Genomic DNA, 57,671 nt, shown 5'->3' with positions numbered 1-57,671 from the left:
CGTGCCTGTGACGCAGCTGAGCACCCGCCCCTGCCCGTGGGGTGCGATCGTGGTGCTCGTGGCGAAGCCGTGCGTGGCGAGCAGGCGCTCGGTGGCGGAGACGTTCACGGCGGTCGGCCGCTCGCCGAACACGTAGAGCCGGCCCTGCGGGGCGAGCAGGCGCCGCAGGCGATCCATCTGCGGCGTCGCGGCGCCCAGCCAGAAGAGGCTGACGTTGACCGCGAAGATCTTGGTGAAGTGGCCGGGCGGGAAGTCGACCGACTCCAACTCCGCGCGTCGGATCTCGGCGCGGCCGGAGCTGATGTGGATCTCGTTGCGCTGCGCCGCGAGCCGGGCCATCGTCGCCGAGCGGTCGATGGCGACGATTTGTCCGCTCGTGAGCAGTTCCGCGACCAGAAAGACCGCGGTTCCCCGGCCGCAGCCGATCTCCAGCACCTGGTCGTCGGGGGCGATGGCCATGGTCTCCACCACCCATCGTTGCCGGTGGGAGACCGTCGTGGGTCGAGTCGACCGCTGCGGACGCGGAGTGGGTTCACCGCTGCCGACGTCCGGGTGCCCGGCCGGCACTCGGCAGCTCACGGTGTCACTTCCCCGCCCGGCGGACGGACGCCGACACCGCGGCGACGGCCGATCGCCAGGGGCTCACGGGCGCGATGCTACCCGCCCGGCTGTCATCATGCTTCCGGGCACGTCTGTGCCTAGCCGCCCCCGATCGGAGCTGCCCGGCGATGAGAGCTCGTTACGCCAACCTCGCTCGCATCCGCGCGCTCGACCCGGAGCACGACTACCTGGTCATCTACCAGACGATGTTGCGAAGCGAGTTCCCTTGGGACATGAAGCTGGGGCTCAACCTGGCGTTCAACCGGTCCTTCTCCCTACCGTCGATCGCCGCCGTGCACACCGTCACCGGCGAGCTGACCGAGCACACGCAGAAGCGGATCGACGACACCGGCATCTTGATGTACGAGATGGTGCTCAACGGGTTCGAGCAGCAGCGAGGCCGGGAAGCGCTGCGCCGCGTCAACCAGATCCACCGCCCGTACGACATCAGCAACGACGACTACCGGTACGTCCTGGGCTGTCTGGTGGTGATCCCGACCCGGTGGCTGGAGAGCTACGGCTGGCGCCGCCCGTGCTGCCACGAACGACAGGCCGCCTACCGCTTCTACCTCGAGCTCGGCCGCCGGATGGGCATCACCGACATCCCCGACTCGTACGAGGCGTTCGAGACCTGGTTCGACGCTCATGACGCGGCCCATCTGACGCCCAACCACGACGCGGCGGCCATCGAGCGGGCCACCCGCATGTTGATGCTCACCCGTATCCCTCGGCCGCTCGCACCGCTGGGAAACGCCCTGGTCAGCGCCGTGTACGACAAGCGCCTGCGCGGCGCCACGCACGTCGCTGCGCCCGCCTGGCCCGTCGGCGTCGGCCTGCACGTCGCGTTGAGATCACGTTCCCGGCTACAGCGCTGGTTCGGCAAGCCGCCGAGGACGGCGTTGTTCGCCGACGGAATCAGAACCAAGACCTACCCCGACGGGTACCAGATCAGCCAGCTCGGCCCGCAACAGAGACAGCCGGCCGACGGCAGCGGGGAGTGCGCCGCCGCCGTGCACCTATCTGAACAAGATCCACAGCGGTGAGCCGAGCGATCCGAACGCGCCGGAATGACCCGACGCGGGGAGGACGGGGACCCACCGGTCCCCGTCCTCCGCGCGGTCACCGCAGGCCGAAGGCCCTGGTGATGCTCTGGTCGACGCTGTTACCTCGCGCGTCCCGGGCGGTGGCCCGCAGCGTGACGAACCGCGCGTCGTGCGGCGCGTCGAGCCGGGTGCGCCAGCCGTCGCCGCTCCGCTGCAGCTTGGCGTGGTGCCAGGTGGCCCCGTCGTCGTACGACAGGTCGACCGTCACCGTGCCGATGGCGGACGCCTCGGTCGCCGTCGGCAGGTGCAGTGCGGTGACGGTGAGGTCGGCGTTGCGTTTCGCCTTCCCGTCCATGTCGGTGTCGACGGCGTAGTCGAGCTGGATCAGGGACGGGTTCCACACCGAGCTGACCGCGCCGGAGGTGAAGCCCCACTCCGTCCGGGTGGCGGTGGAGTACGGCCCGGCCCAGGCGTCCCGCCGGTTCTCGGCCACGAGCCGGTACGGCAGCGGCTCCCGGCTGAGCTTGGCGCTGCTCAACATCGGCCGGTAGCGGTCGGTCTCGCCGACGAGCTTGTCGCCCTGGTAGAGCCGCAGGACGTTGTCGACGGCGAAGTTGCCGGAGGTGTAACCCTCGTGTGCGGTACCCGAGTCGCCCCAGCCGGGGATGACCGCGGTGATTCCGTCGCCGTCCTCCCGGAAGACGGTGTAGGTCGTGAGCAGGCGGGGCCGCTGCACGGGACCGAACCAGCGCTCTTCCTGCACCGAGCCGGCCCGGTAGGCGGTCGGGGCCGCCTGCTGGTTCTGCTCGTCGGGGATCGTGACGTTCGTGGTCCACTGCGTGCCGGCGGTGACCCAGTCGGTGCGCTCGCCACGCGCGGGGATCTCGTGGAAGTCGATGCCGGTGGACGATCCCGACGGGGCGATGCTGGCCCGCGTCTCCAGCGCCCGCCCGGGACGCCAGTTCCGCAGGGACATGTCGACCCGGGCCAGGTCACGCGCGCCGACCCGGTAGACGAGGTCGGCCGGGACGACGTCGGCGTAGTCGTGGGCCAGGTCGTAGACGTACTCGGTCTCCGGGCGGGAGGTGACGTCGAGCCGGACCCGCCGGTCGTGACCGATCCGGGCGATCAACTGTTCGCCCTCGTCCCGGGTGAGGGTGGCCACGGTGACCGGCGGCGGGTCCTGCGGTATCCACACCGAGCCCGGCCCCGCAGCGAGGCGTCCGGTGCCGTCGTTCACCACGAGCAGCAGACGGGCACCGGCGGACGCCGCGGCGGCGGCCTGCTCCGCCATGGGTACGGAGTCGTTGCGGCGCACCACGACGGCCTTACCCCGCGCGTTCAGCTCGGCGTATCCGTCGCTGCCGCCGTCACCGGCGAACACGGTTTCGAGGTGGTGCCCGCCCCGGGGCAGCGGCGTCGCGGCACGCTGCACCCGCAGGTCGTCGTAGGCGTGGCCGCCGGCCGTCACCGTCAGCGCCGGCTGAGCCATCCGCCACCGGCTGCTGAGGAAGAACTGGCCCTTCGTGACCTTCCGGTCGGTGGGCAGCACCCAGAAGCTGTCGTACTCGAGCCCCGGGTACCACGCGGAGATCCACGGGTCGCCGCCGAAGTTGCGGAACACCTCGAAGCGGGCACCGTCCACGGTCGAGGACTGCGGGGTGTCCACCGTGGCTCGGCGTGCCTTGGTGGCGTCGAAGACGACGGTGCGGTCCTGGTCGAGCGTGATCTCGGGCACCGGCAGCAGGCCGAACCCGCGCGAGTGGGACCCGTTGACGCCCTCGAGGTCGGTCTTGAGCCACGCCGCGTAGGTACCCGGCCGAAGCCGCAGCTCCAGGCTGCCGGTCTGGTCGATCTGCCGCTCCAGGACGGTGTTGTCCTGCCCGAGCAGGACGAGGTCACCGCCGGTCGGCTTGCCGCTGCGGTCCTTGGCCTGGAGGGTGAGGCGATGGCGTACGCCCTCCCGGCCGATGGCCAGCGAGGTGCGGGCGCGGACCGCGCCGGTGCTGTCGGTCGCGGTGAGGAAGCCGGAGAACGGCTGGTCGGCCGGCACCCGGTCGAACTGCGTGGTCACGGTCACCGAGGCGACACCGTGTGCCGGGACGGTGATCTGCCGGGCCGACAGGGCGAACAGGTCGGTGGCACCGGCGACGGTCGTGGCGAGGTCGAGGGTGACGTCGCTGCCGGCGAGGTTGGTGTACCGGACCTCCCGCTCGACCGGGCCTTCGGGGGCGGTGGGCCAGTCCGGGTACCCGAAGTCGGCGCTGGCGGTGGCGAGGACGGTGGCGGCCGTTGCCGCGGCGACGTCCAGCCGGCCGCTGCCACCCTGGAACGGGGTGACGTCCGCGAGCGGCTTGGTGGTGCTCATCAAAGCTTCCTTGAGCTGCTGTCCGGTGAAGTCCGGGTGTTCGGCGGCCAGCAGCGCGGCGGCGCCCGTGACGTGCGGGGTGGCCATGGACGTTCCGTCCGAGAGCCGGTAGAGGCCCTCCCCCTCGGAGTACTGGGAGCGGGCGGCCAGGATGCCCACGCCGGGGGCGGTGAGGTCGGGCTTCAGGGCCTTGTCGCCGGCACGTGGCCCCTGGCTGGAGAAGTAGGCGAGAGTGTCGGTGCCGTCGACCGCGCCCACGGTCAGCGCGGCGTCGGCGGCGCCGGGGGTGCCGACCGTGGAGGCGCGGGGCCCGCTGTTGCCGGCGGCGACGACGAACAGCGCGCCGGTCTCCGCGCTGAGCTGGTTGAGGGCCACGCTCATCGGGTCGGTGCCGTCGGTGGGGTCGGCGCCGAGGCTCATGTTGACGACCTTGGCCTTCTGGTCGCGGACGGCCCACTCCATGCCGCTGATGATCCACGACTCCTGGCCGGAGTTGTCGTCGCCCAGAACCTTCCCGACGTGCAGCCGCACGCCAGGGGCGACGCCCTTCTCCTTGCCGTCGGAGGCCGCACCGGTGCCGGCGATGGTGGAGGCGACGTGCGTGCCGTGGCCGAACACGTCCTTCACCGTCTCACCGGGCACGAAGGACTCGGTGGCGGCCACCTGCCCGGCGAGGTCGGGGTGGGTGGCGTCGATGCCGGTGTCCAGGACGGCGACGTCGACGCCTTCGCCGGTGTTCCCGGACTTCCAGACCTCGGGTGCGCCGATCTGTGCGGTGCTGTCGGCGAGCGCGGCTTCGACCTTGCCGTCCAGCCAGACCTTGGCGATGCCGCCGCCGAACGCGAGCCGGCCGCCCGCGGACCGGGCGGCCATGTTCGCACCGCCGGTGATCGAGGACCAGAATTCACCCGAGCGGTCCACGTTCAACGCCGCGCCCTGGATGCTGCCCAACGTACGGACCCGGTTGACGCCCTCGGGCGCGGCGGCGGCACGCGAACGGGCCGCGGCACCGGTGTAGGTGACGATCAGCGGGAGCTGGTCGCGGTGGGCGTCGTCGTAACCGTCCGCCAGCAACTCCGTGATGTTGAACAGCTGCTTGTCGAGCAGCCCGGCGGCCACGTATGGCAATGCCCCGTGCGGGTAGACGTAGGTGTCCTCCCCTTCCCGGGAGGAGGTGAAGTCGGTCAACCGCCCCTCCTCGTCCCGCACCTGCGGGCTGAGGCCTCCGTCGGTGGTCCTGGTCGCGGTGACCTTCTCACCGGTGATCAGGGTGACGGTGGAGGTGGCCGCGGACGGCGGCGGCGCCGCGGGGGTGGACGGTGCGGCATCGGCGGGTCCGGCCGAGGCCAGGGCGGGTGACGGGGCGAGCAGCACGAGAGCCGCGCACAGCGCGATCGGTCCGCGTCCCCGTAGACGTGAAGGCAACAAAGGGCTTCCTCAAGTTGATCAATGGCCGAAGGGGAATGGTAGTCCTCGATCGTTTCGCCGACCGACCCCCTCCGCAGGCGGATCAGTCGATCCCGCCGCCCGGCACCGTCACACCGCTGTGACCAGGGGTCGCCCCGGTCGCGGAGCACGCCGGCAGCGGGCGGCTCGCCGCCGTCGTCCGACCAGGACGATCCGGTGTCACCGGCGACGCGGCGTGATCAGGCCCGACTCGTACGCCCAGACGACCAGCTGAGCACGGTCGCGGCAGTGCAGTTTCGTCATGGCCCGGTTGACGTGTGTCTTCGCGGTCAACGGGCTGATCACCATGCGCTCGGCGATCTCGTCGTTGCTGAGCCCCCGGGCGACCAGCTCGACGATCTCCTGTTCGCGGGCGGTCAGCACGTCGCGTCCGGCCGTCGGGTCGGCCGGTGGCGGGCCGGCGACGAACTCGCTGACGAGGGTACGGGTCACCGCCGGGGCGAGCAGCGCGTCGCCGCGGGCCACCACGGCGACCGCCTGGAGCAGGTCGGCGGGATCGGCGTCCTTGAGCAGGAACCCGCTGGCGCCCGCGCGGAGCGCGGCGAAGACGTAGGAGTCGAGCCCGTAGTTGGTGAGGATGAGCACCCGGACCACGGCGAGCTGAGGATCGGCGGCGATACGCCGGGTGGCTTCGATGCCGTCGAGCCCCGGCATCTGCACGTCCATCAGCACGACGTCCGGCCGCAGGCGTCGCGACAGTTCGACTGCCGAAGCGCCGTCGGTGGCCTCACCGACCACCTCCAGGTCGTCCTCGGCGTCGAGCAACGCTCGGAACCCGGCCCGCATCAGCGCCTGGTCGTCGGCGAGCAGGACCCGGATCATGCGGGCTCTCCTGCCGGAGCGGAGCCGACAGGATCCGTGGCGGTCCGAGCCGACCGGACCGCACGCGAACGCCCGGTCATGCCGGAGCGTCCAGCGGAATGGTGGCCCGTACCGCGAATCCGCCGTCGTCGCGGGCGGCGGTGTGCAGCGTGCCGCCCAGTCCGGTGACCCGTTCCCGCATGCCTCGCAGGCCCACCCCGGGTGACACCGGCCGGGCCGGCGTTGCCTGGCCGTCGTCGGTGACCGCGACGGTCAGCTGCGCCGGGGCGTACTCGATGTGGATCTGGGCGGTGGCGGCGCCGGCGTGGCGGGCCACGTTGGTGAGGGCCTCCTGGACGATGCGATAGCCGGCCTGGTCGACCTCGGCGGGCAGGTTCCGGGGCCGGCCGGTAACGGTCAGCTGCACCGGTACCCCGGCGGCCCGGGTCCGCTCGGCGAGCTCGCCCAGCCGGCCCAACCCGACGCCGTCGCCGTCGGAGGGTGCGCGCAGGACGTCCAACGTCCCGCGTAGTTCCCGCATGGCGGCGCCACTGGCCTCCTGGATCGCCAGCAGCGCGGCCGGCGGTTCCTCGCCGTGCTTGCGGGCCAGATGCACGGCGATCCCGGCCTGCACCTTGATCACGGAGATGTTGTGGGTCAGCGAGTCGTGCAGGTCCCGGGCGATGCGCAGCCGCTCCTCCCCCGCACGGCGCAACGCCATCTCCTCACGGGTCCGTTCGGCCTCGATCGCCCGCTGCTCGACCTGTTCCAGGTACGCCCGGCGCTGGCGCGCGACGAGCCCGGCGACGTTGGCCGCCACGAACCAGCCCAGCAGCAGGGAGGTCCGCTCGGCGATCAGCTGGGCGGGCCGGTCGGCGGGCGCGACCCTGATGTCGTGGGCCAGGAAGCCGACGAGGAAGACGACGCTGGCCAGGACGGAGGTCAGTCGGTGTCCCTGCCAGGCGGCGACGTAGACCGCGCCGAGGACGGGAAACGCGGCGGAGACCCCGGGGTGCACCCGGACGTGGAGGGCCAGCATGGCGGCGGTCACCACGAGCAACGCCACCACCGGGTACCGCCGGCACACCGCCAGGGCCGCCGCCATGGCCAGGATCAGGACGACGTCGACCGCGTGCACCGGTGCGGCGTCCGGCGCGAGCACGGAGTTGCCGAGCAGGAGGACTCCGAGGGCGAGGCCGCTGAGGATGTACGGCAGGTCGCGACGCATGAACGCACTGTAGATCGGCCGTCATCAGGAAACATCCTGCGTCCGCAGTAGATGACAGGTACCGCGGACGTGGTACCTGCGGGCATCCAAGTGCCTGCGGTGGCACGACGTCTTCCCGGACCGCCGACGCGAGCATCGATCCCATGACATACCGCTTCTTCACTCCCGTGCCGGCGAAGACGGCGACCGACCTGACCGCGGAGGTCTACGGGCAGTTGCGCGAGGAGTTCATCGGGCCGGCGCCCACCTTCCAGGCCCTGTCCGCCGTGCCGGAGCTGCTGGCCGCGACGTGGGCGCTGATGCGTGAGACCCTGCTCGCCGGGGACACGTCGCGGGTCGACCGCGAGCTCGTCGCGGCGGTGGTGTCGCGGGCCAACCGCTGCCGGTTCTGCGTCGACGCCCACGTGATGCTGCTGCACGCACTCGGCGAGCACGAACTGGCCGAGGTCGTCGCCCGGGGCGGACCACCACCCGACCCGAGGCACGCCGCGCTCGCCGCCTGGGCCGAGGCCAGCCGCACCCCGGAGGCCGCCGACTGGGCCAGCCCGTACCGTCCGGAGGTCACCGGCACGGCGCTCGCCTTCCACTTCATCAACCGCATCGTCTCGGCGCTGCTCGACCCGGATCTGCTCCCCGGCGGCCTGCAACGTTCCCCGATGGTCCGATCGGTCGGGGGCCGGCTCTACGCCAGGACGGCGCGGGAGCCGAAGGAGCCCGGCCGTAGCCTCCCGCTGCTCGGTGCCACCTCGACGCCGCCACCGGCCTGGGCCGGGAACACCCCGGTCGGCCTGGCGTACGCGTCGCTGCGGGACGTCGCCCGACGAGGCGGAGACCTGCTGGGCGACGTGGGCCGTCAGACCGTCACGGCGACCGTGCGCTGGGAGGACGGACGGCATCCGGCCCGCCCCGCGGAGTGGGTCGCCGACCTGATCCGGGACCTGCCCGGCACGGACCGCGTGGGGACACGGCTAGCACTGCTGGCGGCGTTCGCACCCGGCGCGATCCGCGACGGCGACGTCGCCCTCTGGCGGCTGTCCCATCCGGACGACGCCGACCTCGTGCGGCTGGTCGCCTACGGCGCGATCACGGCCACCGACCACGTCGCCCAGACCCTGTCCCCGGCTCAGCTCTAGGAGGTCGACAAATGCGCAAGACCCTGGTCGTCGTCAGCCTGCTGCTGCTCGTCGCGTTCGCCCTGCAGTTCGTCTTCGCCGCCGTGGGCGCGTTCACGAAACCCGCGGATGACGGCGCGTACAGCCTGCACAGCCTCAACGGGATGGCGGTCATTCCCGTCCTCACCCTGCTCACCATCCTGCTCGCGGTGCTCGCGAAGGCGCCAGGCCGGCTCATCGGACTGGCGGTCCTGCCGCTCGGCCTCGTCGTCCTACAGGCGCTGCTCGCCATGTTCGCGAACGCCTTCACCGACGCGGCGGGCGCCAGCACCCCGGTCGGCCTGACCATCGCCGGGCTGCACGCGGTCAACGGAATCGTCGCGGTACACGTGGTGGTGGGCCTCCACCGGGGATCGCGCGAGCTGGCCAACCCGGCCCCGGCCGTCCCCGCCAGCGTGCCCGTCCGGGAAGGGGAGCCGGCATGACCAGCGGCTCGCTGATCGCGGCCGACCTGGTCATCGCGGTCCTCGCCGCCGCCGGGTGGCTGGGCGGCGGCGCCACCGCGGCCGCCCGGCGCCGCCCGCTCGCGCTGGGACTCGCCACCTTCGCGCTGGTCGCCACCCTCGCCCGGGCGATCACCATCGTCGCGCTGGCCCGCGCCGGCTGGTGGTTCGCCGCGGAGAAGATCCTCATCGCCGCCCCGCTGTCGCTCGCGGCGGTGGTCGTCGCCGGACCGCGGCTGCTGCGGGCCCCGCGCGACATCCGGTCCGTCGCGGTTCCGCTCCTCTTCGCCGGGTACGCCGTGAGCAGCGCCCTGCTCGTGACGGTCCTGCACGGCTACCCGGCGTCGGCGGGCGCGGGACTGCTCGCCGTCGCCGGAGTCGCCGCGGCGACCGCGGTGACGTGGCGCGTTCTCGGGCCGCGTCCGTCGGGCACGGTGTCCCGGACGGTCCTCGCGGTGGGGGTCGCGGCGCTGGTGACCGGGACCGGGCTGGCCGTCGCCCCGAACCCGGCTTCCGGCGTACCCCACGATCACGACTATCCGGACACCCGGACCGTGGGCGAACCGACCCGCCGGGTCACCCTGACGGCGGGGACCACCACGGTGAACGTGAGCGGCCGTGCCGTCGCGGCGTGGGCCTTCAACGGGCAGGTTCCCGGGCCGGAGCTGACCGCCACCGTCGGCGACGTTCTGGAGGTGACCTTGCGCAACCGGGACATCGAGCGGGGTGTGACCCTGCACTGGCACGGCTACGACGTGCCGAACAGCCAGGACGGGGTGCCCGGCATCACCCAGGAGGCGGTGCTGCCCGGCCAGGAGTTCGTCTACCGGTTCACCGCCGACCAGGTCGGCACGTACTGGTACCACACGCATTCGGTGTCCGACGTCGGCGTGCGGATGGGGCTCTACGGCGTCCTGGTGGTACGCCCGGCACCGGCGACCGGTGTCGACGTCACGGTGCCGGTGCACACCCTGGCGGGTCTCCCGCTGCCCGAGCCGACGACGGAGCCGATCGAGGCGGGCACGCCGGTCCGGCTGCGGCTGATCAACACCGACAGCACCACGCACCGGTACGCCCTGGCCGGCACCTCGTTCCGGGTCGCCGCGATCGACGGGTACGACCTGCACGGACCGACGCCCCTCGTGGACACCGCCGTGCTGATCCCGGCCGGGGGCCGCTACGACCTGGTGTTCACCGCGCCAGCCGCCCCGGTGGCGCTGTTCGTCGACGGGCGGGCGGTCTACTCGACCGGACCGGTGTCGACGGCGACAGGCGAGTGGCCCGCGCTGGACCCGCTCACCTACGGCGCAAGCTCTCCGGTGCCCTTCTCCCGGTTCGACAAGAGGTTCGACCTCGTCCTCGATCGGGGCCTCGACCTGCACGGGCTGCTCCCCCGGTACGCCCACACCGTCAACGGCGCGGCCGATCCCGACATCCCACCCCAGGTCGTACGCCTCGGCGACGTCGTCAAGTTCACCATCGTGAACCGGTCACTGGTGGTGCACCCGTGGCATCTGCACGGCCATCACGTCCTGGTGCTCTCCCGCGACGGCAGACCGGCGATCGGAAGCCCGTTGTGGCTCGACTCGTTCGACGTACGCCCCGGTGAGGTCTGGGAGGTGGCGTTCCGCGCCGACAACCCCGGGGTGTGGGCCAACCACTGCCACAACCTGCCGCACGCCGACGCCGGAATGATGACGCACCTGATGTACGAGTGACCCTCCGCCGTGGACCCGCTGTGCGGTGGGCCGGCGCGTCACGCGACCCGGACGGCTTCGGCCGAGCCGACGGGATCGGCGGCGGACAACTGTCTCCGGTTGGGCAGCAGCAGCGGGGTGGCGAGCAGGAGAACGCCGGACATGGTGATCGCGGCCAGCGGGCTGGTGAGTGAGGCGAGGATGCCCCAGACCACCATCAGGGCAGCCTGCAGGAGTTTGCCGGCGGCGCTCCAGGTGCTCAAGACCTGGGCGGTGAAATTCGCAGGAGTCCGTTGCAGGCGTTCCGTCGCGTAGATCGGGTTGAACACGCCCATGCAGGTGACCAGCAGACCCTCGACGATGATCACGGTGAGTAGCCCGGAGATGCCGGGCTGGACGAACGCGAGACCGAGTGGGAAGAGCGACCGCAGCCAGCCGAAGACGATCATGGTTCGGTAGCGGCCGTAGCGGGTCACGAGACGCGCGGAGAGGCGGGCGCCCACGAACCCACCGAGTGCCGGGATGCCGAAGGCGAGACCGTACTGCCAGGCCGGAAAGTGGTACTGGCCCAGCAGGAGGACGGCCAGGAGCGGGGCCGTGGCCATGATCAGGCCGCCGACCAGGATCGAGTTGAGGAACAGGCGCCTCAGGGCGTGGTCGCGGACGATGAAGCGCCAGCCGCCGAGCAGGTCGCCTCCGGACAGCCCGGGGGCGAGGTCGCGCGGTGCCGCGACGTCGCCGCCGCGGATGCGGAGGACACCGAGCGCGGACAGCAGGTAGCTGAAGGCGTCGGCCATGACGGTGGCGACCGGACCGAGCAACCCGACGAGCGCACCACCGAGGGGCGGGCCCGCCGCGGTCGCCACCCAGCTCGTGCCCTCGAATCTCCCGCTCGCGACCAGGAGGTGATCCCCGCGGACGAGATACTTCAGGTACGCGCCGGAGGCGGCGCTGAAGGCGATGCTCGCGGCCCCGGAGACGACCGACACAACCAGCAGTTGACCGTACGAGAGCAGGCCGAGGACGTACGCGATCGGGACACTCGCCATCGCGACGAACCGGACCAGGTCCATCGCGATCATCACCGGACGTTTCGCCCGGTGCTCGACCCACGGCCCGAGCGGGTACGCGACGACCGCGGCGACGGCGAGCCCGGCCGCCTCCAGGAGCGACACGGCGAATGCCGGCGCGTCCAGCACGTCGACCGCGATCAGCGGAAACGCGCCGAAGGCGAGCCACGTGCCGTAGGTACTGACGGCGTAGGCCGACCACAGCCGACCGAAATCGCGTCCCAACCGCACGCGCATGCGACCCCCTCGCGACAACCGATGTTCGGGTCGCTGCATCACACCGGCCGCGCCGCCCCGGGAGCAAACAACCGGCTCCCGGGCGAGCCACAACCATCGGTTGTCCCTACGTATGCTGGATCAGTGGATACCGAGGCGATGCGATCGTTCGTCCGCGCCGCCGAACTCGGACAGCTGCAACGCGCGGCCGACGAACTCGGCGTGACGCAACAGGCCGTCTCGAAGCGGATCGCGAGCCTCGAACGCGAACTCGACGTCCGCCTGTTCACCCGCACCGCCCGAGGGGTCGAACTGACCCTCGACGGGCAAGCCTTCCTGCCGCACGCCCGGAACATCATCGCCGGCGTCGATCGCGCCATCACCGCGATCAAGCCGGGCTCGCGAGCCCTACGCATCGACGTGCTCGGCCTGCGATCCGCACAGGCAGTCGTCCTGCACGACTACTGGCGGTCACATCCGGAGATCGACCTCGACGTGGTGACCCTCAGGGTCAACGACCCACGCGTGGCGGTCGCCGCCGTCCAGGCGGGCGACATCGACGCCTCGTTCCGCTCGGTCACCGACCCGGCCACCCTGCCGCACGACGTGCGAATGGTCCACGCGTTCGACTCCCCGCTGGAGCTCCTGGTCGGCCCGCGGCACCCGCTCGCCTCCGCACGAACACTGACACCGTCCCAGCTGCGGCGGCACCGGATCTGGGTGCCGGGGATCGCGCCGCGAAGCGAATGGGCGGAGTTCTACGACCAGCTCGCCACCGACTTCGACCTCCGCATCGACGCCGCAGGCCCGAACTTCGGCAACGAGGTGCTCCTCGACATCCTGGCGGACTCCGCGGACGTGGCAACCCTCGTCGGCTCGCGCGACCGGTACGTCTGGCCGGCGAACCACGACCTGCGCCGCATCCCGATCGTGAACCCGGCGCTCTCGTACCCGCTCTCGCTCATCCTGCGCCGAGAGAATCCGCACCCGGGGCTCCGGGCGATCATCGACCACTTAGGACACCTGTCTCCGCCTCCCACGCCCGCCTGGCGCCCGTCCTGGGCGACGACCCCACGCCACAGCGGCGAAGACCTCGACCGCACCCGACGCTGACAGTCGAGATCGACACCGGCGCTCGAAAAGTCGATGGCGCAGCGCCGCCGTGCGTCGCTAGCGTGCTGCCGGATCGAGTCGTCTAGCCGAGGACATGCCGTTGTACACCCTGTGAGACCTCCCGAGCGCTGATTTGTCGCGCGTCGCGCATCTGCGCCGCGCTCCTTCTTGCTGCGGACTTCTCACTGAAACCGGTGTGCTTCTGTGCTCAACAACTGGATGGTCGTACCCACCTGCCTGCCGCTCGTTCGTCGCCGCTGCCACGCGTGCACGTCCGAGCACTTCCGAGCGAGCGGCAAATTTCGCGTCAACGCCAACCACAAACTCCTCGACGCCTGGCTCCTCGTCCTCTGCGCCGGCTGCGGGGAAACCGCAAAGCTCACGATCCTGGAGCGGACGAACGTGCGCTCCGTACGACCTGAGCTGCTGGACCAGCTGCATGACAACGACCTTGGCCTGACAGCCGAACTGCTCCAGGATCCGGTCGTGCAGCACCGTAACCGCGTCGCCCTCGACTGGGACAACGCCTGGCGCCTCGACACCGCCGGATCGGATCACCTGGACCGTGAGGTGGTCGACGTCTCGGTCCGATTCGCGGCGCGGATCCCGGTCCGGCCGGTGCGACTGATCGCCGAAGGTTGCGGTCTTTCGCGGGCCGAGGTCGAAAGACTGATCACGGCGGGGAAGCTCGTCTCGGCAGTCCGGTTGGGCGGCAAGTTCTCCGGGGACTTCACCTTCACGCTGAAGCGCTACAGCTAGGCCCCCATCGGGACCTGGGGCCTGTCCGGCATGATTCCGCCGGACAGGCCCCGGCCGAGCGCCGAGCGGTACGCGAACCATCGGGCCCGAACGGTAGGCCGGCTCGTCGCGTACGTCGCGAGCCGGCTCGGACGCCGCGACATCCCGTGACCGGCGGGCCCGAATCCCGGTGCTGGCTACCCTGATCGCCGTGACGACGATCGAGCAGCTTGAGCGGGACGTCTGGCCGAACCCCGGTCCGGACGCCACCTCTCTCGTCAGGCGTTGCAGCGATCTACGACGTAAGCCGATACCTTCGTTCACTGTCGAAGAGCTGCGCATCATGCTCGGGCAAGGGATCGGGGTGTCGGCCTTGCTGCCCCGCGCCGTACAGGTCCTGCTCCGCAATCCGTTGGCGGAGGGCGATTACCACCCGGGCGACCTGCTCGCCACCGTGCTGCGGCTACCCGACTCTGCGTGGTCGAGGCTGGCGGCGGAACGCAAGCAGCTGGCGACCGTTCTGACTGAGCTGGTTGCCAGCCCGCCGTTCTCCGACCCTGACCTCCGTCCGCGCGACCCGGATCGATTGGTTCGTGACGCCATCGTGCGGTTCCTCAATCGATGAGCGCGTGGCTCACGCCTGCGCGCCACTGCCGGCCCGGAACTCGTGGACGACCTCGATCAGCCCGACGATGTGCCGGTTGAACTCTTCGAGTTCCTCGGCCGGCACCCACAGTTCAAGGATGTCGCGGCCACCGGCCTGCCGTACCGGGTACCTGGCGGCGAACCCCCTGTCGATCTCGAACCGGGTGACGAAGCCGACGCCCGAGGCGGGCACGTTCCAGTCCCGGGCGATCATGATCGCGTACTGCTCGTTGAGAACCGGGTAGAAGATCGGCTGGTCCGGCAGCCGTGGCGGCCACGCCTTCCAGCCGGAGGCGCGCACGAGGTCCAGTTCCGTGGGGCCGGTCGGCCGCCACAGGGCCATCGTCTCGCTCACCGCAGTCCCCTTCCAGGCCGAGGCAGGTTACCGGGCGGCTTCGAACAGAGGCCATCCGGTTTCCCTTCCGCATTCAGTAGATGCCGTAGCGGAACTGGCGGCATGGACCATCCGGTCTACGCGGCGGGCGCCTCGTCGACCCACGCGGCACGCATTGCAGGGATTCCTGTCGGTACCGATGGCTACATTTCCGCCGTGACCACGACCGTTGACCCTGTCGGCGCGATGCCGACCGCCGCCGACGAGGCGCAACTCTGGGCCCTGATCGAGTCGGCGTGGGCGTTGCTCGGCCCAGAGCCGGCCGCGCTGCGCCGGGCGTTGCTCGACCGCGCCCCAGACGCCGAGGACCACGAGCTGTACGCCATCGACGCCTGGCTCGACCGGTTCCTCGCCAACCTTCACGATCTCTCCGCCGACCTGTCGAGCCCGGAGCTGACCGACCTCGACCGGGTGGTCGAGCGGAAGTTGTACGACATCGATCGGGCCGACATCCACGAGGTGACCGACGGTTCGGACGACGGGTTCCTCTACGCCCGGGGGTTCATCGTGGCGCTCGGCGAGCAGTTCCACGAGGCGGTCAAGGCCGATCCGACCGTGGCCCTGCTGGACGCCGAATGCGAATCGATGTGCTATTTCTTCGCGCACCTGCACGAGGAGCGGTTCGGCAGTTGGCCGGAGACCGGCTCCGGGATCTCCCGCGAGTCGGTGAACAACAAGGCCGGCTGGCCCGACTGAGCACCGACGCCGCCTGCTCGACCGTCCCCGTCAGTGTTCGCCGTCGAGCGAGGAGGAGTCGTGGCCGTACTCCCGCTCCACAGTGGCTACCCGGACCCGGTAGTCCGCGTACCAGACGTCGCGGCCTCGGCGCTGGGCGACCAGGTGCGCGGCGACCTGCTTCCAGCCCCGCGCCGCCGCCTGGTCCGCCCAGTACGACACGGTGATCCCGACGCCCTCGCGGGCCGACTCGATGCCGAGGAACCCGGGCTGCTCGCGGGCCAGCGCGTCCATCGACGCGGACATCACGGCGTACCCGTTGTCCCCGGGGGTGCGGACCGACGTGAAGATGACCGCGACGTACGGCGGTTCCGGCGTCTCCGCGAAGGGATGGCTCGACATGGGCGCCAGCATGGCACGCCGGCCGGTAACCGAGGTGCGGTGTCGGGACGGCGGCCGGTAACCGGGGTGCGACGCCGGGACGGCGGGCGCGAGAATGCGTTGTGCTGATCGACCATTGGCCCCTGCTTGGGCTACGCGTGCGGACCGACCGCCTGGAGTTGCGGCTCCCGACCGACGACGAGCTCGCCGAGCTGGCCGAACTGGCCGCGCGCGGCGTCCACCGGCCCGATGAGCGGCCCTTCCTGACCCCGTGGACGGACCTGCCGCCACGGGAGTTGGCGCGCAGGGTGGTGCAGTGGCAGTGGCGGGCCCGCGGAGAGTGGACGCCACAGAGTTGGAGCCTGCAACTGGTGGTCTTCGAGCATGACCGGCCGGTGGGTGTGCAGCAGATGTCCGGCCGTGACTTCGCCGTGCTCCGTGAGGTGAAGAGCGCGTCCTGGCTCGGCCTGGAACATCACGGGCGGGGCATCGGGCGGGAGATGCGGGCGGCGATGCTGCATCTGGCGTTCGCGGGGCTCGACGCCGAGTACGCCGTCACCGAGTCCTTCGCCGACAACCCCGCCCCGCTGGCGATCTCGAAGAGGCTGGGCTACCGGGATGCGGGCCAGTGCTCCGGCCTTCAGGCCGGGGGTGAAGGCCCGTGCTGGGAGGGCCGCCAGGCCCGAGCAGTGCCTTAACCGGGACGGTTCTGCTGCTCGATGTACTGCTTCACGACGCTCAGCGGTGCGCCGCCGACGGAGCCTGCGAAGTACGAGCCCGACCAGAGTTTGTTGGTCTGGTAGTAGTGGCGCGTGAGGTCGGGGAATTCCTGCCGTAGGTGGCGCGAGGAGACGCCTTTGAGGCTGTTGACCAGCCGGGCGACGGCGACTTTGGGCGGGTAGTTGACGAGCAGGTGTACGTGGTTGTTCTCGCCGTTGAACTCGACCAGCTCGGCCTCGAAGTCGGCGCACACGTCCCGCATGATCGCCTCCATCCGGGTCAGGTGCCGGTCGGCGAACACCTTGTGCCGGAACTTCGTTACGAAGACCAAGTGGACGTGCATCGCGAAAACACAGTGCCTACCAGTCCGGATACCTTCAATTTCTGCCATAAACCAACATGGTACGGTGCTTTCCGTGCAGCTCCGTTACCAGTTCCGCGTGTATCCGACGCCCGGCCAGCGGATCGAGCTGGCTCGGGCGTTCGGGTGCGCGCGGGTGGTGTTCAACGACGGGCTGCGCCTGCGTCAGCAGGCCCACGAGGCGGGCGAGAAGTACATCTCGGACGGGGAGCTGTCCCGTCGGCTGATCACCGAGGCGAAGGCGACGCCCGAGCGGGCGTGGCTGGGCGAGGTCTCCAGCGTGGTGTTGCAGCAGGCACTCGCGGACCTGAACACCGCGTACCGCAACTTCTTCGCCTCGGTCTCGGGTAAGCGCAAGGGCCGCGCGGTGGCTCCGCCCCGGTTCCGGTCGCGCAAGGACAACCGGCAGGCCATCCGCTTCACGAAAAACAGCCGGTTCCGCGTGCTGGACAACGGCCGGCTGCGTCTGCCGAAGATCGGCGACCTGGATGTGCGCTGGTCGCGGTCGTTGCCCTCGGACCCGTCCAGCGTGGCGATCATCCGGGACGCGGCCGGGCGGTACTACGCCTCGTTCGTCGTGCAAACCGCCGAGGACGAGACGTTGCCGCCGGTCGAGTCCGAGGTGGGCATCGACCTGGGGCTGACGCATTTCGCGGTGCTCTCGGACGGCACGAAGGTCGCCGCGCCGAAGTTCCTGCGCCGTGCGGCGGGCAAGCTCAAGCGGCTGCAACAGGCTCTCTCCCGCAAGCAGAAGGGCTCGGCCAACCGCAAGAAGGCCGTCGTCAAGGTCGCCCGCGCCCACGCGCGGGTGGCCGACACCCGGCGCGACTGGCAGCACAAACTGTCCACGGCCATCGTTCGCGAGAACCAAGCGATCTATGTTGAGGATCTGTGCGTTGCCGGTCTCGGCCGGACCCGGCTGGCCAAGTCCGTGCACGACGCCGGATGGGCGTCGTTCACAGGGATGTTGGAGTACAAGGCCGCGAGGTACGGCCGCACGTTCGGACGGGTGGACCGGTTCTTCCCGTCCACCCGCATGTGCTCCGACTGCGGACGGGTCAACGAGAAGATGGTGCTCAATGTCCGAGCGTGGGACTGCCCGTGCGGCAGTCACCACGACCGCGACGTCAATGCCGCCAGGAACGTCAGGGCCGCTGGACAGGCGGACCTCAACGACCGTGGAGCGCGGGTCAGACCACCAGCGATGGTGGCACCGCGCGGCGAAGCGGTAACCCACCCGGACGCTGCGTGTTCCACGCGCAGCGTGGAGGGAATCTCCGTCCTTCAGGGCGGAGAGGATGTCAACAGCCGGACGGGATCAGCCGGGACGTGCTGCACGACGAGGTGCGGGTCTCGCAGCGGTTGCGGCTGGGCCGGCCGGACTGGGCGGCGAGCGACCGGCCCGCCGTCACGATCGAGGGTCTCGACCCCTGCCGGGAGCTGTTCGGGCTGGCGACACCGGGTCCGCCACCTCAGGCTCGGCGTACGACGGTTGGCTCATGAGTCTCTTGTGGTGATTTGCCGTGAGCCTTCAGGTGTCACCACGACGGCAACGCAAACATAAACCCCGATATGAAGAGGCGTCGGCACAGGCACGGCAGACGAAACGCCCACGGTCACCCGGGGTGTCGGTCACCAGGGCGTGAGGAGCGCCGAAGGTTGCTGCCTCGATCCACCACGACGATTGGTCGGTGGCGGCCGACACCAGGTGCTGTGTGTGAAGCCTTTGGAGCTGATGTCGCAGGCGAGTCAGCGCGTCCCGTGGGAGGCCTACGCCCTGCCGTGCCCGGTACTGCTTCGTCGTCGGCGGTCCTGCAACGTCGCGGGCGGTGCGGCAACGCCGTGACGGTGCTGCCTTGCCGTTGACGCTGCTGCAACGTCGCGGGCGGTGCCGCAACGCCGTGGCGGTGCTGCGTGCGGCCGACGAGCGGTGCCCGTGACGCCGGGCCAGGGTGTCCGTACTGGCCGGCGACCGACGAGGGGTGGTGGCGACCTCCCGGCCAGCAGGGTCCAAGACGCCACGCTCATCGTGGGCGCCACGACAGCCTCGACCTCGTAATGCGCGCTACGGCAGCTCGACCTCGCCGTGACCGGCGTAGTAGCCGACCAGGAAGCGTTCCGCAGATACGGATCGAGCGGGTTGCCCACGCGGAGGCGGCAGGGGCTTCCCGACCCCCGAGCCCGCCGGACCCGATGTCGTAGACGATTCAGCTCTAAAGGCGGCACAAACCATGTCCCTACGCCCCTCGGTGCGGGTCGTCCAGCGCGCTGTTCACAGACCCGCTGGAGCCAGCCCGCTCAGCGTCCCTCGCGCGGGGCGAAGACGGCGATCGCGTCGGCGTCGCCGTGCCGGGAGCGCAGGTACTCGTCCACGTTGAAGTCGGTGCGGCGCAGCTGGACACCGGGGCCGAGCAGCGCCCAGTACGCCCGGCCCGCCGTCGACGTACCGGACCAGTTGCGGGCGTTGCGCTCTGCGGCCTCACCGGTCCGGCGCGCTGCCCCGTCCGAGCTGTTCGGTAACGTCGACCACCAGGGCACGCGGCTTCCCTCAGGGCTCCTGTCATCGCCCGGTCCGCGACGCCGCGGACCGGGGCGTGTACACCGGGTGAGGCCGGAGACCTCAGTCGCTGCTGGTGCCGGCCGCCTCGACGATCGAGACGGGAGTGCCGAGTTCGACGGTACGGGAGACGGTGCAGAGCCGGTCGTGCGACTGCTGCAGCGATCGGGGCAGCGCCTCGCGCGCCTTGTCGCCGTCCGCGCCCTCCGGGAACGCCACGGTGAACTCGACGGTGAGATTCTCCATCCGGTTTCCGCTCTCGTCCCGAATCTTGTCGCCGGTGACCTTGACGGCGAACCGGGTCGGCTCGGCGCGGCGGCTGGTGATGTGATCCACGTCGATCGAGGTGCAGCCGCCGATCGCCGCCAGGAGCAGTTCCACCGGCGTGAAGCTGCCCTCCTCGCCCGAGCCCATCGACAACGACCCGCCGCGGGCGTTCCGTACGACGTACTTCCCCAAGCTGGTGCGCTCGATCTCCACCGAGCGGAAGGTGTCCTCACTCATAACAGGCACGCTACCCAGGCTTCTGTGCCACCGAGCCACCGACCTGGCCGACCGGCCTGACGGCGACCCGTGGACCGGCGGCCCGGGATCACGTGGCTACTGCGGCGCCGCGGGGTACGCACGGGTCTCGGTCGCTTTCACCGCGGCCCAGACGCGCTGACCGGGCACGAGGTGGAGTTGCGCGGCGGCGAGCGGGGTGATGTCGGCGGCGAGATCGATCGGGCCGGCCAGTTGGACCCGGAGGTTGTCGCCGTTCGGCTGGATGCCGGTGATGGTGGCGGGCCAACTGTTGCGGGGGCTGCCGTCGGGGTGGTTCGGGTGCAGGGCGACAGCTGACGGCGGGAAGGCCACGAAGACGTCGCCGTCGTGCTGTTCGGCCGTGGTCAGCCGGAACGTGTCGGTGAGCAGGACGGTGTGTCCGCTGGCGCGACCGCGGTACAGGTTCAGGCCGACCAGGCGGGCCACGTAGTCGGTACGCGGCTGCGCGGTGATCGTGGCGGCGTCGCCCTCCTGGACCACCTGGCCGTGTTCGATGATGACGAGCCGGTCGGCGAGCACGAGAGCGTCGAGCGGGTCGTGCGTGACCAGCAGGGTGGCGCCGCGATGTGCGGCGAGGTGCTGCTGGAGCTGGGCGCGGGTGTCGAGCCGGGTGCGGGCGTCGAGAGCGGCGAGCGGTTCGTCGAGCAGCAGCAGCGCCGGGTCGACCGCGAGGGCCCGGGCGAGGGCGATCCGCTGGGCCTGCCCGCCGGAGAGTTGTCGGGGTTTGCGGCGGGCGTGTTCGGCGAGCCCCATCCGTTCCAGCCAGTCGGCCGCCTGGCGCCGTGCCTGTTGCCGGTTCACGCCGCGTCGGCGGGGGCCGAACGCGATGTTGTCCAGCGCGCTGAGGTGGGGGAAGAGAAGGTAGTCCTGGAAGACCACCCCGATGCGGCGTTGCTCGGTGGGCGTCCACGTCCGGCGGCTCGGATTGTCGAGTTCGCGCCCGGCAAGGGTGAGGTGCCCGGCCGACAGGGACAGCAGCCCGGCGAGGGCTCGCAGTGCGGTGCTCTTTCCGGCTCCGTTGGGGCCGAGCAGGGCGACGACCTCACCCGGGTTGATCGTCAGTGGCAGGTCGAGCCGGAAGGTCCCGCGCTCGACGACGAGACGGGCGTCGAGCAGCGGCCCGGTCAGGTGCCGTTCCGCCGGGTGGACGGTGACGTCGGTGGTCATGGTGCGCTGATCCAACGGTCGCGGAGGCTGGCCAGGATCGCCACGGAGACGGTGAGCAGGATGAGGCTGAGCACGATGGCGGCCTCCAGGTCGGTTTCCAGGGCGAGGTAGACGGCTATCGGCATCGTTTGCGTACGCCCCGGGAAGTTGCCGGCGAAGGTGATGGTGGCGCCGAACTCCCCCAGTGCGCGCGCCCAGCACAGCACGGCTCCCGCGGCGACACCTGGCGCAACCAGCGGAAGGGTGACGTGTGTGAAGGTGGTCCACCGGTTCGCGCCCAGAGTGGCGGCGGCTTCCTCGTAGCGGCTGTCGGCGCCACGTAGCGCCCCTTCGACCGCGATGATGAGGAAAGGCATGGCGACGAAGGCTTCGGCGAGCACCACGCCCGTGGTGCTGAACGGCAGGGTGATGCCGAATGCCGAGTCGAGCCAGGACCCGAGCAGCCCGCGCCGGCCGAAGACGAGCAGCAGGGCGACGCCGCCGACCACCGGTGGCAGGACGAGAGGCACGGTGACCAGTGCGCGCACGATCCGCCGGCCGGGGAACTCGACCCGGGCGAGAAGCCAGGCCAGGGGCACCCCGAGGACCAGGCAGAGCAGCGTCGCGAGGGTGGCGGTCTGGAGGGACAGCCGCAGGGCGGTGAGGACGCCCGGCTCGGTGAGCCGTTGCGGCAGCGAGGTCCACGGGGTGCGGGCGAGCAGACCGGCGAGTGGCAGGACCAGGAAGAGCAGTCCGAGTGAGGCGGGCAGGAGCAGCGCCAGCGGGATGCGGGTCGTCTGCCGGGACCGTGGCCGTGGCCGTGGCGCGCTCCGGTCGGGGCGCGCCACGGTGGTGTCGAGCCGGGACATCGGTTACGGGACCTGGAATCCGGCTGCGGTGAGCACGGCACGGCCCGCGTCGGACAGCACGTACTTGACGAAGGCCTGGGCCGCCGGCTTGTTGGTTGCGTGCTTCAGCACGACGATCGGGTAGTCGTTGACCGCCGCGGCCGACTCGGGGAATTCGACACCGTCGACGTCCGCGGTGGCCGTCCTCGTGTCCGTCCGGTAGACCAACGCGGCGTCGACCTCACCCAACTTCACCTTGGACAGCGCGGCCCTGACGTCCTGTTCGAGGGTGACCGGCGTGAGTTTCACACCGGCCGTGTCGAGCGCCTTCCGCGCCGCCGAGCCGCACGGGACCTGCTCGGCGCAGAGCGCGACCTTGACGTCCGGCTTGGTCAGGTCGGCCAGGCCGCCGACCCGGTCGGGGTTTCCCTCGGGTACGGCGATGACGAGCTGGTTCCGCACGAAGGTCGTCGGGGTAGCGTCGCCGTTGCCCGCGTCGACGACGGAATTCATGTTCGCCGGGGCTGCGGAGGCGAACACGTCGGCCGGGGCGCCCTGGTTGACCTGCGTCGCGAGGGCGGAGCTGCCGGCGAAGCTGAAGGTGACCTTCGTGCCCGGGTTGGCGGCCTCGAAGTCCTTGCCGAGCTGCGTGAACGATTCGGTCAGCGACGCGGCGGCGAACACGGTGACGCTGCCGGTCACTTCGGAACTCGCGCTACCCGGCTGCCGGTCGGCGGACTTCCCATCACCACCGCAGCCAGCCAGGCCCAACACCGTCAGGGCGATGACGGCCGCCACGGCGGTGCGGAAACGTCGTGTCGTCACGAGCCGGTCCTCCCTCTGCTGCCTGTGTTCGCCGTGGGCTTCTCCACGACGACGGTGGTCGACTTGATGACGGCGACCGCCACCGATCCGACCTTGAGGTCCAGCTCGTCGACGGCTTCCCGGCTCATCAACGACACCACCCGGAACGGGCCGGCCTGAATGTCCACCTGCGCCATCACCGCGTCCTTGACCACGGCGGTGACGATGCCGCGCAACCGGTTACGCGCCGACGACTCCTCGACGCGGCGCTCCGGATCACCGGCCTGCGCCCGGACGAACGCGGCGAGATCGACCCCGTCGATCACCCGATGGCCCTGCTCGTCCCGGCCGGCGGTGAGCCGTCCGGCATCGATCCAGCGCCGCACCGTGTCCACGCTGACGCCGAGCAACTCGGCTGCCTCACTCATCCGGAACACCGTCACGACGGCCACTCTAGCGGATCGGAATTGCGACCCGGAAGGGGCCGATTATGCCGCATTCGCAGCGCGCTCTTCCCTACCTCGCTCGCATCTGCGCGGACGGAGCCGGTCTCGACAACGTGCCTCGATCGACTCGGCTTCCCTGAAGTCGGGGTATCCGCGGCGGGCTGACACCCCGACTTCAAGGAGCCCGAGTGGATCAGGTGGCCGCTGCCGAGGCCGGCGGATCAGGTGGCCGCTGCCGAGGCCGGCGGATCAGGTGGCCGCTGCCGAGGCCGGCGGATCAGGTGGCCGCTGCCGAGGCCGGCGGATCAGCCGCCGAAGGAGAGCCAACGGAAGCCGGCCGCGTCGACGACCGCCTGTTCCCGGCCGCTGAGCCGCGCCCGGCCGGTGGTCTTGCGGATCAGCGTCAGCCGGTCCCAGCCCAGCTCGGGCGGGACCGGCCGCCCATCGGTGAGCAGCCCGGCGATCACCTGCGCGGCGGTCGGGGTGAGCCACGGCTCCAGCGCGAGCGCGGCGGCCAGGTCCAGGCCGTGCACGCCGACCTCCACCGCCCGGGTACGCAGGAACTCGGTGACGCTCATCGCGTCGCCGTGGCGGGTGCGCACCACCCGGTCGGCGGGTGCGGCCGCGACCGCGGCCTCGGCCCCCCGCCAGGCCCGGTCGAAATCCGCCACCAGCGCCGCGCCGTCGAGTTCACGGGCCTCCCGCCGGCCGCTGTCGATGCGGGCGGCGTCGACCTCCGGGGTGAACTTCGGCGCGCCGAAGTACGTGGCGGCGTCCACCTCGGCCCGAGGTGGGGCGGGCGCGGCGAGCATGTCGGTGAGTCGGCCTGCGCCGCTGCGGACGTGGGCGAGCAGTTCCCGTACGGTCCACGGCCGGCAGTCGGTGGGCCGGTCCAGGTCCGCCTCCGACAGTCCGGACAGCACCTCGCCCAGCCGGGCGCACTCGTCGCGGAAAGCCACGCGTACCGTGTCCACCGCTTCTCCCCTCACCGGCTACGCTTCGTACCCTCTCACGGCGCACGCCGTCCGGTTCCCCGGCCGTTTCGGTGCGGGCCCGGCGGGTAACGCGCGCAGCGGGACAGCCGTTGGAGCTGCCGGACGCGCCGCTGGTGACCGACGTGCGCGAGGCGGTTGCCGGTCACGAGTTCGCCGCGGCATCTACGCCTGTTGAGCGCGTCTCAGCCCTGGTGGCGCGGGACCAGCCGGTGCACCACGGCGAGGACCAGCGCCATCACCACCGCCATCGTTCCGGCGATGCCGGCCGCGCTGCCGGCGTAGGCGACGAAGAGCGCCCGCCGGGTGAGTTCCTCCGGTTCGACGGCGCGCAGGTCCGTCAACCAGCCCAGGGACAGCCCGGCGATCACCAGGGCGATCACTCCGCCGATGCCGAGCACCGTCGAGGCGACCCGGTGGGCGTCGGCGGTGGAGAACTGCGCCTGTTCCCGTTGGGTGAACAGCAGGACCAGTCCGGCCAGTGCCGCCCAGACACCCACGACGAGGAACGCGGCCAGCGCGTCGCTGGGCCGGTGCCAGCCGGCGGAGAGGGTCGCCACCCCGGCGGCGGCCGCGTAGCCTGCGCCGACGAACGCGCCGAACGCCCGTACCTTGGCCGGCAGAACGAGCACCAGCGCCACCGCCACGGAGGCCGCCACGGCGGCGTGCCCACTCGGCAGGCTGTTGCCGGCGTAGATGCGTGCGAGGTCGATGCCGAGGTCGGGGCGGGACAGCCCGTACTTGAGCAGTTGGGTGGTCACGTTGGCGCCGGCGATCAGCAGGGTCGCGGTGATCGCCAGCGCGATCCGGCCACGCATCAGGGCGATGAACCCGATCACGGCGGTCGCGGCCAGCAGCGAGACCACCGACATGGCGTTCAGGATCCGGTCCACCGGTTCGTCGATGCGGTCCTGCCCGATCCGGTTGCCGGTCAGCGCCACGGTGTCGACCCACTGGCCGAGTTCGGTGTGCACCGCCACCTGCCAGGTCACGAGGAACGCGGCCACCTGCACCAGAACGAACACGACCAGCCAGACCGCCGTCCAACCCCTTGCCGTCGCCCGCACGGGCCAACGTTAGCGAGCGCTGCCGCGTGGGCAACGGGTGGCCCGCCCGCTTCGTGCCGTTAGGTTGGAGGCGAGGCGAGGAGGTGACGATGACCGGCGCACCGCAGCACGACACCCCGGCCTCGGCCGACGCCTCCGAAGGTTCGGCAGCGGCTGATCAGAGCCGGTCGGAGTCGCTCGCCGACCTGCTCGGCGGCCGCCGCGGGGCGGTCGACGCGACAGTGCCGCCGGTCGCGTTCGCGGTGGGCTGGCTGCTGGGCGGCGAGTCGCTCTGGGTCGGGGTCGGCGCGGCGGTGCTCACCGGGGCCGTGGTGGCGGTCTGGCGGCTACGTCGGGGGGACCGACCTCGTTCCGTGCTGATCGGGCTGCTGGCGGTCTGCGTGGCGGCGTTGATCGCGTTGCGCACCGGTCGCGCGGCCGATTTCTTTCTGCTCCAGTTGCTCTCCAACGCGGCCAGCGCGCTGGCGTGGGCGGTCAGCATCGTGCTGCGCTGGCCGCTGCTCGGCGTGGTGGTCGGCGCCGCGCTCGGCCAACGCACCCGGTGGCGGCGGGACGCGGCGCTGGTGCGGGCGTACGGGCGGGGCAGTTGGATCTGGACCGCCACCTACCTGCTGCGCGTCGCGGTCTTCGTTCCGCTCTATCTCGGCGGGCAGGTGGTGGCGCTGGTGGTGGCCCGGGTCGCGCTCACCTGGCCGCTGGTGGCGGTGGCGTTGGCGGTGAGCTGGGTGGTGGTGCGCCGGTCGCTGCCGGCCGGGCACCCCGGGTTGCGGCATCCGGTCGATCCGGCGCAACGCTGACGTCGGTGCAGAAAGAGAGGCCGCCACGGGGGGAGCGGCCTCTCAAGTGACGTACGTTACTCCGTCGAGGTCCGGCGCGTGATCCCACGTCAGCCGCTTTTTCGCGTCCGTTTTTCCGGTGGGATGGTCGGACGGTTGACGCGGAGCGCCGATCGGGCCGTGCTGCCATAATCATGGGAGCGCTCCCGCCCTCGGCGGGCGCCCGGCGCACAAGGAGAACACATGTCGATGCCTACCCCGCTGCGTTTCCCACCCGGCTTCGTCTGGGGAGCGTCCACGTCCGCCTACCAGATCGAGGGGGCGGTGAAGGAGGACGGCCGGGGCGAGTCGGTCTGGGACACCTTCAGCCGAACCCCCGGGCGTACCCGCAACGGCGACACCGGCGACGTGGCCGCCGACCACTACCGCCGGTACCGCGAGGACCTCGACCTGATGCGCGACCTCGGGCTGGGTAGCTACCGGTTCTCCATCGCCTGGCCGCGGATCCAGCCCGACGGCACCGGCGCGCCCAACCAGCGCGGCCTCGACTTCTACCGCCGGCTCGTCGACGGCCTGCACGAACGCGGCATCGCCCCGATGGCCACCCTGTTCCACTGGGACCTGCCGCAGACCCTCCAGGACGCCGGCGGCTGGGAGTCGCGGGACACCGCCTACCGCTTCGCCGACTACGCCGAGAAGGTGTTCCGCGCGCTCGGCGACCGGGTACCGGTCTGGCTCACCATCAACGAACCGAAGACGGTCGTGCAGAACGGATACCTCTCCGGGCACCACGCACCCGGCCGGCAGGACCCCGAGGCCGCCTACCTGGTCGCCCACCACCTGCAACTCGCGCACGGACTCGCCGTACGGGCACTGCGCGCCACCGGCCCCGGTCGCATCGGACCGGCGCTGAACCTGCACCCCTGTTACCCCGCCGACGACTCGCCCGAGGCGGCGGCCGCCGCCCGGCTCTACGACGGCTACGAGAACCGCCTCTACCTCGACTCCGTCTTCGCCGGCCGCTATCCGCAGGACGTACTCGCGGACCTCGGACCGCAGAGCCGGATGGTGCAGGGCATCGCCGACGGGGACCTGGAGATCATCTCGTCGCCGATCGACATCCTCGCGGTGCAGTACTACACGCCGATCTACGTGACGGCCGGCGGCGGCACCGCACGACGCTGGCCGACCTCGGAGGCCGACTGGCAGCAGATCTACCCACAGGGGATGTACGACATCCTGACCCGGGTCACCCGCGACTACGGGCCGGTCCCGCTCACCGTGACGGAGAACGGACTGCCCACAGCGGACAGCCTGAACGCCGACGGCACCGTCGACGACGCCGGACGGGTCGCCTTCCTCCGGGACCATCTGGCCGCCGCGCACCGGGCGGTGACGGCCGGGGTACCGCTGGAGAGCTTCCACGTCTGGTCGCTGCTCGACAACTTCGAATGGGACGAGGGGTACGACCAGCGCTGGGGCCTGGTGTACGTGGACTACGCGACCCAGCGGCGCATCCTCAAGCGCAGCGCCCACTGGTACCGCGCCGTCATCGCCGACAACGGCTTCTGAGCAGCGACGCACCGCCCCGGGCCCGGCACGCCGAGCCCGGGGCCCGGGCCGGCGGACCCGCGCGCCCGCGGGTCACCGGCCACGGAGAGGACCCCGCCGGTCAGCGCGGCAACGCCTGCTGCAGCTCGGCCCGCAGCGCCGGAGTGAGCATCTCCCCCGCCTGCTTGGCCAGCCGGGCCATCTCGTAGCCCACCACGCCGATGTCGGCGTCCCCGGCCGCGAGGGTGGCGAGGATCGACCCGTCACGCACCTGCATGACGAGGAAGTAGCCCCGGCCCATCTCGACGACCGTCTGCTTGACCACGTCCCCGTCGAAGATCTGCGCCGCGCCCGAGGTGATGCTCATCAGCCCGGAGGTCACCGCGGCGAGCTTGTCCGCGTTGTCCCTGGGCAGGTGATCGGAGATCGCCACCAGCAGCCCGTCCGAGGAGACCACCGCCGCGTGGGCCACCCCCGGCACCCGCTCGGCGAAGCCGCTGACCAGCCAGCTCAGGTCCCGCGCCTCCTGACTCAAGGTCGTCACTGTCGTCCTCCTTCCCTGCGCCCACCGGTAGGCGGCACAGGTATCTCGGTGGTGTCCTCCGCCTCCGCCCGCCGTACTCCGCTGTAGAGGCGGGAGAGCATTCCGCCGACCGCGTCCGGGTCCGGGTCGTGCGTCGACGGCCCCGGCTGCGGCCTGATCGACCCGCTCATCGCCGCGAGCTGGGCCATCGGCACGCGCGTCGGCAGACCGCGTGCGTTCACGCCCCCCGTCACCGGAGCCTCGGGCGACATGGCCGGCCCGGGCCGAGCGGGTGCCGACGGCGCCTTCCGGGACCACCAGCCGCCACCCGTCCCACCGGTGGCCGGCGTGAGCACGTTCTCGGCCCGGACCGGCACCGGTCGTCCCTGCCGGGGCACCGTGACCGGCCGGCGGCCCGCCACCGGCTGGTCGTCCGGGCCGCCCGCCGTGGCCACCCCTTCCCCGGTGGTCAGCATCCGGGCCGGGACCGTCCCCGCCACCTGTTCCGCCGGCGCCGCAGCCAGCAACGAGCCCGGCAGCTGGAGCACCGCGACCAGGCCCTGCTGACCGCCGTGCAGCCGCACCCGGACCCCGAGACGGGCCGCCAGGTGACTGACCACGAACAGGCCCATCCGTTCGACTGTCGCGACGTCGGCGGCCGGCGGCGTGGCGAGAACGCCGTTCGCCTCGGCCAGCGCCGCCGGACTCATGCCCAGCCCCCGGTCGGTGATCTCGACGACGGCGTCCGCGCCGTCGACGCGGGCGTTCACCGAGACCACGGTGTCGGGCCGGGAGAAGGCGGTCGCGTTCTCCAACAGCTCGGCGAGCAGGTGCACCAGCTCCCCGACCGTGTGACCGACCAGGTACAGGTCGGGCACCGACTCGTGGCGAACCCGCCGGTACTGCTCGATCTCGGCGGCGGCGGCGAGCAGGACGGCGCCGAGCGCGACCGGCCGTTGCCACCGCCGGGTGGACTCCGTACCGGCGAGCACCAGCAGGCTCTCGTCGTTGCGCCGCATGCGGGCAGCCAGGTGGTCCAGCTTGAACAGGTTCTCCAACTGGTCCGGGTCGTTCTCCTCACGCTCCAGGTCGTCGAGCAGTTCGAGCTGCCGCTCCACCAGCACCTGGCTGCGCCGGGCCAGGTTCACGAACATGGCGTTGACGTTGCGCCGCATCGCCGCCTGCTCGACCGCGACGCTGACCGCGCTGCGGTGCACCGCCACGAACGCCTCCGCCAGCTCCCCGATCTCGTCCAGCGAACGGACCACCGCCGGGGCGACCTCGATGTGCGGCACCCCACCGCTGACGGTTCGCAGCCGGTCCAGGGCGTCCGGCAGCTCGACCTGGGCGATCCGCAGGGCCTGGCCGCGCAGCAGGCGCATGGACCGGGCGATCGACCTACCGATGAGCAACGAGACGAGCACGGCGACCAGCAGCACCGCGACGATCCCGCCGGCCACCAGCAGCGTCGTACGCAGCTGGCCCGCCGCGGCGTCGTCGGCCTGTCGGACCGCGTCGGCCAGCACACTCTCCTCGGCCTGCCGCAGCAGCTCCTGCCGCTCCTCGCTGGCCGGCCACCACTGCGACGCGGGCAGAACCTCGGGCACCGCCCCGCCGGTGGGCAGGCTGCGTTCCTCCAACTCGGCCGCGGCGGCGAACGCCGGATCGACCGACATCCGGTCGTACCGGCGGATCTGCTCGCTGGTCGCGGCGACCCGGAACGCGCCGAGCGCGGTGAGCTGCTGGGCACGAAGGTCGGAGAGAACGACCTGGTCCTCCGACCCGTACCGGCCGGCCCGGGCGGCCGCGTAGAGCTCGGCCCGGATCCGGGAGGAGAGTTCCTTGACGCGAGCGAACTGCACGTAGCGCAGGACGGCGTCACTGAGCGCCGTACGCCCCTGGCCCGGATCCGGTTCGGCGAGCAGGTCGAGCAAGGTGCCGACCGCCCGGTGGTAGTTGCTCAGGATCGTGTCGCTGCTGAGCACCGCGGGTGGCACCGCGGGACGGATGTAGACGACCCGGTCGTACGCCTCAAGCACCTCGGAGTACGCCACCCGCCACGACGCGTCCGCGTCCGCCAGCGGCTCCGCCGCCCGGCGCAGGTCCGCGATGGCCCGGTCGGTGGCCGCCTGCAACGGCTCCAACGCCTCGATCGCAGCGGTACGGTCGGCCGCGCCCGCCGCACGGCGCAGCTCGGCGAGCTCACCGGCCGTGCGGTCCCGTTCCTGCTGGACACGGTGCACCGCCGCGGTGATCTGCCGACCGATGCCGACCTGTTCGGCGAAGTCACCGAGCACCGTGGTCTGCCCGACCAGGGTGCTGGTCTGCACACCCGCCAGCACGAGGAACGCCACCGACGGGACGACCAGGACGGTGGCGAGCTTCGTGCCCATGCGCCAGTCGCGCAGTCGCAACGGCGAGCGGCGCCGGTGCGGCACGACCCGTTCGTCGAAGTGACGACGGCGATGGTTGGGCACCGCCCCGAGCGCCGGGCCCGCACCTACGCCCACGCTGCCTCCTCCCCTCGCGTCCACCGCGACCGGGGAGCGGAGTCCATCCAACCAGGCGCGAGAGCCGTGTCAACGGCTCGAGCGCGGTCGAAGTCTAGGAAGGATACTGTGGACGGGGTCGACCTGTCGTGGTCGGTGAGATCAACTCATCCGTCCGGCTGATGTCGGCCAACTCGACGGCCACCTCGAACCGACCCAGTGCGACCAACGCCGCGCCGGTCGCACCGATCTCCGGGTTCCGCTGATGCGACACCGCTCGCGGGGCGAGCGCCGCCGCGAACGCCTGCCGCCACCAGATCGACGCAGCCATCGCCCCGCCGCCCAACACCACCGACACCTGCCGGTCGACAGTGGACTCGAGCACCTCGAGATCCCGTGCCACCAACCCGCACAGGCCCTGCATGAGCCCGGCCAGAATGTCCACCGCCGTGGTGCCGAAGCTCAGCCCGCGCAGCTCGCCGCTGCCGGCCGGCGCCAGGCCCGGCGGCCGGTCGCCGCCGTAGCGGGGGTCGGCCGGACGGCCCCCGCCGGGCGGCACCAGCGCCAACGCCGCGTCCAGTTCGGCGCCGGCGGGCAGCCGCAACTCCCGGCTGGCCCAGGAGAAGAGGTTCCCTCCGCAGGAGTACGCCGCCCCGGTCACCACGTGGTCGTGATCGACCCGGTACCGCCACAACCGCTCGGGCAGCCGGGGCATCTCCTGCCCGGCCGGCACCCGTTGCATCAGCCGTACCGCCGCCGAGGTGCCGACGGTCACCGCCGCCCGGCTCGGATCGGCGCAGCCCGAGCCGACGTTCGACGCCCCACCGTCACCCACCACGGCGGTCCAGCCCACACCGGCCAGCGCCGGCCACCTCTTCGCCGAGTCGGGCCGGAGCCGCCCGCGCCACTGCAGCGGAGCGAGCTCCGGCAGCTCGCCGGGCCGCGCACCGGCGAGCGCGAGGGCCTCCTCGTCCCAGGCCAGCGAACGCAGATCGAGCAGGCCGGTGCCGGACGCCTGGGAGATGGACATCGGCGCCTCGTCGAGGAGTTGACCCAGCACGTACTCGGCCACGCCGGCGAACCTCGCCACCCGTCCGCCGGTCTGCTCCCGCAACCACGGCAGTCGTACGGACCAGTAGCCGCGGTGCCACCAGGTGCCGGTGCGCTGGTGGTAGTCGTCGGGGTCGGCCGGACCCGCGGCCGACGCGGGCGGCACCGGCCGGGTGTCGAGCCAGGTGAGCGCCGGCCCGAGCGGTTCACCGGCGGCGTCCAGCGGGACCACCGAGTGCCACTGCCCGGAGACCGCGACCAGCCCGACGTCGCGCAGGTGCCCGAACTCGGCGAGCTCGTCCAGACACTCGACGAGGCAGGCCAGGTAGACCGGCCCTTCCAGCGTGCCGGTGCCGTCGTCGCCGACGGCGAGGCTGACCTTCCGCCGCGCGAGGGCACCCGGCACGGGCTGCGTGTCCTCGTCCAGGACCAGCCCGCGAACCGACGAAGTGCCCAGGTCGAGCGCGAGAATGTTCATCGCCGGTCAAATTACCCGCTGTACGTCCGGATCGGGCCGCGGTCGGCCGCGGCGTACGCCGGATCGGCTTCCGCACCGGTCGCCGTACGCGTAGGGTGGGCGCATGTTCGCGCATCAGACCTGCTGGTGGCCCGCCGACCCGGCGGCCATCCCCCGCGCGTAACCTTCCACGCGGCCGCCTGTCGAGGCGGTCGCCGGATCTCCGGAACCCGGGTCGCCCACACCGGCGCCGCCCGGCACCAGGAGAACCCGATGATCCACCTGAACGACCTGCTCACCACCGTGTCCGCGGGCGCCGACCCGGGCCCGTTCGCGCTGGTCCGCCGCGCCGACGCCGACCAGTTGGAGCTGTTCACGGGCCCGGTCCGCACGGTCGACCGGCTCGCCGACATCCCGTTGCCGGAGGGCGCATCCGGGCCGCGCACGCTGGCGCTGGTGCCCTTCCGGCAGATCACCGAACGCGGCTTCGCCTGCGTCGACGACGGGATGCCGCTGGAGTGCCTGCTGGTGACGCGGCACGAGCGGATCGGCCTGGCCGAGGCGCTGGCGGCGCTGCCGGACCAGCCGGTACGCGCCAGCGACGCCGCGTTCGACGTCACCGACGAGGAGTACGCCGCCGCGGTCGACCGGGTGCTCGCCGAGGAGATCGGCCGGGGCGAGGGTGCGAACTTCGTCATCCACCGCACACTCACCGCCACCGTGCAGGACCCGCCGCTGGTGGCCGCGCTGGCGGCGCTGCGCCGGCTGCTGCTCGGCGAGCGGGGCGCGTACTGGACCTTCGTGGTGTACACCGGCGATCGGGTGCTGGTCGGCGCGAGCCCGGAACGGCACGTGAGCGTCGACGACGGCCTGGTGATGATGAACCCGATCAGCGGCACGTTCCGGCACGCCGGCGCCGAGCCGGACCGCGCCGCGCTGCTGCGCTTCCTCGCCGACCAGAAGGAGGTCGAGGAGCTCTACATGGTGCTCGACGAGGAGCTGAAGATGATGGCCACCGTGGCCGAGGACGGCGGGCAGGTGGTCGGCCCGTACCTGAAGGAGATGTCCCACCTGGCGCACACCGAGTATCTGCTCGCCGGCCGGGGCACCCGGGACGTCCGGGACGTGCTGCGGGAGACGATGTTCGCGCCGACGGTCACCGGCAGCCCGATGGAGAACGCCTGCCGGGTGATCGCCCGGCACGAGCGCACCGGGCGACGCTACTACGCCGGCGTGCTGGCCCTGCTCGGCCACGACGACGCCGGCCGGCAGACCCTGGACGCGCCGATCCTGATCCGTACCGCGGAGATCTCCCCCGACGGGGCGCTGCGCGTGTCGGTCGGCGCCACCCTGGTCCGGCACTCGACCGCAGCCGGGGAGGTGGCGGAGACGCACGCGAAGGCCGCCGGCGTGCTGGCCGCGCTCGGGCTCGGTCCGCAGGCGGCCCGCGCCGGCCGGGAGGCGCCGCCACGGCTGGCCGACGATCCGGACGTACGCGCCGCGCTCGCCGCACGCAACGCGCCGCTGGCGCGGTTCTGGCTGGACCAGCGCGCGCCGGGCGTCGGCGCACTGCCGGCGCTGGCCGGGCGCTCGGCGCTGGTCGTCGACGCCGAGGACACCTTCACCGGCATGCTCACCCATCAGCTGCGGGCGCTCGGCCTGGCCGTGACCGTACGGCCGTGGCACGCGCCCGGGCCGTTCGACGGATACGACCTGGTGGTGGTCGGCCCGGGACCGGGCGACCCGGGCAGCACGACCGAGCCGAAGATGCGCGCACTGCGCGGGCTGCTGGCCGGGCTGCTGGCCGCCGGCCACCCGACCCTCGCGGTCTGCCTGGGACACCAACTGCTGGCCGGGCTGCTCGGGCTGCCCCTGCACCAGCGCGACGCCCCGTACCAGGGGTTGCAACGGGAGATCGACGTCTTCGGCACGCCCCGCCGGGTGGGCTTCTACGCCACCTTCACCGCCCGTGCCGGCGCCGACGCTCTGGACACCTCGTACGGCCGGGTGGAGCTGGCCCGCGACGCGGCGGACGGCGCGGTGCACGCGCTGCGCGGGCCGGCCTTCGCCGGGGTGCAGTTCCACCCGGAGTCGGTGCTCAGCCCGGACGGCATCGCGGTGCTGGCCGACCTGCTGCCGGCGGTGCTTTCGACCGCCGACCGGTTCGAGCCGACGGCGTGACCGGATCCGCTGCCGAGATCGCCCAGCCGCACCGTTCAGGCAGGTCATCGAGCGGCTGATCGACGGTGGTCGGGCGGGGCGGAAGCCGCCGCCCGACCGCCGGGTCGCTCCTGTCTCAGCCGGCGAGGCCCTTCTTCACGGCGGCGCCGATCTGCACCGCGCGCCGGGCGGTCAGCGCGGTGGCGGTCAGGGCGATGTCGTCCGGTGCGACCTCACCGTTGTTGCTGGTGTGCGAGGCGCCGTAGGGGTTCCCGGCGATGAACTGGCTGGCGTCGGTGTAACCGGGGGTCACCACGATCCCGCCCCAGTGGTAGAAGACCGAGAAGAGCGACGTCAGGGTGGTCTCCTGGCCGCCGTGACTGGTCCCCGTGGTGCAGAACGCCGAGTAGACCTTGTTGACCAGGGCACCCTGGGCCCAGAGCGGGCCGGTGGTGTCGATGAACTGTTTGAGCTGGGCGGCCATCACGCCGTACCGGGTCGGCGTCCCGAAGATGACCACGTCGGCCCAGGTCAGGTCGTCGAGCATCGCCTCGGGGACGTCCTGGGTCTCGAGGTGGTGGGCGTGCCAGCCGGAGTTCGAACGAATCGCCTCGTCGGGCGCGAGTTCGCGCACCTTGCGCAGTCGTACGTCGGCACCCACGTCCCCTGCGGTCTCGCAGGCGGCCTGCGCCATCTGGTAGGTGGTGCCGGTGGCGCTGTAGTAGATCACCGCTACCTTTACCCGGTCAGCCATCGGAGCGTCCCCTTCCCTATGTCAGCTCCGGCGACTACCCGTCACCTTCTGCGGCAAACGCCCTAGGACGGCTCAGATCCGCCGCCGCGAGCCGGACGACCTGAACGGGGGATCGCGCTCCGCCGGCAAGGAGCCGGCGCAGCGCGAACCAGGGACGCTCGGCGTCACCGTACGGAGACGCCGAGCGTCGCGTGTCCCTCCCGGGTCACGTGACCCGGCCCCGAAGGTCGTCGACCTGCTGCTGCAGCCGGTTCACCGCGCCCTCGTTGTTGAGGAACGTGGCGACTCCGGCGATGAACACCAGTCCGAGTATCAGCGCGATGATGCTGAGCGTGAGGCCCCCGATGGTCACGCCCCGTCCGGTCACACCTGGCCGCTTGGCCATCTGGAGCCCGAAGATGCCGACGATGATCCCGATGATGCCGAGGATGATCCCGGCCCAGGCGAGGATGGCCGTCAACGTGCACACCAGGGCGGAAACGCCGAACACCAGCGAAAAGGTCGCGGCAGTGCTGGTCTTGGCCGGGGTGCGATCGGCCCGGGACCGGGCCGGCGCGCCGCCCCGCATCGGCTCGCTGGACGCAGTCATGGCTCTCCCTTCCGCACGCGCGGCGCGCGTACTTGCGCCGTCGCATCCCCCGTAGCGTGGCGGTTATGCCTGGGGTCGGCGCGGGCCCGAATCTGTCGGTGGCCGGGCCTAGGCTGACGCCCGACCGGTGGAGGGGGCCCGATGCGGCTGACCGCGCGTGAGGCACTCGCCCTGCGGATGATCAGCCTGTTGCTGCGCCCGCACCCCGGCACCCGGCCGGGCACGGTGGCCGAGGTGGTCGAGTGGTTCGGCGCGATGCAGGCCCAGGATCTGTCCAGCGGGCTCTGGTCGCTCGGCGCCCGGCTGCCCGCCCGCACGCTGGTGGACGTGCACGCCGCACTGGAGCGCCGGGAGGCGCTGCGCACCTGGCCGATGCGCGGCACCGTTCACCTCGTCCCCGCGCGTGACGCCCGCTGGATGCTGGAACTCACCGGCGTACGCGCGCTGCCGAGCGCGGCGAGTCGCCGGGCGGCCCTCGGTCTCCATCCGGCCGACGCGGACCGCGCCGTGGAAGTGCTCGGCGGCGCGCTGGCCGGCGGCGGGCGGCTCACCCGGGCCCAGTGCCTGGCCGAGCTGGACGCGGCCGGCATCGGCACGGACGGGCAGCGCGGCTACCACCTGCTCTGGTACGCGAGTGTGCGCGGCGTGACCTGTCTCGCGCCGAACGTCGGCACCGAACAGACCTTCGCGCTGCTGGACGAGTGGGCACCCGACCCGCTGCGGCCCGAACGGGACGAGGCACTCGCGATCCTCACCCGTCGATACGTGCGGTCGCACGGTCCGGTGACCGCCCGGGAGTTCGCCGGCTGGACGGGCCTGACCCTCACCGACGCCCGGCGTGGATTCGCGGCGGCGGGCGACACCCTCGCCACGGTTCAGGTCGACGGGGAGGAGATGCTGGTCGACGGCGTGCTCCTGGACGCTCCCCGGATGCCGGTCGACGATGTGCTGGCGCTGCCCGGTTTCGACGAGTACCTGCTCGGCTACAAGGATCGGTCGCTGATGCTCGATCCGGCGCACCGCGACGCGGTCATCCCGGGGAACAACGGCATCTTCCAGCCCACGATCGTGCAGGGCGGCCGGGTGGTGGGCACCTGGCGCCGCACCATCGGCAAGAGCCGGGTGACGATCAGCGTGACGCCGCTGACGGCGCTGACGGCGCTGGACCGCCCCCGGACGGAACAGGCCCTCGCCCGCTACGCCGAGTTCCTCGGCCTGCAGTCCCGGGTCGATTGGCCCGCCTGACACCGCTGACGGGTGACACCCCCGCACGTCGGCCACCTGACGCCCGGGAGCAGTCCGGCCGCTTACGGGTAGGGCGGCAGGTGGCGCGGGGCCAGAGGTCGGATGTGGTGCCGACCGCTACAGGTAAGGCGGCAAGTGGCGCGGGGCCGGCGAGCTGGTGTCCCCGCCGGCCCTGGTCGTGCGGTCGCGCTCAGTTCGCCAGCGCACCGGCGGCCCGGCCCTCGTGCAGGGTCAGGTTCCGGCCGTTGGCCGGGTCGAAGAGGTGAATCTTCTCCAGGTTGAACCACACCCGGCGGGTCTCACCCTCGGCCACCGGCGACTCCGCCGACAACCGGGTCACCAGGTTCGAACCGGTGCCGGTGAAGTCGGCCGCGCCCGCGTCGGCGGCCAACTCCTCCAGCTCTGCGGCGCTGGCCCGCTCCCCCTCCACCGCGACGTAGACGTACTTGTCCGAGCCCATCGACTCGACGATCTCTACCGGTGCCTCGAACTCCATGCCGCGGCGGCGAGTCTCCTCGTCGACCAGTTCGGCGTCCTCGAAGTGCTCCGGCCGGACGCCGAGGATCAGCTCCCGGGGCGCGTCGCCGGCTTCCAACTCGCGACGGATCCGGTCGCCGATCGGCACGTCGCCGAGCGCGGTACGCAGCTTGCCGTCCTGCACCGCGGCGTGCAGGAAGTTCATCGACGGGGAGCCGATGAAGCCGGCCACGAAGAGGTTGCGGGGGTGGTCGTACAGCTCCTGCGGCCGGCCGACCTGCTGCACCTCGCCGCCCCGCATGATCACCACGCGGTCGCCGAGGGTCATCGCCTCGGTCTGGTCGTGGGTGACGTAGACGGTGGTGGTGCCGAGCCGCTTCTGGAGCCTGGACACCACCGTCCGCATCTGCACCCGCAACTTCGCGTCCAGGTTGGACAGTGGCTCGTCCATCAGGAACGCCTTGGGCTGGCGTACGATCGCCCGGCCCATCGCCACCCGCTGCCGCTGGCCGCCGGAGAGGTTGGCCGGCTTGCGGTCCAGCAGCGCGGTCAGCTCCAGGACCTTCGCCGCCTCCTCGACCTTGCTGTCGACGGTCTTCCGGTCGAGCTTCTGCAGGCGCAGCGGGAAGGCCATGTTCTCCCGGACCGTCATGTTCGGGTAGAGCGCGTACGACTGGAAGACCATGGCGATGTCCCGGTCCCGGGGCGCCTTGTCGTTGACCCGCTCACCACCGATGCGCAGCTCGCCGGAGCTGATGTCCTCCAGCCCGGCGATCATGTTCAGGGTGGTGGACTTGCCGCAGCCCGAGGGGCCGACCAGGATCACGAACTCGCCGTCGCTGATCTCCAGGTCGACGTCCCGCACCGCGACGGTCCCGTCGGGGAACCGCTTGCTCACCTTGTCGAGCACGATGTCAGCCACGACTATCACCTATCCCTTGACTGCGCCGGAGGTCAGGCCGGAGACGATGCGGCGCTGGAAGAAGAGAACGAACAGGATGATCGGAATGGTGATCACCACGGCGGCGGCGCAGATCGCCCCGGTGGGATCCTCGAACTGCGACTCACCGGTGAAGAACGACAACGCCACCGGCACCGTACGGGCCTGCTCGGTCGAGGTGAGCGTGATGGCGAAGAGGAAGTCGTTCCAGCAGAAGATGAAGACCAGGATGGCCGTGGTGAACAGCCCGGGCGCGGCGAGCGGCGCGATCACCCGCCGGAACGCCTGGCCCTGGGTGGCGCCGTCCATCTTCGCGGCCTTCTCCAGGTCCCACGGGATCTGCTTGAAGAACGCCGACAGCGTGTAGATGGCCAGCGGCAGGGCGAACGTGATGTACGGCAGGATCAGCCCCGGCCAGGTGTCGAAGAGGCCGAGTTGCCGTTCGATCTCGAACAGCGGGGAGACCAGCGACACCTGCGGGAACATCGCGATCAGCAGGGACACCCCGACCAGCAGCCGCTTGCCGGGGAAGTCCAGTCGGGCGATCGCGTACGCGGCCATCGCGCCGAGCACCACCGCGATGGCGGTGGCGATCAGCGCGATGCCGATCGAGTTCACCAGGGCCCGGACGAACTGGTCGGTCTCGAAGATCGTCCGGTAGTTGTGCAGCGTCCACTCGCGGGGAACGAACTTCCCGTCGGTGAGCGTGGCCGGGGTCTTGAACGACAGGGAGGCGATCCAGAGCACCGGGATCAGCGCGAAGACGACCACGATGACGTCCAGCAGACCCCACCGCAGCTTGGCGCGCGTGGTGGTTTCGGTAGCCATCTCAACGCCTCTCGTCGTCCGAGCTGCCCGGGGCAGCGGTGCCGAAGAGCTTGACGAAGACGAACGCGATGATCGCCACGGTGATGAAGATCAGCACGGACATCGTCGAGCCGATGCCGAGGTTCAACCCCCGGATCAGGTTGTTGTAGGCGAGCATCGACACCGATGAGGTCTCGTTGCCGCCGGCGGTAAACACGAAGATGTTGTCGAACACCCGGAACGCGTCCAGCGTGCGGAACAGCAGCGCGACCAGGATCGCCGGCTTCATCACCGGCAGCATCACCTTCGTGAACCGCTGCCAGGCGGTCGCCCCGTCGGTGGAGGCCGCCTTGAGCAGGTCCTCGGGCACCAGCGCGAGCCCCGCCATCAGCAGCAGCGCCATGAACGGTGTGGTCTTCCAGATCTCGGCCAGCATGATGATCGCCAGCGAGCTGGCCCGCTCGGTGAGCGGCGCGCCGTCGCTGAACAGGTTCGCCAGGTACCCGGTGCCGGGGGTCCACGCGTATCGCCAGGAGAAGGCGGCCACGACCGTGACGATGCCGTACGGGATCAGCGCGGCGGTCCGCACGATGCCCCGGCCGACCAGCGTCCGGTGCATGATCAGTGCGAGGCCCATGCCGAGCACCAGCTCGACCGCGACGGTGACCACGGTGATCAGGGCGGTCACCCCGAACGCGGTCCACCAGAACTGGTTGGTCAGCACGGTGACGTAGTTCTCCAGCCCCACGAACTCGCGCTGATCGGGAAAGCGCAGGTCGAAGCGCTGCAGCGAGAGCCAGACCGAGTAGATGATCGGGTACGCCGTCACCGCCAGCATGACCAGCGCGGCCGGCGCGCAGAGCAGCCAGCCGAGCCGGCGCTCGGCCTTCTTGTTCTCACTCAGCGGCGCCCGGCTCCGCCCCGACCGCTGAGTCGGGATGGCCGCGTGCCGACCGGTGCCGCGGGTCGCGGTCTGCTCGCTCACGGCAACACCCCCTTCGACTCGAGCGCGTCCGCGATGGCGTCGCGCAGTTCGTCCGCGGTCTGCTGCGGCCGGATCTGCGCGGGCGGCGAGAGCACCGCCGACATCACCGTCGAGATGCTCTGGTACGCCGGGGTCAGCGGACGCACCGCCGGCTCCTTCAGCTCCTCGACGATGGTGTCCTTCATCGGGTACGCCTTGGTCATCTCCGGGTCGTCGTAGACCTTCTCGATCGTCGGCGGCACGCCGTCGTTGATCGCGGAGAACTTCTGGTTCTGCTCGTCACGCAGGCACTTGGCCGCGTCGAAGGACAGCTCCGGATGCTTCGAGTACGCGCTGACCGCCAGGTTGACCCCACCGATGGTGACCTTGCTCGGGGTGTTCTCGTCGATGCCCGGCACCCGGGCCCAGCTGACCTGCTTGGCGAGGTCCGGGCTGGCCTCCTGCATCGCCGGGTAGACGAACGGCCAGTTGACCTGGAAGGCGCCGCCACCGGCCTGGAACTCCAGCCGCACCGGGTCCTCGGTGGCGTTGCTGAACGACGGCGACGTCACACCGGAGGTGGCGAGGTTACGCAACTGCTCCAACGCCCGGACCGTGCCCTCGTCCATCACCGCCTTGCTGCCGTCCTCGCTGAGGATCCGGCCGCCGGCGCTCTCGGCCAGGGTGTTGTAGAGCACGACGAGCCCCTCGTACTGGGCACCCATGGTGAGCACCTGGTACGGCTTGCCCTGCCGCTTGAGGTCCTGCGCCATCGAGATCATCTGATCCCAGCTCTTCGGCGGCTCCGGAACCAGGTCCTTGCGGTACCAGAGCAGCTGGACGTTGGTGTTCTTCGGCGCCCCGTAGAGCTTGCCGTCGTACTGCGCGGTCTCCAGCGGGCCGGGGAGCGTCCCCTGTTCCACCTCGGCCTTGTCCTGCCCGGCCCATTCGCGGATCCAGTGGGCGCTGGCGAACTCCTGCGTCCAGGTGACGTCGAGGCCCAGCACGTCCATGCCGCCGTCCTCGGCGGCGAGCCGGCGGACCAGCTGCACCCGCTGGTCGTCGGCCTGCCGCGGCAACACCCGGTACACGATCTTGTAGCGGCCGCCTGCCTGGGTGTTGCAGGTGTCGACCACCTTCTGCAGGTTCTGCTCCGGCGGGTAGTACAGGTTGATCGTGGGTGTGCCGCCGTCCCCACCGGAACCGCAGCCCGCCAGCGGTGCCGCCAACGCCACCGCGGCGGCCGCCGCCACCGCACGCACTCGTGGTCGGCGTCGACGTACGGCCTCGTCAGGGTCGTTCATCACCCCTCCCCTCTGCTCGGCCACGTGCCGGGGAAGGCCACCGTGCCCCGGCGCACGGCGAGACGGTCGGGGCTACGACCAGCGGAAGGGTCGACCCCGGACGTTTCGTGGCCCCAACACTGCCCGACCTGCGAAGTCGCGAAACATCACGAAGCCACGACACGATCAACGAGGGCCTGATCGGCACAAATCACCCAGCGCGTGGCGACAGCGCCGTTGGCGGCAGTCGCAGCGCTCGGGCATGCCGGAGACCCGTCCGGGTACCCGCCGACGTGACCTTCTCGATCGCCGCACGGTGTCCGCGTACCGGCCAGCTCGGGGTGGGCGCCCTGACGGCCAGACCCGCGGTCGGCAAGCTCGTCGCGCACGTACACGCCGGCGCCGGTGCGGTGGCGACCCAGGCCACCCCCAACCCGTTCCTGGCCTACGACGGCCTGCCGCTGCTCGGCGACGGCCGCTCGCCGCAGGACGTCCTGACCGAACTGCTCGCTCGGGACCGGGGTCGGGAGGTACGGCAGGTCGGCATGGTCGATCGGCAGGGTCGCTCGCACGCCTACACCGGCTCCCGCGCAAAGGACTGGGCAGGGCACCACATCGGGCCGGGCTATGCGGTGCAGGGCAACCGCCTGGTCGGCCCGGAGACCCTCGCGGAGATCGTCCGGGTGTTCGAGGAGAGCGGGGAACTCGACCTGGCGGAGCGGCTCGTACGGGCCATCGAGGCCGGCGAGGAGACCGGCGGTGACCGGCACGGCGCACGGTCGGCGACCATCACGGTGGCCGCCGATCAGCCGTACCCGCTCTGGGACGTGCGGGTCGACGACGCCGTGCATCCGGCGCGGGAGCTGCGCCGGCTGCACGGTGTCTTCCAGGAGGAAGTGCTGCCGACCATCCGGCGGTTGCCCACCCGCGACGACCCCACGGGCGAGGCCGCCCGGCAGGCGCTCGGGTAGCCCGCGCTCCGCCCGGGGCGACGCCGCCTCCGAAGCAGCCGGCAGCGCGGCGGACCCGCTCACCGGTCGGGAGAGGATCAGGGCGCGTAGCCGGGGTCGGCGACGGTCTCGGCGATACGGGTCAGCCAGTACAGGTCGTTGGCCCGAGATTCCGCACTGGCCTCGCAGTCGAGGATGCTCTGCAGGAACACGGCGACATCGTCGAGGTGCCGTTCGCTGCGGTAGTACCTCAGCAAGGTCTGGTCCGGTTCCAGCGGCCCGTAGCCTCGACGGAAGAGTTCGGCGCGGTGCGCGTTGATCGGATGGTCGCCGAAGTCCCGGCTGTAGACGAACATCAGGTCCCGCTCACGCGGCGCGAGGATCGGCGCATCCCAGTCCACGACGTGCAGCGGACCGTCGCCGTCAGCGATCAGGTTGCCGGGGTGGATGTCGGCGTGGCAGACGACGAGGCCTCCTCGCGTCACGCGGGAGGCCAGATCGTCGACCGTCTCCGACAACCGGTGCAGCGCCGTGCCGTACCGGTTCCAGAAGGCACCGAGGGCCTCGCTCGCCGCGGCCGGCCCGGCGAGGGCCCGCAGCCGCTCGCCCGCGCTCGATCTGTAGGTCTCGACCGGCAGGACCGCCGCGAGGTCGGCACTCGGCGTGACCGCGTGCAGCCGACCCAGGAACTCGCCGTACTCGATCCACTGGCGGTCGGTGAGGCCGCGGCCCCACAGACTCCCGCCGTCGTGGAACGGGTAGAGCAGCAGCCGGTAGTCCCCGAACCCGTGGCCGGCCTCGCCGTTCGGCAGGTCGATCGGCGCTACGACCTGGCTCACGCCGTGCGCTCGGAGGAAGCCGGGGAGCCGGACGGCCGCAGCGGTGAACTCGCCGCGGCGCAGCTTCAAGAAGTAGCGCCGGCCGTCGGAGGTGACCACGCGGTACGCCCACGCGTGCCCGTCGAGCCCGACCGGCATGAACATGAGGTCGGCGATATCCATGGCCCAGGCGACGGCCACCTCGGCCGCCAGCAACCGCTCGTCGATGCCCGGTTTGTCGATCACAGTGGGAGCGTCGCAGCCGGCACTCCGGTCGGCAACACGATTCTGGTTCGCAACTGCCAGGGGGACGTCATGACCCGCAGTGAGGTGACGCGGCGCGTCGTCGGTGACTTCCTCCGGTACGTCCGCTCCGGCCGCGAGCCGCAGTTGTCACATTCATCGCGGATGATGGTGCCGTGATCGCGCATTTCAAGGACCTCTGCCTGGACGCGGCCGACGCGCACCGGCTCGGCGCCTTCTGGGCCGGCATCCTCGACGGCGAGCTGGTGGACACCGGCGACGGCGACACCCGCGTCGACCCGCGCGCCGCAAGCTCGGACGCCGAGTCGATCTGGGTGAACACGGTGCCCGAGTCGCGTACCGGCAAGACCCGCGTCCACCTTGACCTGCGGATGGCCGATCCCGATCCGGCGGCGCTGCTGGCGGCCGGGGCGCGACTGGTCCGCGAGCCGGACGCCGAGATCGACTGGTGGGTGCTGGCCGACCCGGACGGCAACCAGTTCTGCGCCTTCCCGGCCGAGGAGGGGTCGCCGCCCGGGCCGCTGGCGCTGGTCGTCGACGCGGCCGACCCGGTCGCGCAGGCGACCTGGTGGGCCCGGGTGGTGGGCGGCACCGTCGAGATCAGCGACGACGGGTACGCCCGCCTGCTCGGCGCGGGCGGCTTCCCCTGGGACTACTGGATCTTCATGCCGGTGCCGGAGCGCAAGACGGTCAAGAACCGGTTGCACTGGGACGTGGGGCTGGCCGACCGGGCCCCGAACGCCCTGATCGAGGCCGGCGCCACGCTGCTACGCGAGCGTGACGACGAGATCGACTGGTGGATCCTGGCCGACCCGGAGGGGAACGAGTTCTGCGCGTTCGCACCGCGTCCCACCCAGTGAGCGTCGACGCTACCCAGCTCCGGCCCGGTGCATTAGCTTTTTCCTAGCTCCTAGCTCCTAGCTCCTAGCTCCACTGCCAGCGCGTACGCCGCCGATGTCGATACGCCTCCGGCCGACCCCCACCCCGCCCGATCGGTTGGTTCTCCCGGGAACTCCCACCACCGGTCAGCCGCTTGGGCAGGATCGTCCGCAACGAGGAGGTGCCGTCGTGCAGGACACCCGCGCTCTCGCCCTGACGTTCGAGGTGAGCGGCCTGCCACCGGTCAAGACCGAGGCGCTGTCCATCTTCGCCGCCGGGCACCGGCAGGCGACGAGGGTCCGCGCCCTGCTCCAGGCGGCCCTGGCGGCGGCCCAGCACACCGGCTGGACCCCGCTCACCGGGCCGATCGAGGTGGACCTCGTGTTGCGTTGCCCGCCGGGGCACCGCACCTCTGACGCGAGCACCCTGCTCGGCGGGGTGTGCGCGGTGCTTCAGGACAAGAAGCGGGTGGCCAACATCGGCCTGGCCCACCTCGGCGTCCTCGTGGACGTCGCGCTCTACTCCGACGACCGGCAGATCCGCCGGCTGTCGTACGTCGAGCAGCCGGCGGAGGAATTCTCGTACCAGGTGCGGGTGGCCGCCGTACCGAACGTGGTTTGACCGACGTCAGCGGTGGGGTACCGCGGACGCCGACGAAGGGAGCGCCGATGTCGGAGCCACATGTCACGCTCGACCCGCGCGGGCTGGACCCGGTGCAGCGGAAGCTGCGCGGCCCGCTGGAGGATCAGCTGACCTCGGCGCTCCAGGCAGCCACCGAACGGGTCCGCGCCGGCTACGGCGGCGAGCCCGTCGAGCAGGTCTGCCAGCGGCTGCTGGACGAGACCCGGGCCGGCCTGCACCCCGACATCGCGGCGGGCTTCAACCCGGACATGGACGAGTTCTGCCGGGTCGCCGTGGCGATCGTCCGCGGCACCGTCGTCTGAGCACTACCGGGCCCGGACGCGCTCAGGCGGCGACCGGGTCGATCCGCCAGCCGGTCAGCGTCGGCGCGGAAACCTTCGCCAACTCCGCCGCGTAGTCGCGCACCAGCGCCGGCAGCCGGTAGCCGGCCGGGTCGTCGCGGCGCAGCAGGTGCGCGTCGGCGAGTTCCTCCAGCGCCTGCCACACCCGGTGCACGCTGACCCCCAGCCGGGCCGCGCTCCGCTCCGGCAGGACCGGGGCGTCCGGCGCCTCGCCGAGCTGCTCCAGCAGCCGGCCGGCCACCTCGTCGGCGAACCGCACGGCGGCGACCCCCGTCGCGAGACGGGCACGCACCGAGAGGTCCTCGTAGGCCAGCAGGTCCAACCGGTCGCGGCCGTCGCGCAGCTGCGCGACCAGGGTGGCCACCGACAGGTCGGGGCGACTCGCCAGCCGTGACCCGGCGATCCGCAGCGCCAGCACCGAGCCGGCGCAGAGCCGCACCAGCTCGGCCGTCGCGGCCGGGTCCGCGTTCAGCCGGTCGGCGCCGGCGAGCGTGGCGAGCAGCGGCCTCGCCTCCGCGACACCGAACGGGTCAAGGTCGATCCGACGGACGCCGTCGAGGCTGCGCAGGTGCCGCTGCCCGGCGACGATCAGGGCGGGCCCGGGGCCGGCCGGAATCAACGGCCGTACCTGCTCGGCGCCGGTGACCCCGTCCACCACGAGCAGGAGCCGCCGTCCGGCGACCCGGGACCGCACCCAGCCGGCCAGCTCGTCGATCCCACACGGCACCTCGGCGGCCGGCACGCCGAGCGCACGCAGCACCCGGGCCAGCACCTCGGCGGGGGTCACCGACGGCCGGTAGCCGAGGTCGACGAAGACCTGCCCGTCCGGGAAGGCGGCGGCCACCGTGTGCGCCGCGCGTACCGCCAGCGCCGTCTTGCCGCTGCCGGCCGGTCCGCTGATCACCGCGGCGGCCGGAGCGGCGCCGGTCACGGCCGCGACCACCTCCGCCACTTCCGTCGTACGGCCGACGAAGGTGACCAGGTCGGCGGGGAGCTCGCGGGGAACGGTGACCGGCGGGGCCGCTGCCGGAACCGGCGCGAGGACGGCGAGCGGGGTGTCCGGAGGGACGTACGCGAGCTCGGGCGACCGGTCGAGCATGGCCCGGTGCAGGCGGGCCAGTTCCTCGCCCGGGTCGATGCCGAGCTGTTCCTTCAGGGCGGTGTGCGCGTCGCGGTAGGCGGTCAGCGCGGCGGGCACATCCCCGACGCGGTAGAGGGCCAGCATCAGCTGTCCCCAGCCCCGCTCGCGCAGCGGATGGGCGGCGATGTGCCGCCGGATCTCCGGGAGCAGGACGAGGTGTTCCCCGAAGGCGAGGCGGGCTTCGATCAGCTCCTCGAAGACCTGGAGTCGCTGCTCGTCCAGACTGGCCCAGCGGTTGTCCAGGGCGGTGCCGCGCGGCAGTCCCTCCCCGGCCGCGCCCCGCCAGCAGTCCAGGGCCGCGCGCAGCGACTCCACCGCGCCCACCGGGTCACCGGCGGCGAGCCGGCTACGCCCCTGCCCCGCCAGCTGCTGGAACTCGGTGACGTCCAGCTCGTGCGGTGCCAGGGTCAGCTCGTACGCGTTCGGGCGGGCGATCAGGCGGTCGCCGAGCACCCGGCGCAGGTTCGCCGCGTGCGAGCGCAGGTTGGCCACGGCGGAGGCCGGGGCCTCGTCCCGCCACACCATGCCGGCCAGCCGGTCCAGCGAGACGGGCCGGTTGGCGTCCAGGGCGAGCCCGGCGAGCACGGCGCGCCGCTTCGGCGGTGTCGGTGTGGTGATCCGGCCGTCGACGGTCAGCTCCACAGTCCCCAGTAGCCGGATCTGTAGTCGCATGTCGTGAGCCCCCCGTTACGCCTTGAGCTGGCTCAGGCTAGACGGGCGGCGAGCCGGGCAACAAGCCGATCGGCGGCCTGAAGACTGTGATGAGAGTCAATGCTCTGGAGCGGCGTGTCGACGTAACGGGCAGCGGTCGGAAAACGCTCCCATGGTGCCCGATGTGGACAGAATTCATCGACATAGATCACGGTCATGCCTGACCAGCGACAACCCCTACCCCGTCCGGATCGCCGGTAAACCCGCCTCGGCGGGACGACGAACAAGCGGCGACGGACGCACGACCAGCACACACTGCCAACGCCCCGCCGCCAAGCCCTCGCACGGCCGCAAGGTGATCACCGATCCGGTCCGGCCGGCTGCCCGTTCGGGTCGGCGGCACTCCACCTGGCGGTGCCACACCCCGCCTCTACCGCCGATGTACGGGCCCATCCGTCGGTGCAGTCACCGGCCCGCCACGTCGTGGTGACGCTCAGAGCCGGGTGACGAGGTGCTGCACGACCTCGACCAACTTGTCGTGCGGGAGCTGCTGGGGGCCGATGAAGACAGCGATCCGCAGCTGCATCTGGTACGGGACGGCGACGGCGGCCCCCCGCAGGTTGTCCTTGACGTACGTCAGGCCGTCGATGCCGTCCCCGAGCCCCGTGATCCGCTTGACCTGGCCGTCGGCGTAGTCGGCGATCTGGTCGATCGACTCGACGACCGTGCCGTCCGGATCGGGACGCTCCGTGACCGACAACGCGAACGGCTCAGCGCCGTCGCGCCCGTAACCGCAGGTGTAGCGCTTCGCTCCTTCGCCGAGATCCTCGACGCCGGCCTCGCGCGCCTTGAGCTTGGTGCTCGAGGTGCCTCCCAGCAGGTCGATGACGGCGTCGGCCGTCAGAATCTTGCAGGCGGAGGTGACGGCCTTCGGGCGGGCCGGGCCTGTGGGGCTGGCCGCAGCAGCGGCCTTGCTGTCCGGGGCCACCCACTCGGCCGCTCCCGGTTCGGCGCAGCCGGCGAGGAGGGTGAGCGCAGTGACGGTCAGAGCCACGAGGTGGAGACGGGTACCTGTCGTTTTCTTCATCAATCGGGCTTGCACGCTCGTACAGCGACCAATGGGACTCCTTCGTTACAACGGTCCGGGCAACGCGACGAAGCACCCTGGTGCCGGCCTCCGGCCTACCGGTGTCGCCAGGGCCAGGCTGTCTCTCCAACAATCACCAGAACTGCGGCTTCTCCCACTGGACGCATGTGGGCCGCTGCCCGCCGGACAGACAGAACTCCTTCACCGCCCGACTCAATAGGGCTATGGAAATTTTCGAACGCGCAGGGAACTCGGTCATCTGATTCACGCAGGAGTAACGAACCTCGGCACGACCCTTGTGCGACCCGACCGTCGTCCAGTTACCGCCGGCGTCCATGAACTCGAGAACACCGACCTGGAGCGCGCGATCGGCGCCCACCAACAGCTCATGATCGGGAGTCCCGGAAGGTAGGGGTGACCGTTCCAGGGAATGCAGGTCAACCAGATTCTGGTGGGTCGGCCCCGCCAACAGTGCATCGATCAGCAGATCCACGTCCTCTGGCGTGGTTAGCAACTCACGCTGGTCGCCATGCTGTGGTCGGTAGTACGCCGCCACGCGGAACTGCATGACCCGCCCTCCCGGTAGAGAATCCCTTCGTAGCAGGAGGCAAGAATCTACTGGTCCTGATCGTCGTCGGCATACGCCTGACACGAGACCAGGCCGTTCATGAACGCTTCGAACGAGTTGGCGACCCGCCGGGGGACCCTGTCCTCGCCGACGTAGGCGACCGCCGGCTCGCCATCCGGCCCCGACGTCGAGTAGTCCAGCATGACGGTGTCGGGACCGGCCAGCGGTGTCACACCCAGCACGACCCCGACCTCGGGGTAGCCCCACTCTGCGATCAAGTGACTGGACAGGGCGTCGAGCCCCTCGGGAAACCCGACACCCATGATCACGTCAACCTGGAAGTGGTCAGCCGTCCAGGACGTCCGGAATCTCGTCGGAAAGCAGCCGTCCTTGAGCACGCCGCCGTTCTGCTGATACATCAGCTCGACGTACGCACGCGGCAAGCGGACCCCGAGGGTCGCCTCGGCCCGACGCACCATGTCCGTGGTCAGCGTCGGCCCCGTCCAGGACGAGGGACCCTCTTCGAACGGAAGTCTCTCAGTCATCCCCGCCAACTGCCCAACGCTCTCCGTTGATCTCGCCGCGGACCCACCTGGCCGACACTGTCCGCAGCCACCGCAACCAGCGCCGATCCAGGTGGCGGCGCCTCGAGGCGGGGCGGCAGGCACTGCTCGCCCTGGCTCACCTTCGCAACGGTGATGCCTACATCCGGCCGGCCGCCGGGTTCGCCGTCGGCGTGAGCACCGCGTGGCGGTACGTGCAGGAAGCGATAACCCTGCTCGCGGCGGCCGCCGATGACCTGCCCACCGCCATGGACCGGATCCGCCGACTGGCCTATGCGATCACAGAAAGCCATCAACCGCGCCCACGCGAAAATACGCGCCCGCGGCGAACGCGCGATCGACACCCTCAAGACCTGGAAGATCCTTGCAAGCTGCGCTGCTGCCCACGGCGAGTGACCACGATCGTGCAGGCGATCCTCGTCCTGCACCACCTCGAAGCCAACCGCTACGCAGGATGAAAGAGGCTCAGTCATTGTCCCGGAGACCATAGGCCTGCGGAATCTCGGCAAGCGCCTCCCTGCGCTCTCGGGCCTGTTCACGTTCCGCAGCGTGCGCGATGATCTCGGCAAGGCGAGCCCGATCATGGACACTCAACGAGTCAAAGACATTAGCAACTTCACCCTGCAAAGTGGCTGCGAAGTCACTATCGATCTCTTCATCCGAAGCAAGATCAATTGATGCCAGCAGTTCAGCCAGCGCACGAACAATTTGGTCCAGCACGTCTCACATCCGATCGGATCACCATACGCAAATTAGATTCCAGCAGCAAACCATCGCGTTCTCATTATCGGTGGCACAGCATCGTCGAAGCCTTGCCCGGCAGCAATCCGCCCTCCGCTACAGCCTGTGATCATCCAAAGCGGTGGGCACCTTGCCGTGGTTCGACAGACAGCGGCACCCGCTACAGTGCGCGTTACTCCTCGACTAAGAAGATTTCAAGTACGACCGGCTCAGCCCATACGGCGTACAAAAAGGCAGGTCGCTCGAAATCCCCTCCAGTACTGTCGTCGATAAGGGTCGTGCGAGTGCGAGGGGCGTAACGTACTTCGTACCTCAGGCCTTCTACCTCGACCATCCCGCATCGTCCTTCTCTGCCCGTATCGCGCTGGCGGTCGAGCACCGACACGGACCAGCCTTCCTTTTCGGCCTTGTGGCACCATAGGTCCAAGGCTCGTTCAAAATCCTCCGGACGGGCGTGGACACCGCCAGTTCTTCCGAAGATGTCAATCGGATCTGCTCTTTCAGCCATCACCTTTCCTCACTCACCCAAGCGGATTCTCCGACTGCCACCAACTCTTACCCTTATCCGAGATTCAGACGTACGCGGCGCGGCTTCCTCCATCTGCCGGCGGTATGAGTTGTGCTCTACCCTCCCGATAACCTCGCACATCACGCGGGTTGAAAGTGGCAATGACCCTCGCCGAACATCAGCGAAGGTCATCCGCGACTTCGATACAGCTATGTAGTGTGCGGAGGCTTCGAAAGCCTCCATTCGAAGTCGTCACGTCGCGGATGACTCTCAAGGAGATTCGTCAGCATTGACGCCGGCGCTGCCGCCGGGATCGTTACGGCAATCACTCGTGCCGCATGCGCGTCGATTTCACCGCCAAGTTCGGAAAGATCCGACTCCATACCTCTGAGATCCTCTACCTCAAGGTCCCGTCGATAGTAGATTTGCAGTGCGTAGTGGCCGCCGTCGCGAACTACGCGGCAGATTCGTCCACGATCTTCGATGCGAACGATATCACCGCGGGCAATACCATCCGCCATCAGCGGCGAACGCTCCAACATGTACAGCCCGGAACTCATGGGGGTTACGAGCAGCGATTCGAACGAATCCTGACCTGCCCGCGTCCTGCCGATCAGCACCTGAACAACTTCCGCCAAGGAAATCCCATCCATTCTTCCGTATGAGGAACGCAACTTCCCCGGCCGCCCACCACCGGCCCATCTCAGCACCGTGTCGTTGGGGACCATCGCTGCGCAGATATCGAAGAGCCCCCCTTTCGGCCTCGAACAGCTTGGCTGGATCGGCTGACCCCGGCTCCGATCAGCTCACTCCACTCCGACTGGATAGCTGAGTTCTGCTGCCCTGTCACGCAGATCGGCCAAACCCAGTGCCGGATTCAATGCACGGATCGCAGAGTCAGTGAGAGGACTCAGCGCGAGGACGTACTCGACTGCGGCTGGGGCGAGGACTTTCTCATAGACTTCCTCAGCGTACTGGACGTACTCTTGAGCGGTTCCGTCGCACAAAATGTCGAGCAACCACGAGCCGTCAGGATCGTCCTCCTCTTCTTCGGCTCGCGAGAAATCGATGCCCCTGCCGGCCCGCCACTGGTCATCGGTCAGTTGCCGCCATAGCGCGAAGGTGGCCTCCAGCTCGCCTTTCTCGTAGCAGAAGGCAGGTTCCCGCACTAGCCACTCGAACTGTTCCTGTAAGCCGTTGAGCAGCCCGAGCCACAGCCGTCCGCCATTAAGCATATGCGCGGCGAGCCGTGACACCTAGTCGCGAAGCGCTCACATTTTATCTGTTTTAGGGGGCAACACTTCGACGGTTGCCGGGGCTAGGTCGTCAGAGCTAAGCCGGGCGGCCATCCCGGCGGACACCAATATTCCCAAAACTGCATCCGCCATCAGGTGCTTGATCCGACCCGTGTGCAAGACAGCCTCGGCCGATCGCTGTCCGCTCCGCAATAACTCGTATGCACGCTCTGTCAAGCCCGCTGACGCAGACCAGACGACAAGAGCACAGCTCTCGCCTGTATCGCTCGTCTCGCCGAGTTGAATCGCGTAACCCCCCTCCCCCGTATCCAGGTCGGCCGAACGCAACCCCGCCGCACGGAGCTCCTCGTCCACTGAGTCGCAGAACACTTCAAAGCCAGACATTGGCCCATTGTAGCCGCCAATGCAGAAGAGGGGGGATGAGACCTCGTCCCATCCCCCCTCTTCGCTAGGCCCTACCTCCGGCGGCTAGCCGGATCATCCTGGCTAGCATTTCGTTCGACACCGAATTCATCAGCCCGTTATCCGACCATGGCACCGACCAGGTGATTCTCGCATTTTCCGCTAGATGGCCTGGCAGCTTCCCGGCGCATACAGAACACGGCTGACGCTCACTGTAGAGCTCGGTAATCTTCCCAATCCCCTTATTGTTCGCCTTCAGCGCGTTGATCTGGTCCATGATGTGGTCTTCGGCATGGTAGCCATCACCCTGGCTGAACCCCACAATCAGATCATCGTGTCCCTCAACCCTAGCGACCGCAACGTTTCCGCCGGGCGACTGAGTACGTGGCCCACTCGGAAAATGTGCGGAGTTGGAGTTGACGCGGGCGTTGTACGCCGCCGTGCTCAACTCGTCGCTGTTGTAGCGAACCTCGTCGCCGACTGGGCAGGCGTCGTTGTGGGCGAGTACGGGGGTTTCGCCGGCGAGGACGTAGTAGGTGTGCTGTCCATCGACGGTGAAGTTGTGTACTCGCTGGACACGGCTCTCGTGCCGGACGGCAGAGATCTGCACCCACGTGCCCGACGACGTCTGGAGCCAGGCGCCGACCTTGAGCTGACCCGCGGTCACCCAGACCCCGGAGTCCGGCAGGTAGAACCGGTGCCCGTCGGTCGCGACGATCGTGCTGGTCTTACCACCAGCCTTACCGTCGGTGTCGACCACGATCGTGACCAGCTTCTTGACCCCATCACCCTTGATCAACTGGGTGACGGGACGGCTCTGCCGGTCCCCCGACTCCACATCGGCGGCCAGAACCCGATCCCCGACCTTCACCTCCTCGATGGGCTTACTACTCCCATCAGCGAGAAGCACCCTCGTACCCGGCACGAAGCTGTTGCACTTCGGCTGCGTCGGGGTCTCCGTCTTGGGTTTGGGCGTGTTGGTGGGAAGTGCCTTCTGCGTGTCGACGGCTGCCTCGACGCCCTTCTCGACGTCCTTGACCGTGTCGATGCCGTCGGCGATCTTCTTACCCGTCTTCGCCAACTTCGCCGCAGCCACCGCATTACCCGCCAGCGGAATCGCCGAAGCCATCGACAGAGCCGCGTCGACGTAGTTGCCCTCAGCCGCGTACCAGATACCGTTCGCGACGTCGGCGACCTCACCGATCACCGGCACCATCCCGGCCACGTCCAGAGCGGCGTGGCCGATGTCCGACCACGACATCCCGAACAGGTGCCCGTCCAACTCCACAAAGCTGACCGGGTTACCACCAGCGAACGCATACCGGTTACCCGTGAACGGATCCATCGACAGACCCATGTCCGCCAAGGCGCCACCATAGGCGTCCCGCGTCAAGAACCGGTTCAACCCCGGGTCATAGTTACGGAACCCCATGTCATACGTACCGGAACCCGCATCCCACCGGGAGGCGTTGAACCGGAACGCGTTATACGGCTCCTCACCCTCCTCGGTCTGACCCGGCTTGTCGACACCGGTGAACTGCGACTCGTCATCCTTGCCGTACGCCGTGTAGCCGTACGTCGCCCGGGTGTTGCCGTCCTCCTTGCTGATACCGATGACGTCACCACGCGGCCGGTAGATGAACTGCGAGTACTCCCGACCGCCGTCGTCCTTGTGCTTGATCTGGGTCAGCTGCTGACCCCACGGCGCGTACTGGTACGACTTGCTCGCCTTACCGGCGACCTCCTCACGCAGCACCTGGTTGTCCATCCCCAGGTACGTGAACAAGGTGGTCTTACCGTCCGACGTCTGCGACACCGTCCGGTCGAACGGGTCGTACACGTAGGTGGTCGACTTGGCGGTGGCGCCGATACCCGCGGTGGTCTTCGCCGTCCGGTCGAAACCGTCGTAGTAGTACTTCTGCGCCCGCTGACCACCAACCGACACGGTGTCGAGCCGACCCAACGGGTCGTAGTTGTACGTCGAGGTCACACCCGCCGTCGTGGTCGAGTGCAGCCGGTTCCGGTCGTACTTGCTCTTGCTGACGACGCTGTCGATCGTCTGCTCGACCGTGTTGCCGTTGGCGTCGTAGACGTACGACTCCGTCGACGAACTGTCACCGGTCTTGTCGAGCCGGGCGATCCGGTCCTGCGGGTCGTAGTTGAAGACGTACGTGTTGTCGATGTAGTCCGACGAGTTGTCGGCGTTCATCAACTTGAGCACGTCCCGCGACGGGTGCCCGTTGGCCTGGTACTCCAGCGTGTGCTCCGCGACGGTCGCCCCGCCGGAGGTCTTCTCCAGCTGGTGCTTGGTGGCGCCGTCGAGGTAGTACTCGAACTCCACGGTGTTGCCGTTGGGCTTGGTCTGCTTGAGCATCTGCCCGCGAGCGGTGTACGTGAAGCTCGAGATCTGCTGGTTGCCCGCCGTCGGCGAGTCGGCGTTGGTCACCTTGGCGACCATGTCCCGCTCGTCGTAATCGATCTTCGACCAGGTGAGGTCGTGGGTCGAGGTGAGCGGGTTGCCGTTGTCGTCGTAGGTCAGCGACGTGGTGTTCTTCGGGGTCTGGTCGTCGACCCCGACGAACTCCTTCACCGTCGAGATCTGGTTGAGCTCGTCGTAGCCGATGTCGTACCGGCTGGCCTTCGCGCCCGGGCTGAGGTCCTTGACCTCGACCAGCATCCCGTTCGGGTTGTACCGGTAGGTGAACTCCTTGCGCTCGTTGTCCACGTCACCGGCGTTGTCCCGCACCAGCTTCACCGCGTCGGCGAGCACCTTGCCCGTCGCCTGGTCGGTGACGGTGATCTTCTGGACGCCGTCCTCCTTGAAGGCGTAGCTGCCCAGGCTGATCCAGGTGCCGGCGTTCTGGGTCTGGTTCACCGTCTTGACGACGCTGCCGCCGTCGTAGGTGATGGTGAACTTCGCGTCCGTCGCGGCACCGCTGACCTGCGGGTGCCGGACGAACACCTCGTAGGTGCCGTCGCGCGGAATGGTCAGCTGCCAGTTGAACTGGGCCGAGCCGGTGCCGGCCGCAGCGGTGGAGACGTCGTAGCCCCACTGCCCGGTGGCGGCGCCGTTGGTCCAGCTGCCCTGGGAGGCGGTGTTGTTCGAGTCGGTGTTGTCGACCAGGACCACGTCCTTGCCGACCGGCACGCCGTCCTCGAACCGCCGCTTCTCGTTACCGGACTGGTAGTACTCCCACGTCATCGTCCGGGTGACCGACCCACCGGCCGAGGTCAGCGTGTTCTTGATCTGCTGGCCCAGGTCGTTGTAGTCGTACGAGTTGACGATGTCCCACGGGTCCTTGGACGTCTTCGTCCACCCGTTGTCGTAGTAGGTGTACTCGGTGTCGTTGCGGACCGTCTGCCCGTCCGACGGGGGCGCGCTGACCTTGGCCAGGTTGCCGATCTCGTCGTAGGTGTAGAAGGTCTTGTCCGGCGTGTTGTAGCGGCTGTCGTCCTTGTCGTAGGACGACCACTCCTCCTTCTTGCGGTTGAGCTCGTCGTAGACGGTCACCACAGCGAAGTCGTCGGCGTCGGTGTCGGTGTCCACGCCGCGCGGCGTGATCGCCTTCGTCTGGTTGCCGACCTGGTCGTACTCGTACTTGGTGGTGCGGTAGGTGATGTTGCCGGAGGTGTCCTTCTTGTGCGGCACCTTCGACTCGATCAGTGCGCCGCGGGCGTCGTACTTCGCCAGCGACTCGTTGCCCTCCGCGTCGGTGGTCCCGAGGGTCAGACCGTCCTTGTCGTACCGGGCGGTGGTGAACTTGCCCAGCGCGTCGGTGGTCTTGATGACCCGGTGGTTCCAGTCGTACTCGTACTTGGTCGTGAAGTCGTCCGCCGCGCTGGCGGTCTTCTTCGCGTCGTACAGGACCGTGACGTTGCCGACGTTGTCGTACTCCGAGACCACCTTCTGGCCGAGGCCGTTGGTGACCTCGATCGGCTGGTAGATCGCGTCGTACTTCGTGGTGGTCGTGTAGTCGCCGGCCTTCTCCGTCAGGTGGCCCTGCGGCTCCGTGACGGTCAGGACGTTGCCGACCTTGTCGTACGTCGTGGTGGTCTTGCGCGCCGGGTCGTTCGGGTCGTCCTTCGGGGCGTACGACTCGATGACCTGGTCGGTCTCGTCGTAGACGGAGGTCGACACCGCCCCGTTGGCCGCGTACGCCGTCACGATGTTGTCGTTGGCGTCGTACTCCGGTGCCTTGGTCGTGATGAAGCGGTTGTTCGCCGCGTCCAGCGGCTCGACCTTCTCCTTCGGCCGCCCGAACGTGTCGTACGACTGGGTGACCTTGGCGTTCTTGCCGTTCTTGACCTCCAGGGTGTTGCCCCGGTCGTCGTAGGTGAAGCGCGACTCGCCCTCGCCCGCGTCGATGATCAGCGTCGGGTAACCGCTGGGGTGGAAGAGGTCGTACTTGGTGATGTTGCCGTTGGCGTCCTTGGCCTCCTTGAGCTGGCCCCACTCGTCGTAGGTGTTCCAGCTGGTGTAGTCGCCGGCGGTCGCCGTGGTGTTGCCCACCGGGTCGGTGACCGACTCGACGTCACCCTCGGCGGTGTACGTGAAGGTCCACTTGCGGCCCTCCGAACTGGTCTTGCTGATCACCTCGGCCACGTAGCCGTTGAGCTGGCGCTGGTAGGTCAGCAGCGTGCCCGGCCAGCCGTTCTTGACCGCCTCGGCGTCCCTGACCTCGGTCGGGTAGCCGGTCTTCGGGTCGTACGCCCAGGTGGAGACCGCGCCGTTGGCTTCCTCGAGCCGGACCACGTTGTGGTCGTCGTCCCAGCCGAACTTGGTGGTCTCGTTCTTGGCGTTGGTGGTCTGGTACGTCCGGCCGTAGCCGTCCATCTGGTACGCGGTGGTGTGGTTCTCCGCGTCCGTGACCGTGGTGTTGATGTTGTTGCCCTGCGGCCCGTCCGGATCGGTGTACGCGAAGGCGGTCAGCCGCTCGTCGGGATGCCGGTCGTCGTACGACTTGGTGGTCCAGTGCCACTTCGGGTCGTCGCCGTCCTGCGGGTAGTTGTAGACCAGGTCCGTGGCGTTGCCCCGCGGGTCGGTGGTCTTGACCAGCTTGACGTTCTTGTTGCCCTGGGTCATGTCGTAGGCGAACTTGAACGTCTTCGGCGCGCCGTCGGTCGAGCCGTACCCGTCGATCAGCTCACCCAGCAGACCCTTGTCGGTGTAGGTGAAGGTGAGCTTGCGTCCCGAGATGTCGGTGATCTGCGAGATGTGGTCGATGATCTTCGGGTTGGTCAGGTTCGACACGTTCGACAC

52 protein-coding genes and 1 pseudogene (1 of these 53 running past the window's edge) are annotated in these 57,671 nt (G+C 70.1%); 19 read left to right on the top strand and 34 right to left on the bottom strand.

Features of this window, described 5'->3' with window-relative positions; translation table 11 throughout:
* A protein-coding gene (locus BXA10_RS26940; RefSeq protein ID WP_139338170.1) for a class I SAM-dependent methyltransferase crosses the window boundary here: on the bottom strand, nt 1-579 show its 5' portion. The gene continues 12 nt to the left of window position 1, outside the view; only the first 579 of its 591 coding nucleotides appear in the window; its start codon is at nt 577-579; the stop codon falls past the left edge of the window.
* A 149-nt stretch (nt 580-728) separates the two neighbouring features.
* Here BXA10_RS26940 and BXA10_RS26935 point away from each other — a divergent pair, with 149 nt between their 5' ends.
* Nucleotides 729-1,643, top strand: coding sequence for an oxygenase MpaB family protein (locus BXA10_RS26935; RefSeq protein WP_084753366.1), 915 nt, complete (start codon nt 729-731; stop codon nt 1,641-1,643).
* Nucleotides 1,644-1,719: 76 nt separating this feature from the next.
* On the opposite strand, the gene BXA10_RS26930 is transcribed toward BXA10_RS26935, so the two are convergent.
* From BXA10_RS26930 to BXA10_RS26920, 3 genes are all read right to left on the bottom strand, one after another.
* Nucleotides 1,720-5,439 carry a S8 family peptidase gene (locus BXA10_RS26930; protein ID WP_139338169.1) on the bottom strand — a complete coding sequence of 1,240 codons (3,720 nt, stop codon included), beginning with the start codon at nt 5,437-5,439 and terminating at the stop codon, nt 1,720-1,722.
* Between the two features lie 198 nt (nt 5,440-5,637).
* On the bottom strand, nt 5,638-6,300 hold the full coding sequence (locus BXA10_RS26925) for a response regulator (protein ID WP_076473648.1): 663 nt from the start codon (nt 6,298-6,300) through the stop codon (nt 5,638-5,640).
* A gap of 76 nt (nt 6,301-6,376) precedes the next feature.
* Nucleotides 6,377-7,507 (bottom strand): sensor histidine kinase, encoded by a 1,131-nt coding sequence (locus BXA10_RS26920; RefSeq protein ID WP_076473647.1) that lies wholly within the window; start codon nt 7,505-7,507, stop codon nt 6,377-6,379.
* A 143-nt stretch (nt 7,508-7,650) separates the two neighbouring features.
* Between BXA10_RS26920 and BXA10_RS26915 the strand changes: the two genes are divergently transcribed.
* From BXA10_RS26915 to BXA10_RS26905, 3 genes are read left to right on the top strand one after another with little or no spacing between them, the layout of a single operon-like run.
* Nucleotides 7,651-8,640 (top strand): carboxymuconolactone decarboxylase family protein, encoded by a 990-nt coding sequence (locus tag BXA10_RS26915; protein WP_076473646.1) that lies wholly within the window; start codon nt 7,651-7,653, stop codon nt 8,638-8,640.
* Nucleotides 8,641-8,651: 11 nt separating this feature from the next.
* Nucleotides 8,652-9,104: a DUF6220 domain-containing protein gene (locus BXA10_RS26910; RefSeq protein ID WP_076473645.1), complete on the top strand. Its 453-nt coding sequence runs from the start codon at nt 8,652-8,654 to the stop codon at nt 9,102-9,104.
* Nucleotides 9,101-10,840, top strand: coding sequence for a multicopper oxidase family protein (locus tag BXA10_RS26905; protein WP_076473644.1), 1,740 nt, complete (start codon nt 9,101-9,103; stop codon nt 10,838-10,840). Before BXA10_RS26910 ends, BXA10_RS26905 begins: the two co-directional genes overlap by 4 nt.
* 38 nt (nt 10,841-10,878) lie before the next feature.
* Here BXA10_RS26905 and BXA10_RS26900 read toward each other — a convergent pair whose 3' ends face one another.
* A complete protein-coding gene (locus tag BXA10_RS26900; protein WP_076473643.1) occupies nt 10,879-12,126 on the bottom strand; it encodes an MFS transporter in 1,248 nt (415 codons plus the stop codon).
* Between the two features lie 123 nt (nt 12,127-12,249).
* On the opposite strand from BXA10_RS26900, the gene BXA10_RS26895 reads away from it, so the two are divergent.
* From BXA10_RS26895 to BXA10_RS26885, 3 genes are all read left to right on the top strand, one after another.
* Nucleotides 12,250-13,218: a LysR family transcriptional regulator gene (locus BXA10_RS26895; protein ID WP_076473642.1), complete on the top strand. Its 969-nt coding sequence runs from the start codon at nt 12,250-12,252 to the stop codon at nt 13,216-13,218.
* Between the two features lie 204 nt (nt 13,219-13,422).
* Complete coding sequence (locus tag BXA10_RS26890; RefSeq protein ID WP_175649324.1) at nt 13,423-13,977, top strand: DUF1062 domain-containing protein; 555 nt, start codon at nt 13,423-13,425, stop codon at nt 13,975-13,977.
* Between the two features lie 190 nt (nt 13,978-14,167).
* Nucleotides 14,168-14,581 carry a contact-dependent growth inhibition system immunity protein gene (locus BXA10_RS26885; RefSeq protein ID WP_076473673.1) on the top strand — a complete coding sequence of 138 codons (414 nt, stop codon included), beginning with the start codon at nt 14,168-14,170 and terminating at the stop codon, nt 14,579-14,581.
* Nucleotides 14,582-14,590: 9 nt separating this feature from the next.
* Here BXA10_RS26885 and BXA10_RS26880 read toward each other — a convergent pair whose 3' ends face one another.
* Nucleotides 14,591-14,956, bottom strand: coding sequence for an ADP-ribosylation/crystallin J1 (locus tag BXA10_RS26880; RefSeq protein WP_076473641.1), 366 nt, complete (start codon nt 14,954-14,956; stop codon nt 14,591-14,593).
* A gap of 195 nt (nt 14,957-15,151) precedes the next feature.
* On the opposite strand from BXA10_RS26880, the gene BXA10_RS26875 reads away from it, so the two are divergent.
* Nucleotides 15,152-15,691, top strand: coding sequence for a DUF4240 domain-containing protein (locus tag BXA10_RS26875; RefSeq protein WP_245828544.1), 540 nt, complete (start codon nt 15,152-15,154; stop codon nt 15,689-15,691).
* Between the two features lie 30 nt (nt 15,692-15,721).
* Here BXA10_RS26875 and BXA10_RS26870 read toward each other — a convergent pair whose 3' ends face one another.
* The gene (locus tag BXA10_RS26870) at nt 15,722-16,072 is read right to left on the bottom strand and encodes an antibiotic biosynthesis monooxygenase family protein (protein WP_076473671.1); all 351 of its coding nucleotides are present in this window, start codon (nt 16,070-16,072) and stop codon (nt 15,722-15,724) included.
* 101 nt (nt 16,073-16,173) lie between these two features.
* On the opposite strand from BXA10_RS26870, the gene BXA10_RS26865 reads away from it, so the two are divergent.
* Nucleotides 16,174-16,749 (top strand): GNAT family N-acetyltransferase, encoded by a 576-nt coding sequence (locus BXA10_RS26865; protein WP_084753364.1) that lies wholly within the window; start codon nt 16,174-16,176, stop codon nt 16,747-16,749.
* Here BXA10_RS26865 and tnpA read toward each other — a convergent pair.
* Nucleotides 16,746-17,162, bottom strand: a complete 417-nt coding sequence (tnpA, locus tag BXA10_RS26860; RefSeq protein WP_076473639.1) for an IS200/IS605 family transposase — start codon at nt 17,160-17,162, stop codon at nt 16,746-16,748. The two genes, BXA10_RS26865 and tnpA, sit on opposite strands and share 4 nt — an antisense overlap.
* Nucleotides 17,163-17,178: 16 nt before the next feature.
* Between tnpA and BXA10_RS26855 the strand changes: the two genes are divergently transcribed.
* Complete coding sequence (locus BXA10_RS26855; protein WP_245828542.1) at nt 17,179-18,696, top strand: RNA-guided endonuclease InsQ/TnpB family protein; 1,518 nt, start codon at nt 17,179-17,181, stop codon at nt 18,694-18,696.
* A 734-nt stretch (nt 18,697-19,430) separates the two neighbouring features.
* On the opposite strand, the gene BXA10_RS32305 is transcribed toward BXA10_RS26855, so the two are convergent.
* From BXA10_RS32305 to BXA10_RS26815, 8 genes are all read right to left on the bottom strand, one after another.
* A complete protein-coding gene (locus BXA10_RS32305) occupies nt 19,431-19,670 on the bottom strand; it encodes a hypothetical protein (RefSeq protein ID WP_076473638.1) in 240 nt (79 codons plus the stop codon).
* Nucleotides 19,671-19,752: 82 nt separating this feature from the next.
* On the bottom strand, nt 19,753-20,193 hold the full coding sequence (locus BXA10_RS26845; protein ID WP_076473637.1) for an OsmC family protein: 441 nt from the start codon (nt 20,191-20,193) through the stop codon (nt 19,753-19,755).
* Between the two features lie 96 nt (nt 20,194-20,289).
* Entirely contained in the window at nt 20,290-21,360 is a 1,071-nt protein-coding gene (locus BXA10_RS26840) for an ABC transporter ATP-binding protein (protein WP_076473670.1), read from the bottom strand.
* Between the two features lie 35 nt (nt 21,361-21,395).
* Nucleotides 21,396-22,247 carry an ABC transporter permease gene (locus tag BXA10_RS26835; protein WP_076473636.1) on the bottom strand — a complete coding sequence of 284 codons (852 nt, stop codon included), beginning with the start codon at nt 22,245-22,247 and terminating at the stop codon, nt 21,396-21,398.
* A gap of 3 nt (nt 22,248-22,250) precedes the next feature.
* Nucleotides 22,251-23,051 (bottom strand): molybdate ABC transporter substrate-binding protein, encoded by an 801-nt coding sequence (gene modA, locus BXA10_RS26830; protein ID WP_076473635.1) that lies wholly within the window; start codon nt 23,049-23,051, stop codon nt 22,251-22,253.
* Nucleotides 23,048-23,473, bottom strand: a complete 426-nt coding sequence (locus BXA10_RS26825; protein WP_076473669.1) for a TOBE domain-containing protein — start codon at nt 23,471-23,473, stop codon at nt 23,048-23,050. Before BXA10_RS26825 ends, modA begins: the two co-directional genes overlap by 4 nt.
* A 308-nt stretch (nt 23,474-23,781) precedes the next feature.
* Nucleotides 23,782-24,465, bottom strand: a complete 684-nt coding sequence (locus tag BXA10_RS26820) for a maleylpyruvate isomerase N-terminal domain-containing protein (protein ID WP_076473634.1) — start codon at nt 24,463-24,465, stop codon at nt 23,782-23,784.
* A 188-nt stretch (nt 24,466-24,653) separates the two neighbouring features.
* Nucleotides 24,654-25,535: a phosphatase PAP2 family protein gene (locus BXA10_RS26815; protein ID WP_076473633.1), complete on the bottom strand. Its 882-nt coding sequence runs from the start codon at nt 25,533-25,535 to the stop codon at nt 24,654-24,656.
* An 89-nt stretch (nt 25,536-25,624) separates the two neighbouring features.
* On the opposite strand from BXA10_RS26815, the gene BXA10_RS26810 reads away from it, so the two are divergent.
* Nucleotides 25,625-26,332, top strand: coding sequence for a DUF3159 domain-containing protein (locus BXA10_RS26810; RefSeq protein ID WP_084753358.1), 708 nt, complete (start codon nt 25,625-25,627; stop codon nt 26,330-26,332).
* A gap of 222 nt (nt 26,333-26,554) precedes the next feature.
* Nucleotides 26,555-27,883 carry a GH1 family beta-glucosidase gene (locus BXA10_RS26805; protein ID WP_076473632.1) on the top strand — a complete coding sequence of 443 codons (1,329 nt, stop codon included), beginning with the start codon at nt 26,555-26,557 and terminating at the stop codon, nt 27,881-27,883.
* Nucleotides 27,884-27,983: 100 nt separating this feature from the next.
* Here the strand turns inward: BXA10_RS26805 and BXA10_RS26800 are convergent, their stop codons facing one another.
* The 3 genes from BXA10_RS26800 to BXA10_RS26790 form a co-directional block, all read right to left on the bottom strand.
* On the bottom strand, nt 27,984-28,406 hold the full coding sequence (locus BXA10_RS26800; RefSeq protein WP_076473631.1) for a roadblock/LC7 domain-containing protein: 423 nt from the start codon (nt 28,404-28,406) through the stop codon (nt 27,984-27,986).
* Nucleotides 28,403-30,895 carry a sensor histidine kinase gene (locus BXA10_RS26795; RefSeq protein ID WP_084753356.1) on the bottom strand — a complete coding sequence of 831 codons (2,493 nt, stop codon included), beginning with the start codon at nt 30,893-30,895 and terminating at the stop codon, nt 28,403-28,405. Before BXA10_RS26795 ends, BXA10_RS26800 begins: the two co-directional genes overlap by 4 nt.
* Before the next feature lie 94 nt (nt 30,896-30,989).
* Complete coding sequence (locus BXA10_RS26790; RefSeq protein ID WP_076473630.1) at nt 30,990-32,402, bottom strand: FGGY family carbohydrate kinase; 1,413 nt, start codon at nt 32,400-32,402, stop codon at nt 30,990-30,992.
* A gap of 252 nt (nt 32,403-32,654) precedes the next feature.
* On the opposite strand from BXA10_RS26790, the gene BXA10_RS26785 reads away from it, so the two are divergent.
* Complete coding sequence (locus tag BXA10_RS26785; protein WP_076473629.1) at nt 32,655-34,562, top strand: chorismate-binding protein; 1,908 nt, start codon at nt 32,655-32,657, stop codon at nt 34,560-34,562.
* A gap of 115 nt (nt 34,563-34,677) precedes the next feature.
* Here BXA10_RS26785 and wrbA read toward each other — a convergent pair whose 3' ends face one another.
* The gene (gene wrbA, locus BXA10_RS26780) at nt 34,678-35,295 is read right to left on the bottom strand and encodes an NAD(P)H:quinone oxidoreductase (protein ID WP_076473628.1); all 618 of its coding nucleotides are present in this window, start codon (nt 35,293-35,295) and stop codon (nt 34,678-34,680) included.
* Nucleotides 35,296-35,500: 205 nt separating this feature from the next.
* Complete coding sequence (locus BXA10_RS26775; RefSeq protein WP_076473627.1) at nt 35,501-35,884, bottom strand: hypothetical protein; 384 nt, start codon at nt 35,882-35,884, stop codon at nt 35,501-35,503.
* Nucleotides 35,885-36,025: 141 nt separating this feature from the next.
* Here BXA10_RS26775 and BXA10_RS26770 point away from each other — a divergent pair, with 141 nt between their 5' ends.
* The gene (locus BXA10_RS26770) at nt 36,026-37,129 is read left to right on the top strand and encodes a winged helix DNA-binding domain-containing protein (protein WP_076473626.1); all 1,104 of its coding nucleotides are present in this window, start codon (nt 36,026-36,028) and stop codon (nt 37,127-37,129) included.
* 190 nt (nt 37,130-37,319) lie between these two features.
* Here the strand turns inward: BXA10_RS26770 and BXA10_RS26765 are convergent, their stop codons facing one another.
* From BXA10_RS26765 to BXA10_RS26750, 4 genes are read right to left on the bottom strand one after another with little or no spacing between them, the layout of a single operon-like run.
* Complete coding sequence (locus BXA10_RS26765; RefSeq protein ID WP_076473625.1) at nt 37,320-38,528, bottom strand: ABC transporter ATP-binding protein; 1,209 nt, start codon at nt 38,526-38,528, stop codon at nt 37,320-37,322.
* Nucleotides 38,529-38,537: 9 nt separating this feature from the next.
* Nucleotides 38,538-39,374: a carbohydrate ABC transporter permease gene (locus BXA10_RS26760; protein WP_076473624.1), complete on the bottom strand. Its 837-nt coding sequence runs from the start codon at nt 39,372-39,374 to the stop codon at nt 38,538-38,540.
* A gap of 1 nt (nt 39,375) precedes the next feature.
* Entirely contained in the window at nt 39,376-40,338 is a 963-nt protein-coding gene (locus BXA10_RS26755) for a carbohydrate ABC transporter permease (RefSeq protein WP_076473623.1), read from the bottom strand.
* Nucleotides 40,335-41,621: an ABC transporter substrate-binding protein gene (locus tag BXA10_RS26750; RefSeq protein WP_076473622.1), complete on the bottom strand. Its 1,287-nt coding sequence runs from the start codon at nt 41,619-41,621 to the stop codon at nt 40,335-40,337. Before BXA10_RS26750 ends, BXA10_RS26755 begins: the two co-directional genes overlap by 4 nt.
* Nucleotides 41,622-41,893: 272 nt before the next feature.
* On the opposite strand from BXA10_RS26750, the gene BXA10_RS26745 reads away from it, so the two are divergent.
* Complete coding sequence (locus BXA10_RS26745; RefSeq protein ID WP_076473621.1) at nt 41,894-42,571, top strand: DUF1028 domain-containing protein; 678 nt, start codon at nt 41,894-41,896, stop codon at nt 42,569-42,571.
* A gap of 77 nt (nt 42,572-42,648) precedes the next feature.
* On the opposite strand, the gene BXA10_RS26740 is transcribed toward BXA10_RS26745, so the two are convergent.
* Complete coding sequence (locus tag BXA10_RS26740; RefSeq protein ID WP_076473620.1) at nt 42,649-43,614, bottom strand: phosphotransferase enzyme family protein; 966 nt, start codon at nt 43,612-43,614, stop codon at nt 42,649-42,651.
* Nucleotides 43,615-43,787: 173 nt separating this feature from the next.
* Between BXA10_RS26740 and BXA10_RS26735 the strand changes: the two genes are divergently transcribed.
* From BXA10_RS26735 to BXA10_RS26725, 3 genes are all read left to right on the top strand, one after another.
* Nucleotides 43,788-44,492, top strand: coding sequence for a VOC family protein (locus BXA10_RS26735; RefSeq protein ID WP_139338168.1), 705 nt, complete (start codon nt 43,788-43,790; stop codon nt 44,490-44,492).
* Nucleotides 44,493-44,700: 208 nt separating this feature from the next.
* Nucleotides 44,701-45,132, top strand: coding sequence for a RusA family crossover junction endodeoxyribonuclease (locus BXA10_RS26730; protein WP_076473618.1), 432 nt, complete (start codon nt 44,701-44,703; stop codon nt 45,130-45,132).
* 47 nt (nt 45,133-45,179) lie between these two features.
* Nucleotides 45,180-45,455, top strand: a complete 276-nt coding sequence (locus BXA10_RS26725; protein ID WP_076473617.1) for a hypothetical protein — start codon at nt 45,180-45,182, stop codon at nt 45,453-45,455.
* 22 nt (nt 45,456-45,477) lie between these two features.
* Here the strand turns inward: BXA10_RS26725 and BXA10_RS26720 are convergent, their stop codons facing one another.
* The 4 genes from BXA10_RS26720 to BXA10_RS26705 form a co-directional block, all read right to left on the bottom strand.
* Nucleotides 45,478-47,307, bottom strand: a complete 1,830-nt coding sequence (locus BXA10_RS26720; protein ID WP_076473616.1) for an AfsR/SARP family transcriptional regulator — start codon at nt 47,305-47,307, stop codon at nt 45,478-45,480.
* Between the two features lie 472 nt (nt 47,308-47,779).
* Nucleotides 47,780-48,340: a DUF3558 domain-containing protein gene (locus tag BXA10_RS26715; RefSeq protein WP_076473615.1), complete on the bottom strand. Its 561-nt coding sequence runs from the start codon at nt 48,338-48,340 to the stop codon at nt 47,780-47,782.
* Nucleotides 48,341-48,506: 166 nt separating this feature from the next.
* A complete protein-coding gene (locus BXA10_RS26710; protein ID WP_076473614.1) occupies nt 48,507-48,941 on the bottom strand; it encodes an Imm1 family immunity protein in 435 nt (144 codons plus the stop codon).
* A 47-nt stretch (nt 48,942-48,988) separates the two neighbouring features.
* On the bottom strand, nt 48,989-49,486 hold the full coding sequence (locus BXA10_RS26705; RefSeq protein WP_076473613.1) for an SMI1/KNR4 family protein: 498 nt from the start codon (nt 49,484-49,486) through the stop codon (nt 48,989-48,991).
* 26 nt (nt 49,487-49,512) lie between these two features.
* Between BXA10_RS26705 and BXA10_RS26700 the strand changes: the two are divergent.
* A pseudogene (locus tag BXA10_RS26700) lies at nt 49,513-49,962 on the top strand (helix-turn-helix domain-containing protein).
* A gap of 7 nt (nt 49,963-49,969) precedes the next feature.
* Here the strand turns inward: BXA10_RS26700 and BXA10_RS31075 are convergent.
* The 4 genes from BXA10_RS31075 to BXA10_RS26685 form a co-directional block, all read right to left on the bottom strand.
* Nucleotides 49,970-50,224 (bottom strand): hypothetical protein, encoded by a 255-nt coding sequence (locus tag BXA10_RS31075; RefSeq protein ID WP_139338167.1) that lies wholly within the window; start codon nt 50,222-50,224, stop codon nt 49,970-49,972.
* A 738-nt stretch (nt 50,225-50,962) separates the two neighbouring features.
* Entirely contained in the window at nt 50,963-51,406 is a 444-nt protein-coding gene (locus BXA10_RS26695; protein ID WP_076473612.1) for a DUF4265 domain-containing protein, read from the bottom strand.
* A 153-nt stretch (nt 51,407-51,559) separates the two neighbouring features.
* Complete coding sequence (locus tag BXA10_RS26690) at nt 51,560-52,009, bottom strand: hypothetical protein (protein WP_139338166.1); 450 nt, start codon at nt 52,007-52,009, stop codon at nt 51,560-51,562.
* Nucleotides 52,010-52,457: 448 nt separating this feature from the next.
* The coding region (locus tag BXA10_RS26685) for a golvesin C-terminal-like domain-containing protein (RefSeq protein WP_217696859.1) at nt 52,458-57,671 on the bottom strand (5,214 nt) is incomplete at its 5' end.

Origin of the sequence: Micromonospora avicenniae (genome assembly GCF_900156065.1) — a bacterium.
GTDB classification, from domain to species: domain Bacteria; phylum Actinomycetota; class Actinomycetes; order Mycobacteriales; family Micromonosporaceae; genus Micromonospora; species Micromonospora avicenniae.
Note: the sequence above shows the minus strand (reverse complement) of the source record. Positions and strands in the feature narration are given on the sequence as shown.

Coding starts and splice junctions, on each gene's coding strand:
- BXA10_RS26935 (WP_084753366.1), top strand. CDS start 729: ATGAGAGCTCGTTACGCCAACCTCGCTCGCATCCGCGCGCTCGACCCG.
- BXA10_RS26925 (WP_076473648.1), bottom strand. CDS start 6,300: ATGATCCGGGTCCTGCTCGCCGACGACCAGGCGCTGATGCGGGCCGGG.
- BXA10_RS26920 (WP_076473647.1), bottom strand. CDS start 7,507: ATGCGTCGCGACCTGCCGTACATCCTCAGCGGCCTCGCCCTCGGAGTC.
- BXA10_RS26915 (WP_076473646.1), top strand. CDS start 7,651: ATGACATACCGCTTCTTCACTCCCGTGCCGGCGAAGACGGCGACCGAC.
- BXA10_RS26910 (WP_076473645.1), top strand. CDS start 8,652: ATGCGCAAGACCCTGGTCGTCGTCAGCCTGCTGCTGCTCGTCGCGTTC.
- BXA10_RS26905 (WP_076473644.1), top strand. CDS start 9,101: ATGACCAGCGGCTCGCTGATCGCGGCCGACCTGGTCATCGCGGTCCTC.
- BXA10_RS26900 (WP_076473643.1), bottom strand. CDS start 12,126: ATGCGCGTGCGGTTGGGACGCGATTTCGGTCGGCTGTGGTCGGCCTAC.
- BXA10_RS26870 (WP_076473671.1), bottom strand. CDS start 16,072: ATGTCGAGCCATCCCTTCGCGGAGACGCCGGAACCGCCGTACGTCGCG.
- tnpA (WP_076473639.1), bottom strand. CDS start 17,162: ATGGCAGAAATTGAAGGTATCCGGACTGGTAGGCACTGTGTTTTCGCG.
- BXA10_RS26845 (WP_076473637.1), bottom strand. CDS start 20,193: ATGAGTGAGGACACCTTCCGCTCGGTGGAGATCGAGCGCACCAGCTTG.
- BXA10_RS26835 (WP_076473636.1), bottom strand. CDS start 22,247: ATGTCCCGGCTCGACACCACCGTGGCGCGCCCCGACCGGAGCGCGCCA.
- BXA10_RS26810 (WP_084753358.1), top strand. CDS start 25,625: ATGACCGGCGCACCGCAGCACGACACCCCGGCCTCGGCCGACGCCTCC.
- BXA10_RS26805 (WP_076473632.1), top strand. CDS start 26,555: ATGTCGATGCCTACCCCGCTGCGTTTCCCACCCGGCTTCGTCTGGGGA.
- BXA10_RS26790 (WP_076473630.1), bottom strand. CDS start 32,402: ATGAACATTCTCGCGCTCGACCTGGGCACTTCGTCGGTTCGCGGGCTG.
- BXA10_RS26785 (WP_076473629.1), top strand. CDS start 32,655: ATGATCCACCTGAACGACCTGCTCACCACCGTGTCCGCGGGCGCCGAC.
- wrbA (WP_076473628.1), bottom strand. CDS start 35,295: ATGGCTGACCGGGTAAAGGTAGCGGTGATCTACTACAGCGCCACCGGC.
- BXA10_RS26775 (WP_076473627.1), bottom strand. CDS start 35,884: ATGACTGCGTCCAGCGAGCCGATGCGGGGCGGCGCGCCGGCCCGGTCC.
- BXA10_RS26770 (WP_076473626.1), top strand. CDS start 36,026: ATGCGGCTGACCGCGCGTGAGGCACTCGCCCTGCGGATGATCAGCCTG.
- BXA10_RS26760 (WP_076473624.1), bottom strand. CDS start 39,374: ATGGCTACCGAAACCACCACGCGCGCCAAGCTGCGGTGGGGTCTGCTG.
- BXA10_RS26750 (WP_076473622.1), bottom strand. CDS start 41,621: ATGAACGACCCTGACGAGGCCGTACGTCGACGCCGACCACGAGTGCGT.
- BXA10_RS26725 (WP_076473617.1), top strand. CDS start 45,180: ATGTCGGAGCCACATGTCACGCTCGACCCGCGCGGGCTGGACCCGGTG.
- BXA10_RS26720 (WP_076473616.1), bottom strand. CDS start 47,307: ATGCGACTACAGATCCGGCTACTGGGGACTGTGGAGCTGACCGTCGAC.
- BXA10_RS26710 (WP_076473614.1), bottom strand. CDS start 48,941: ATGCAGTTCCGCGTGGCGGCGTACTACCGACCACAGCATGGCGACCAG.
- BXA10_RS26705 (WP_076473613.1), bottom strand. CDS start 49,486: ATGACTGAGAGACTTCCGTTCGAAGAGGGTCCCTCGTCCTGGACGGGG.
- BXA10_RS26695 (WP_076473612.1), bottom strand. CDS start 51,406: ATGGATGGGATTTCCTTGGCGGAAGTTGTTCAGGTGCTGATCGGCAGG.